General features: G+C 38.6%; 49 protein-coding genes (1 of these 49 cut by a window edge). 31 read left to right on the forward strand and 18 right to left on the reverse strand.

Translation table 11 applies throughout. The features are described from left to right. Nucleotides 1-56 precede the first annotated feature (56 nt). Nucleotides 57-1349 (reverse strand): anti-phage deoxyguanosine triphosphatase, encoded by a 1293-nt coding sequence (locus I6F54_RS05545; protein ID WP_197140168.1) that lies wholly within the window; start codon nucleotides 1347-1349, stop codon nucleotides 57-59. A 247-nt stretch (nucleotides 1350-1596) separates the two neighbouring features. On the opposite strand from I6F54_RS05545, the gene I6F54_RS05550 reads away from it, so the two are divergent. Continuing rightward, nucleotides 1597-2403 carry a glucosaminidase domain-containing protein gene (locus I6F54_RS05550; RefSeq protein ID WP_165740759.1) on the forward strand — a complete coding sequence of 269 codons (807 nt, stop codon included), beginning with the start codon at nucleotides 1597-1599 and terminating at the stop codon, nucleotides 2401-2403. Beyond that, the gene (locus I6F54_RS05555; protein ID WP_007585308.1) at nucleotides 2396-3064 is read left to right on the forward strand and encodes a DUF2987 domain-containing protein; all 669 of its coding nucleotides are present in this window, start codon (nucleotides 2396-2398) and stop codon (nucleotides 3062-3064) included. The genes I6F54_RS05550 and I6F54_RS05555 overlap by 8 nt, the downstream gene beginning before the upstream one ends. Nucleotides 3065-3136: 72 nt before the next feature. On the opposite strand, the gene I6F54_RS05560 is transcribed toward I6F54_RS05555, so the two are convergent. From I6F54_RS05560 to I6F54_RS05570, 3 genes are all read right to left on the reverse strand, one after another. Next, complete coding sequence (locus I6F54_RS05560; protein ID WP_010552528.1) at nucleotides 3137-4141, reverse strand: LacI family DNA-binding transcriptional regulator; 1005 nt, start codon at nucleotides 4139-4141, stop codon at nucleotides 3137-3139. 62 nt (nucleotides 4142-4203) lie between these two features. Beyond that, nucleotides 4204-5526 carry a glycoside-pentoside-hexuronide (GPH):cation symporter gene (locus I6F54_RS05565; protein WP_165727734.1) on the reverse strand — a complete coding sequence of 441 codons (1323 nt, stop codon included), beginning with the start codon at nucleotides 5524-5526 and terminating at the stop codon, nucleotides 4204-4206. Nucleotides 5527-5572: 46 nt separating this feature from the next. Further along, a complete protein-coding gene (locus tag I6F54_RS05570) occupies nucleotides 5573-6901 on the reverse strand; it encodes a GH1 family beta-glucosidase (protein WP_165727735.1) in 1329 nt (442 codons plus the stop codon). A gap of 258 nt (nucleotides 6902-7159) precedes the next feature. On the opposite strand from I6F54_RS05570, the gene I6F54_RS05575 reads away from it, so the two are divergent. Next, entirely contained in the window at nucleotides 7160-8434 is a 1275-nt protein-coding gene (locus I6F54_RS05575) for a sugar MFS transporter (protein WP_197140170.1), read from the forward strand. Continuing rightward, entirely contained in the window at nucleotides 8434-10986 is a 2553-nt protein-coding gene (locus I6F54_RS05580; protein WP_197140172.1) for a glycoside hydrolase family 3 protein, read from the forward strand. Before I6F54_RS05575 ends, I6F54_RS05580 begins: the two co-directional genes overlap by 1 nt. A gap of 189 nt (nucleotides 10987-11175) precedes the next feature. Here I6F54_RS05580 and I6F54_RS05585 read toward each other — a convergent pair whose 3' ends face one another. Further along, nucleotides 11176-12129: a GGDEF domain-containing protein gene (locus I6F54_RS05585; RefSeq protein WP_197140174.1), complete on the reverse strand. Its 954-nt coding sequence runs from the start codon at nucleotides 12127-12129 to the stop codon at nucleotides 11176-11178. A gap of 354 nt (nucleotides 12130-12483) precedes the next feature. Continuing rightward, nucleotides 12484-13374: a TIGR01777 family oxidoreductase gene (locus I6F54_RS05590; protein ID WP_165727742.1), complete on the reverse strand. Its 891-nt coding sequence runs from the start codon at nucleotides 13372-13374 to the stop codon at nucleotides 12484-12486. A 170-nt stretch (nucleotides 13375-13544) separates the two neighbouring features. Here I6F54_RS05590 and I6F54_RS05595 point away from each other — a divergent pair, with 170 nt between their 5' ends. Next, nucleotides 13545-14582: an AI-2E family transporter gene (locus tag I6F54_RS05595; protein ID WP_007585280.1), complete on the forward strand. Its 1038-nt coding sequence runs from the start codon at nucleotides 13545-13547 to the stop codon at nucleotides 14580-14582. Between the two features lie 69 nt (nucleotides 14583-14651). Here I6F54_RS05595 and I6F54_RS05600 read toward each other — a convergent pair whose 3' ends face one another. The 6 genes from I6F54_RS05600 to I6F54_RS05625 all read right to left on the reverse strand — a co-directional run bounded on the left by I6F54_RS05600 (nucleotide 14652) and on the right by I6F54_RS05625 (nucleotide 18985). Beyond that, entirely contained in the window at nucleotides 14652-15731 is a 1080-nt protein-coding gene (locus I6F54_RS05600) for a flavin monoamine oxidase family protein (protein WP_197140181.1), read from the reverse strand. A gap of 125 nt (nucleotides 15732-15856) precedes the next feature. Next, nucleotides 15857-16267, reverse strand: a complete 411-nt coding sequence (locus tag I6F54_RS05605) for a hypothetical protein (RefSeq protein WP_007585278.1) — start codon at nucleotides 16265-16267, stop codon at nucleotides 15857-15859. Further along, nucleotides 16254-17591, reverse strand: coding sequence for an ATP-binding protein (locus tag I6F54_RS05610; protein ID WP_007585276.1), 1338 nt, complete (start codon nucleotides 17589-17591; stop codon nucleotides 16254-16256). The genes I6F54_RS05605 and I6F54_RS05610 overlap by 14 nt, the downstream gene beginning before the upstream one ends. Next, nucleotides 17585-18259, reverse strand: a complete 675-nt coding sequence (locus I6F54_RS05615; protein ID WP_007375447.1) for a response regulator transcription factor — start codon at nucleotides 18257-18259, stop codon at nucleotides 17585-17587. The genes I6F54_RS05610 and I6F54_RS05615 overlap by 7 nt, the downstream gene beginning before the upstream one ends. Nucleotides 18260-18262: 3 nt before the next feature. Continuing rightward, on the reverse strand, nucleotides 18263-18520 hold the full coding sequence (locus I6F54_RS05620) for a PepSY domain-containing protein (RefSeq protein WP_002959808.1): 258 nt from the start codon (nucleotides 18518-18520) through the stop codon (nucleotides 18263-18265). Between the two features lie 162 nt (nucleotides 18521-18682). Continuing rightward, nucleotides 18683-18985: a YciI family protein gene (locus I6F54_RS05625; protein ID WP_010552536.1), complete on the reverse strand. Its 303-nt coding sequence runs from the start codon at nucleotides 18983-18985 to the stop codon at nucleotides 18683-18685. Nucleotides 18986-19174: 189 nt separating this feature from the next. Here I6F54_RS05625 and I6F54_RS05630 point away from each other — a divergent pair, with 189 nt between their 5' ends. Both I6F54_RS05630 and I6F54_RS05635 read left to right on the forward strand, forming a co-directional pair. Then, on the forward strand, nucleotides 19175-20599 hold the full coding sequence (locus I6F54_RS05630; RefSeq protein ID WP_010552537.1) for a sodium-dependent transporter: 1425 nt from the start codon (nucleotides 19175-19177) through the stop codon (nucleotides 20597-20599). 113 nt (nucleotides 20600-20712) lie between these two features. Then, the gene (locus I6F54_RS05635) at nucleotides 20713-21165 is read left to right on the forward strand and encodes a hypothetical protein (RefSeq protein ID WP_197140183.1); all 453 of its coding nucleotides are present in this window, start codon (nucleotides 20713-20715) and stop codon (nucleotides 21163-21165) included. Between the two features lie 53 nt (nucleotides 21166-21218). Here the strand turns inward: I6F54_RS05635 and moeA are convergent, their stop codons facing one another. Then, complete coding sequence (moeA, locus tag I6F54_RS05640; protein ID WP_197140185.1) at nucleotides 21219-22436, reverse strand: molybdopterin molybdotransferase MoeA; 1218 nt, start codon at nucleotides 22434-22436, stop codon at nucleotides 21219-21221. Nucleotides 22437-22481: 45 nt separating this feature from the next. On the opposite strand from moeA, the gene modA reads away from it, so the two are divergent. From modA to I6F54_RS05655, 3 genes are read left to right on the forward strand one after another with little or no spacing between them, the layout of a single operon-like run. Continuing rightward, complete coding sequence (gene modA, locus I6F54_RS05645) at nucleotides 22482-23234, forward strand: molybdate ABC transporter substrate-binding protein (RefSeq protein WP_197140187.1); 753 nt, start codon at nucleotides 22482-22484, stop codon at nucleotides 23232-23234. Continuing rightward, complete coding sequence (modB, locus tag I6F54_RS05650) at nucleotides 23221-23898, forward strand: molybdate ABC transporter permease subunit (RefSeq protein ID WP_024609792.1); 678 nt, start codon at nucleotides 23221-23223, stop codon at nucleotides 23896-23898. The genes modA and modB overlap by 14 nt, the downstream gene beginning before the upstream one ends. 1 nt (nucleotide 23899) lies before the next feature. Then, nucleotides 23900-24928: an ATP-binding cassette domain-containing protein gene (locus I6F54_RS05655; protein WP_197140195.1), complete on the forward strand. Its 1029-nt coding sequence runs from the start codon at nucleotides 23900-23902 to the stop codon at nucleotides 24926-24928. Here the strand turns inward: I6F54_RS05655 and moeB are convergent, their stop codons facing one another. Next, the gene (gene moeB, locus I6F54_RS05660) at nucleotides 24929-25687 is read right to left on the reverse strand and encodes a molybdopterin-synthase adenylyltransferase MoeB (protein ID WP_197140197.1); all 759 of its coding nucleotides are present in this window, start codon (nucleotides 25685-25687) and stop codon (nucleotides 24929-24931) included. 288 nt (nucleotides 25688-25975) lie between these two features. Between moeB and I6F54_RS05665 the strand changes: the two genes are divergently transcribed. The 12 genes from I6F54_RS05665 (at nucleotide 25976) to I6F54_RS05720 (ending at nucleotide 39830) form a co-directional block, all read left to right on the forward strand. Next, nucleotides 25976-27445, forward strand: a complete 1470-nt coding sequence (locus I6F54_RS05665) for a NarK family nitrate/nitrite MFS transporter (RefSeq protein ID WP_197140199.1) — start codon at nucleotides 25976-25978, stop codon at nucleotides 27443-27445. Between the two features lie 13 nt (nucleotides 27446-27458). Then, nucleotides 27459-29201, forward strand: a complete 1743-nt coding sequence (locus I6F54_RS05670; protein ID WP_197140201.1) for a bifunctional protein-serine/threonine kinase/phosphatase — start codon at nucleotides 27459-27461, stop codon at nucleotides 29199-29201. Nucleotides 29202-29210: 9 nt separating this feature from the next. Then, on the forward strand, nucleotides 29211-30404 hold the full coding sequence (locus I6F54_RS05675) for an alginate export family protein (protein WP_197140203.1): 1194 nt from the start codon (nucleotides 29211-29213) through the stop codon (nucleotides 30402-30404). 239 nt (nucleotides 30405-30643) lie between these two features. Continuing rightward, complete coding sequence (locus I6F54_RS05680; RefSeq protein ID WP_197140205.1) at nucleotides 30644-32167, forward strand: FAD-dependent oxidoreductase; 1524 nt, start codon at nucleotides 30644-30646, stop codon at nucleotides 32165-32167. Nucleotides 32168-32207: 40 nt separating this feature from the next. Continuing rightward, entirely contained in the window at nucleotides 32208-34904 is a 2697-nt protein-coding gene (locus I6F54_RS05685) for a nitrate reductase (RefSeq protein ID WP_197140207.1), read from the forward strand. A 16-nt stretch (nucleotides 34905-34920) separates the two neighbouring features. Beyond that, nucleotides 34921-35892 (forward strand): GTP 3',8-cyclase MoaA, encoded by a 972-nt coding sequence (gene moaA / locus I6F54_RS05690; protein WP_149602496.1) that lies wholly within the window; start codon nucleotides 34921-34923, stop codon nucleotides 35890-35892. A gap of 1 nt (nucleotide 35893) precedes the next feature. Next, nucleotides 35894-36616: a molybdenum cofactor guanylyltransferase gene (locus I6F54_RS05695; protein WP_197140209.1), complete on the forward strand. Its 723-nt coding sequence runs from the start codon at nucleotides 35894-35896 to the stop codon at nucleotides 36614-36616. Further along, nucleotides 36613-37152 (forward strand): molybdenum cofactor biosynthesis protein B, encoded by a 540-nt coding sequence (gene moaB, locus I6F54_RS05700; RefSeq protein WP_024609783.1) that lies wholly within the window; start codon nucleotides 36613-36615, stop codon nucleotides 37150-37152. Before I6F54_RS05695 ends, moaB begins: the two co-directional genes overlap by 4 nt. Before the next feature lies 1 nt (nucleotide 37153). After that, nucleotides 37154-37624, forward strand: a complete 471-nt coding sequence (gene moaC / locus I6F54_RS05705) for a cyclic pyranopterin monophosphate synthase MoaC (RefSeq protein ID WP_007585237.1) — start codon at nucleotides 37154-37156, stop codon at nucleotides 37622-37624. Continuing rightward, nucleotides 37602-37901, forward strand: coding sequence for a MoaD/ThiS family protein (locus I6F54_RS05710; protein ID WP_197140211.1), 300 nt, complete (start codon nucleotides 37602-37604; stop codon nucleotides 37899-37901). Before moaC ends, I6F54_RS05710 begins: the two co-directional genes overlap by 23 nt. Then, nucleotides 37901-38359: a molybdopterin synthase catalytic subunit MoaE gene (gene moaE / locus I6F54_RS05715; protein ID WP_197140213.1), complete on the forward strand. Its 459-nt coding sequence runs from the start codon at nucleotides 37901-37903 to the stop codon at nucleotides 38357-38359. The genes I6F54_RS05710 and moaE overlap by 1 nt, the downstream gene beginning before the upstream one ends. A 151-nt stretch (nucleotides 38360-38510) precedes the next feature. Further along, entirely contained in the window at nucleotides 38511-39830 is a 1320-nt protein-coding gene (locus I6F54_RS05720; RefSeq protein ID WP_197140215.1) for a hypothetical protein, read from the forward strand. Between the two features lie 143 nt (nucleotides 39831-39973). On the opposite strand, the gene I6F54_RS05725 is transcribed toward I6F54_RS05720, so the two are convergent. Together I6F54_RS05725 and I6F54_RS05730 are read right to left on the reverse strand one after the other, a co-directional pair. Further along, on the reverse strand, nucleotides 39974-41143 hold the full coding sequence (locus I6F54_RS05725; RefSeq protein ID WP_197140217.1) for a zinc-binding metallopeptidase family protein: 1170 nt from the start codon (nucleotides 41141-41143) through the stop codon (nucleotides 39974-39976). A gap of 68 nt (nucleotides 41144-41211) precedes the next feature. Then, entirely contained in the window at nucleotides 41212-41979 is a 768-nt protein-coding gene (locus tag I6F54_RS05730; RefSeq protein ID WP_166111424.1) for an SHOCT domain-containing protein, read from the reverse strand. Nucleotides 41980-42999: 1020 nt separating this feature from the next. On the opposite strand from I6F54_RS05730, the gene I6F54_RS05735 reads away from it, so the two are divergent. The 6 genes from I6F54_RS05735 (at nucleotide 43000) to I6F54_RS05760 (ending at nucleotide 53022) form a co-directional block, all read left to right on the forward strand. Continuing rightward, nucleotides 43000-46311 (forward strand): transglutaminase family protein, encoded by a 3312-nt coding sequence (locus I6F54_RS05735; protein WP_197118778.1) that lies wholly within the window; start codon nucleotides 43000-43002, stop codon nucleotides 46309-46311. Nucleotides 46312-46423: 112 nt separating this feature from the next. After that, a complete protein-coding gene (locus I6F54_RS05740) occupies nucleotides 46424-48943 on the forward strand; it encodes a circularly permuted type 2 ATP-grasp protein (RefSeq protein ID WP_024611321.1) in 2520 nt (839 codons plus the stop codon). Beyond that, a complete protein-coding gene (locus I6F54_RS05745; RefSeq protein ID WP_197140219.1) occupies nucleotides 48940-49818 on the forward strand; it encodes a transglutaminase family protein in 879 nt (292 codons plus the stop codon). Before I6F54_RS05740 ends, I6F54_RS05745 begins: the two co-directional genes overlap by 4 nt. Before the next feature lie 47 nt (nucleotides 49819-49865). Further along, a complete protein-coding gene (locus I6F54_RS05750; protein ID WP_166377603.1) occupies nucleotides 49866-51320 on the forward strand; it encodes a circularly permuted type 2 ATP-grasp protein in 1455 nt (484 codons plus the stop codon). Nucleotide 51321: 1 nt separating this feature from the next. Next, nucleotides 51322-52254, forward strand: a complete 933-nt coding sequence (locus I6F54_RS05755; RefSeq protein WP_007585221.1) for an alpha-E domain-containing protein — start codon at nucleotides 51322-51324, stop codon at nucleotides 52252-52254. A gap of 123 nt (nucleotides 52255-52377) precedes the next feature. After that, nucleotides 52378-53022, forward strand: a complete 645-nt coding sequence (locus I6F54_RS05760; protein ID WP_165740824.1) for an MOSC domain-containing protein — start codon at nucleotides 52378-52380, stop codon at nucleotides 53020-53022. A gap of 16 nt (nucleotides 53023-53038) precedes the next feature. Here I6F54_RS05760 and I6F54_RS05765 read toward each other — a convergent pair whose 3' ends face one another. Further along, entirely contained in the window at nucleotides 53039-53944 is a 906-nt protein-coding gene (locus I6F54_RS05765; protein WP_197140221.1) for a LysR family transcriptional regulator, read from the reverse strand. 126 nt (nucleotides 53945-54070) lie between these two features. Here I6F54_RS05765 and I6F54_RS05770 point away from each other — a divergent pair, with 126 nt between their 5' ends. From I6F54_RS05770 to I6F54_RS05780, 3 genes are all read left to right on the forward strand, one after another. Beyond that, on the forward strand, nucleotides 54071-54508 hold the full coding sequence (locus I6F54_RS05770) for a PACE efflux transporter (protein ID WP_197118774.1): 438 nt from the start codon (nucleotides 54071-54073) through the stop codon (nucleotides 54506-54508). A gap of 290 nt (nucleotides 54509-54798) precedes the next feature. Then, nucleotides 54799-56253, forward strand: a complete 1455-nt coding sequence (locus I6F54_RS05775; RefSeq protein WP_197140223.1) for a sensor histidine kinase — start codon at nucleotides 54799-54801, stop codon at nucleotides 56251-56253. Then, complete coding sequence (locus I6F54_RS05780; RefSeq protein ID WP_165721826.1) at nucleotides 56250-56699, forward strand: response regulator; 450 nt, start codon at nucleotides 56250-56252, stop codon at nucleotides 56697-56699. Before I6F54_RS05775 ends, I6F54_RS05780 begins: the two co-directional genes overlap by 4 nt. A gap of 153 nt (nucleotides 56700-56852) precedes the next feature. Here I6F54_RS05780 and I6F54_RS05785 read toward each other — a convergent pair whose 3' ends face one another. Then, nucleotides 56853-57671 carry the 3' end of a two-component system response regulator gene (locus I6F54_RS05785; RefSeq protein WP_007585212.1) on the reverse strand. It continues 900 nt past the right edge of the window, so 819 of the gene's 1719 nt are visible here — the last part of the coding sequence; the start codon falls outside the window, past its right edge — the gene reads right to left on this strand; it ends in the stop codon at nucleotides 56853-56855.

Below are 57671 nucleotides of genomic sequence, written 5' to 3' on the forward strand. Positions count from 1 at the left end.
TTACTCGGCCTTTTTAATGTTTGCTAGTTTTATATTACTTACGTCTATTGGTATTGCTACTGTATAGGTGAAAACAATCGTTGATACGTTTTATAAGCGTATTCGTCGGTCATTCCGCTCAAATAATCGCAAATTATGCGCATCCCTTGATTTTGTTTTTCGGCTTCTATGTATTGTGCTTGTGTAGTTTCGGGCAATAAACGCAGCGGATCGCTAGCAAACGCCGTAAATAACTCAATTAGTAAGTTTTGGCCTTTAAATTCTATTTGCTGCATTTCGGGGTCGCGTATTAAACGTTGAAACACAAAATGCTTAAGTATTTGCAATACACTGTCGTATTGGGCATCTAATTTAGCGGTGTACTTTAAAATAGGGCATTCAAAGGCATCGTTTTGAATATCTAAATGTATATGAATAATAAAGGTATTAACCAGCTCACCTATGGCATCTTTTCGCTCATAATCATTTTTTGAAAACAAGCGCTGGGTCAGCGATTCAAGCATGGTGTTTAACCAGTCAAAGTTTAGTGCTTTTAAATGAGGTAGAGCATGAGTTTGCCAATCGTCTAATGTAAGTACATGTGTTGCAATGGCATCTTCTAAGTCGTGTACCGCATACGCTATATCGTCGGCGTGTTCCATTATGGCGCTGTCGAGCGATTTATACGTTGTTTTAGCGCGGTACTTATCAATAGCGGCATGTTTACCTAACAATGTTTTATCGTTTTGACTTAGTGGTTCTACTATCCAATTGAATATGGCTGCATCGTCGTTGTACAACCCTTTGGCAGGTCGCCAATCATCTGCTTTTATAAATGCACGACCGGTTGTATCGTTGGGAATGGTATGCCAAAGCGTATTAATAAACGCGGGGTATTTTATAAAACCTAATAAAGTACGACGAGTTAGGTTCATACCGTGCCCGTTACTGTAGGGCTCAAGTTTTGCAACTATGCGCAGTGTTTGTGCGTTACCTTCAAAACCACCGTGATCGCGCATCATGTAATTTAGCGCTATTTCGCCACCATGGCCAAAGGGTGGATGGCCAATATCGTGCGCCAAACACAGTGTTTCTAGCAGTCCGGTTGATGGAAAGTGCGTAAAGTCGCTATGTTGCGCTTTTAAGTGGCGCAATATGCCAGTACCAATTTGCGATACTTCTAAAGAGTGGGTAAGGCGAGTGCGATAAAAGTCGTTTAGGCCAATACCCATAATTTGGGTTTTTGCTTGCAAACGCCTAAATGCAGCGGCATGAATAATACGCGAACGATCGACCTGCCACGGCGAGCGATTATCGTTAGGACGATGTTTATATTGCTCTATTATTCGGCTTTGCCATTGTTTATCCATACTGCTTACTCACACATCGTTAATATTATTAAACTTTGCTCAGTATACCCATGGACTTATAAATTGCGAATGAACAAATGCACTACATAGGCTCTGTTTTATCTAAAACCCAAATACACTGCTGAAAATTCAACCGTAAAAGGTCATCAAACCCCAGTTATTCGCGTTTATAAAGTGGCTTAGGTATAATGCGCCTTCGTATGCTTGTGTATAAACCATGCATAACTAAGTTTAATAGAGAGAATAGATGTTAAAAACGATTTTTAAGCTTTTACTAACCGTGTTTTTTGTATGGGCGCTTGCATATCCGTTTATACAAAATGATGATGTTGAACTAGATGAGCAAACGTCAGAACAACCAAAAAAAGTGAAGAAAAAAGAAAAACCACTACATAATGTAAAACTGCCAAAGTTTTCAGAATTTAGTGATGTTAAAGAAAAAAAACATGCATTTTTTAGCTTTATTCGTCCGCACGTTGAAGCTGAAAATAAAAAAATATTACAGCAACGCGCTAAGCTCGAAATAGCACGCATGATGTTACAAAACGAATTACCTTTAGAAAAAAAGCAAAACAAAGATATTGCTAAAATTTTAAAGTCGTATGACTTACCAACCACGGTTGATACGCTAATACTTACGCAAGCATTGCGCCGTGTTGATGTAATTCCTAAAGAATTAGCGCTTATGCAAGCTGCAAACGAATCTGCATGGGGCACTTCGCGTTTTGCACGTATTGGCCTTAACTTTTTTGGTCAGTGGTGCTACACAAAAGGTTGTGGCATGGTGCCAAAACGCCGTAATACCGGGGCTGCGCACGAAGTTGCTGCGTTTAAATCGGTAAGAGCTGCTATAAACTCTTACTTTAAAAACATAAATACGCATCCTGCTTATAAAGATTTGCGCGCAATACGTGAAAACTTACGTCTTGAGCAAAAACCAATTTTAGCGACTGAACTTACACATGGTTTAATGTCTTACTCTGAGCGCGGTGAAGCGTATATAGAAGAGTTAAACACGATGATTAGCCAAAATAGAGCCTACTTTGATGAATAAATACATTTTTAATTGTACCAACGCTATTGTGTTAGTACTGCTGAGCATTAGTGCGTTTAATGTAAATGCGAGAGAATTTGTGATGTCGTATGACGGTTTTTACGACCGCTTAAAAATTGTTAACAAAGGCGATTTTCAATATGCGCGAGTTAACTTTTACATTAGTGATATTGGTACTAATGAAACATGTGCGATTAAAAGCGGTACTATTTTAACCGAAAGAAACGAGTATCCACTTAACTTTACCGATAAAGCACAATTACTATTGCCGTTCGATAAGCAGCTTGATACCGATAAAGCGGTTATTGTAGTAGAGCCGCTCAATCCTGTGCACGATTGCCAATTAAAGTTACAAATAGAAGCAAACGAACTTGAAGGTTTAGCATTTTCAAAGCAGTCGTTATATACCATTAACGAAGAACTTGATGAACTATTAACTGATTTGTCGGGCTTTTTTGTAAGTAAATTAATGTGGTTTTTATTACCAGAGCAAAAGGGCGTAGCAGTTACATTTAAAAGCCCAATGCAATTTGATGATGAAAATATAACGTGTGAAAAGTCAGTGTGTTATTTTGCAGTTGAAGATAGCTGGGAAGATGATAGCGCAGTGCTTGGCGATATATCGAACGTTATTAAAGTAACGCCTTGGATTGTTAAGTAGCTCACATACAAAAAGCGGCATTTAGCCGCTTTTTTTGTACCAAAATCAGTACTCGTTTTTAGCCTTTAGTTTTTATTTAATAAGTGGTGCTGATGAATCGCGCTGCATTAAAGTGGGTTCAAAAAAACGATTTATAACGAGGTTTTTATTTTGATATACGTCTTTAAGTACTAATTTAGCAGCCATTTCGCCCATTTTCCCGACCGGATTATCTATGGTCGTGAGTGTAGGGTATAGGTAGTTTGCAAAAATAACGTTATCAAATCCAACAATCGATAAATCAATTGGTAAGTTATAACCGTGCTCTCGTGCATACTTCATGGCACCGGAGGCCATTTCGTCATTGGCGCATACCAGTGCAGTAAAGCTAAGTTTTTCATCAATAAAATGTTTTAAGCCTTTACTACCGCCAGTTTCGTTAAAGTCGCCAATATAATAAAGCGTAGGATCAAATTTAACACCAGCCTCTGTAAGCGCTTGTTTGTGACCTTCTAAGCGGTTGAAAGCATCGGCTTTAAACTGCGGGCCTGCAATATACGCTATTTGTGTATGGCCTTGATTTAATATCGATTTAGTGGCTAGGTAACCACCTAATTGATTATCTAGACTGATACAGTTGTCTTTTAGTTGCTCTACGTAACGGCTCATTAAGTAAACGGGTGTAGAGCCTTGGCTTAGTTTTATTAGGTAGTCGTCTGAGACGGCTTCTACGTGCAAAATAATGGCATCGCAGCGTCTGCTAATTAAAAACTCAATGCCTTCTTGTTCTTTGTCTTCTTCACTGTGTCCGGTGGTAATAATAACGTGTTTACCCGCAGCACGAAGCTCTGACTCAATACCTGCCATCATTTGGGCAAAGAAAGGACCATGTAACTCAGACACTAAAATACCGACACTGTTAGTACAGTTAGAGGCTAAAGATTGCGCTATTGAATTAGGCTTGTAGCCAAGCTGCGCCATAGCATCAAGCACTTTTTGTTTAGTTTTATCGCTTACACGGGTATTTTTGTTCATCACGCGAGAAACGGTGGCTAACGATACGCCCGCAAGCTCTGAGACTTGATAAATTGTTGCCATGTTATTTGTTCACTCGCTTATCCTTAACTACTTCGGCTAAATAATACCTTAGAGTATATATCTTAACTAGCTGTTAGTTTAGATTGAATATTTTCAACAACCTGATTAGTCAGTGTATATTTTTTCATTATGTAGGCAACAAATAATGAGCCAAAAGCAGGTAGTACAGTGAATGACAGTAAAATACCGTGTTGGGTATCAAGAGTTTGTACTGCATCGGCCTGATAACTGTAAAAAGATAACAACCAGCCTGCAATTGCGCCGCCTACAGCCACGCCCATCTTAATAAAAAATATAACGCCTGAATAAACCAAACCCGTAATGCGTACACCTGTTTTTTCATGCCCGTAATCTATGGTGTCGGCCATTTTTGCCCACAACAACGGGGTTGCCATATCTAAAAAGAATTTCCATAAAATAAAGGCAGTAAATGCGAGTACTAATTGATCTTTACTAATAAAGTAACTAAAACCACAAATAGCGGCGGCAATAACTTGTAAGCTTATGTAGGCCTTTATTTTACAAAAGCGCTTTGCAAGTGGTTGAGCTAAAGCACAACCTACCATGCTGGCTGCAACACCTAGCGTCATAAATAAAGTGATTAAATCGTCTCGACCTAAATAGTACTTTACGTAGTAAACAGCAAGCGTAAGCCTTAATACTTGCCCGGTAAGTAAAAAGAATGCAGCTAAGCAAAGTGTTCGCCATTGATCGTTTTTAATTAATGCTTTAACACTTTGGGCAAAAGGAATGTTTTGCTCTTTAGGCTGTTGTATACGCTCTTTTGTACCTAAAAAACAAAGTAAAAACAGTACAAGGCCTAAAATACTCATTGCTGTCATTGTGTATTGATAGCCCTTGGCTGCATCGCCTTGGCCAAAATACTCAACCATTGGCATAGTGCAACCCGCTACAATAACACCACCTAACATACCAAATACAAACCGATAAGACTGAATGGTTACGCGCTCTTTTGCGTCGCTTGTAAGTACGCCACCTAAAGCACAATACGGAATATTAATAGCGGTGTAGACAACCATAAGCAGAGTGTAAGTAGTAAAGGCATAAATTATTTTATCGGTGCCTTCTAAATCGGGTGTAGTGAACGCTAAAATACTAATAATGGCAAAGGGAAGGGCAAGCCACAGTAAATAGGGGCGAAAGTGCCCCCAGCGCGTATGTGTTTTGTCAGCAAGGTTGCCCATTAACGGGTCGGTTACGGCATCAAAAATACGCACTGCTAAAAACATAGTACCTACAACAGCAGGCGATAAACCCACTACGTCTGTGTAGTACAGCATTAAAAACATCATAACTGTTTGAAAAATAATATTACTGGCGGTGTCGCCTAAGCCATACGCTATTTTTTCTTTTACACTGACCATGATTGTTTATCCCGCTTTATACTTGTTTTTAGTTGTGGGTATACTCTTATCTTTTAGAGATGAGTTCTTTATAAGCTAAGCCACTATTTTTAATGGTGCGTTGCTGCGTCTTATAATCTACATACACAATACCAAAACGTTTTAAATAACCTTCTGCCCACTCAAAGTTATCCATTAAGCTCCAAGCAAAGTAGCCATCTATAACAACACCTTGTTCAATCGCATTATGAACCGCATTTAAGTGATCATTATAGTAATTTAAACGATCTAAGTCGTTAACTTCACCATTATTATATGTATCGGGCATGGCTGCGCCATTTTCGGTTATATAAATAGGCGGTAGGGTGTATGTTTTATTAAGCGATACGAGCAGGTCTGTGAAAGATTGCGGATAAATTTCCCATCCCATATCAGTCAACGGACCCGTTGGTGCAATGGGTTCATAAATGTCAGTAGGATGCGCCTTATAAACTTGGCGGGTATAAAAGTTAATGCCTAAGTAATCAATTGGCTGAGAAATTAATTCCATATCACCAGGGTGTATGTCTGGTAAATGACCGCTTGGTAATTGGTTTATTATATCCGGGTACTTGCCATCCATTATTGGTTTCATGTACCACTGATTTAAGTAGTCATCAGCGTATTTGGCACTATCTATGTCTTGTTGATTATCGGTAAGTGGATATGCGGGTGTAAAGTTAAGCACAATGCCGTTTTGAGTATTAGGCGATGTTTTATTTAGCACGTTCATGGCCAGACCATGAGCGAGTAATAAGTGATGAGCTGCTTTTTTACCATACTGCTTGCCGACTAAGCCTGGGGCATGTATGCCAATTTCGTAACCCAAAAACGCGCTGCAAAAGGGTTCGTTTAATGTAGCGTAAGAATACACTCGTGTTCCAAATGCGTTAGTAATTAGTTCTACGTATTGCTCAAATGCATAAGCAGTTTTTCTGTTGAGCCAGCCGCCTTCATCTTCAAGGTGTTGCGGTAAATCCCAGTGGTACAAAGTAACAAAGGCTTTTATATTTTTTCGTTTTAGTTCATCTAAAATATCAGTATAAAACTTAACGCCTACGGGATTTAACTTTCCGTCTTGAGTCATCACGCGAGGCCATGAAATAGAAAGCCTGTAAGCATCAACACCTAGAGACTCTATTAAATCTATGTCTTGTTGCCAATTGTTGTAATGATCGCAGGCAATATGACCATGTGAATTGTCAGCAATTTTACCTGCAGTACTACAAAAGGTATCCCAAATACACGGTAAGCGATGCTCATATCCGCCCTCTATCTGAAATGATGCTGTAGCTACACCATAAACAAAGTCTTTTGTTAATAGAGGTGAATTAAATGGTAATGATATTTTTGTCATTGGTTACAAACCTTTTTGAGAACTTAATTGCACGCTTAGCGCTTATTTTTACTGACTTTCAGCGGGTACAAAACATTATTAAAAATAAAAGTTGTTGAAATATGTAACATGTTCGTATTTAATTAGCCGTGAAAGCGCTTACATTTTTAGATTAATGTTAATTAATCTTCAGGTCAACTCTTAAATACTGCGCCTTAGCGGGGTTTGTATTAATTACTTACTGAAGATCAATTTATAATAATAAATTGCGGAGAGCACATGGCTAGTTCAGCACCACTGACATCACACACACAGTCGCAAAACCACCAAGATAAAAACTATGGTTTTGCACTTACATCTTTAACTTCACTATTTTTTATGTGGGGTTTTATTACCTGCTTAAATGATATTTTGATTCCGCATTTAAAAGCGGTTTTCGATTTAACGTATGTACAAGCAATGCTTGTGCAGTTTTGCTTTTTTGGCGCTTACTTTTTAATGTCACTCCCTAGTGGACACATTGTTAAAAAGCTTGGTTATAAAAAAGGAATCGTGGTTGGGCTTTTAATTGCGGCAGTAGGGTGTGTCTTATTTTACCCAGCAGCGTCTTTACATAGTTATCCTGTATTTTTATTCGCTTTATTTGTACTTGCCAGTGGCATAACGTTATTACAAGTATCTGCAAATCCTTATGTAAGTTTGTTGGGTTCAGCAAAAACAGCGTCGTCTCGTTTAACGCTTACTCAAGCTTTTAACGCGTTAGGTACTACGGTTGCACCATCATTTGGTGCTCTGTTAATTCTGGACTCAGCGTCAGATGCCTTTTTAACACCGGCACAAAATGCAGAATCAGTACAACTTCCTTACCTCCTTTTAGCTGCAATGCTTATTTTACTAGCCGGTATTTTTGCATGGCTTAAATTGCCAGACATTATGAGTGAACAAAAAGAAGCGGCTAAAAACTCAGACACTATTGAGGGCAGTGCATGGCAATACCGTCACCTAACATTAGGTGCTGTGGGTATATTTATGTATGTTGGCGCAGAAGTGGCAATTGGTAGCTTTTTAGTAAGCTTTTTAGCGCAAGAACATATTGCAGGACTAAAAGAGCATGCTGCAGCTCATTACATCACTTATTATTTTGGTGGTGCTATGGTTGGGCGTTTTATTGGTGCTGCTGTAATGCAAAAATTACCCGCTGGTAAAGTACTTGGCTTTAACGCAACCATGGCTATTATTTTAGTCGTTATTGCCATGAGCACGTCGGGTCAATTAGCAATGTGGTCAATACTATTGGTTGGTTTATTCAATTCTATTATGTTCCCCACTATTTTTAGTTTAGCGTTAAATGGGCTTGGTAAGCATACAGCTCAAGGCTCTGGTATTTTGTGTTTGGCGATTGTGGGTGGTGCAATAGTGCCACTTTTACAAGGTGCACTTGCTGATAGTGTGGGTGTTCAACTTTCGTATGTTTTACCTATTTTATGTTACATATTTATCGTGTTCTATGGTTTAAGCGGTAGTAAACCAGTTCAAGCGCAGGAGACTCTATAATGAAAACCCCTTTTACACTTAATAAAATAGCCTTAGCAACATTAATTGCATCAGTAGGTACTTTATCGGCTTGTTCAAACGACGCAGTAACATCGGTTGAAAGTAATGAAACGTTATCTAAAACAGCGCAAATTTGGCCAAAACTTAATATTGCTGTTAAAAAAGACGCCGATATTGAAGCTAAAATAGTTAACTATTTAAAAGCCATGACACTTGAGCAAAAGGTTGCTCAAATGATTCAACCAGAAATTCGTGATATTACTGTTGAAGACATGCGTAAATATGGCTTTGGTTCATATCTTAATGGCGGTGGTGCATTCCCTAATGGCGACAAACATGCAACACCAATGGACTGGGTGGCCTTAGCAGAGAGCTTTTATCAAGCTTCTGTCGATGACTCAGTTGATGGCAGTAGTATCCCAACTATGTGGGGCACCGATGCAGTACATGGTCATAATAACGTAATTGGCGCGACGCTTTTTCCACATAACATTGGTTTAGGCGCGGCTAATAACCCAGATTTAATAGAGCAAATAGCGTCTATTACCGCAGTAGAAGTAATGGCTACGGGGATAGATTGGGTATTTGCACCCACTGTAGCAGTAGTACGAGACGACCGATGGGGCAGAACGTACGAAGGCTATTCAGAAGATCCAAAGATTGTTCACGATTACTCAGCAGCCATAGTAAATGGCTTACAAGGTAAAGCCGATGGCGACTTTTTAAGTGACAAGCGTGTAATTAGTACCGTTAAACACTTTATTGGCGACGGTGGCACGGTTGATGGGGATGATCAGGGAAATAATATAGATAGCGAACAGTCGCTATTTGATATTCATGCCCAAGGTTATGTAGGTGGCTTGTCTGCAGGTAGCCAATCGGTTATGGCATCGTTCAATAGCTGGAATGGCGTTAAAAATCACGGCAATAAATATTTACTTACTGATGTATTAAAAACACGAATGGGTTTTGATGGATTCGTAGTAGGCGATTGGAATGGCCATGGGCAAATTGAAGGCTGTACTAACGAAAGTTGTGCACAAGCCGTTAATGCTGGCCTTGATATTTTCATGGTCCCAACAGGTGCCTGGAAGCCTCTTTATAACAACACAATTGCGCAAGTTAAGTCAGGCGAAATTAGTATGTCGCGTATTGATGACGCAGTGAGCAGAATATTACGCGTAAAACTTCGCGCTGGTTTATTTGATAAACCAAGCCCGGCTAAGCGTCTTTACTCTGGAAAAACAGAACTTATTGGCGCGCAAAAGCATCGCGAAGTCGCACGTCAAGCTGTGCGCGAATCGCTTGTATTACTTAAAAATAAAAATAACCTATTACCTATCGAAGCTAATCAACGCGTACTTGTTGCAGGTGATGGTGCTGATAATATAGGTAAACAGTCGGGTGGTTGGAGTATTACGTGGCAGGGGACTAATAATAAAAATGCTGATTTCCCTGGAGCAACGTCAATTTACAAAGGGCTTGAAGAACAAATATCTGCAGCAGGTGGAAGTGTTACTTTAAGTGCTGATGGTACGTTTGAACAGCGTCCTGATGTTGCTATTGTTATATTTGGTGAAGAACCTTACGCAGAAGGGCACGGCGATAAAGATAACCTAGAGTTTGAGCGCGGAAATAAAAAGTCATTAGCACTTTTAAACTCGCTAAAAGAGCAAGGTATTCCTGTTGTATCGGTGTTTATATCAGGTCGACCTATGTGGGTGAACAGTGAACTTAACGCATCTGACGCGTTTGTAGCTGCATGGTTGCCAGGTACAGAAGGCGCAGGTATTGCTGATGTTTTATTAAAAGCGGCAGACGGCACCATTCAAAACAACTTTAAAGGTAAATTATCGTTTTCTTGGCCTAAATCAGCGGTACAAACTGCGGTTAATAAAGGCGATGAAAATTACGACCCATTACTTCCTTATGGTTTTGGTTTAACGTACGGCGATAAAAACGTGCTAGCTGACGACCTTGATGAAGACTCTAAACTTGATAACTCAGGGCTTACGAGTATGGATATACTTGTTGGTGCACCTGTAGCGCCATGGCGCTTATTGTTAAAATCGGGCGATGAGCTTTTAGATGTATCGAGTAGTACACATGAATTTGGTGCAATTAAATACCGAACTGAGGACAAAATAGTACAAGAAGACGCGCGCCAATTTAACTTTAGCGGTGCAGAAAAAGCCAGTGCTGAAATAGTAACAAGCTTTGCAGAAGATACCATTGCTTACGTTGAAGCCGATAGTGTGATTAGCTTTGATATTAAATTAAACGAAGCACTAACGAGCGATATAGCACTTGCTATGACTTGCTCGGGTGAATGTGGTGCAAGCATTGATTTAGCAAACGTAGTGGATAAAACCATTGAGAATAAATGGCAGTCAGTATCAATCGATTTAGGTTGTTTTGCTGATAAGGGTGTTAATTTTGCAAACCTAACAAGCCCATTTAGCTTACGCAGCAATGGTAAAGCGTCAATTTCTGTGGCTAATATTCAGTTTGTGCCAAATAAGGCAGGCGAAGCTACACTGTCTTGTAAGTAGTTTATTAACTCTATTGTGTGTATACCAAAGCCCTTCGAATGAAGGGCTTTTTTTATGTAGAGGATTAATACTAACCTGCATAAATACTTGAGCTAATTGATATAACTAAATAGGAGCAAGTCGCTATAAATACAAAGAGTTACCACGTTTTTATAGGAGGAACCTTTTTTATAATAGCTTGTAAAATAATTAGCACTGCATTAAGAGGTTTTTTTCGTCAAAGCTAACTACTTTATCTCTGCCGGTTTCTTTAGCAAGATAAAGGCGTTTATCAGCCAACGACAGTAAGTCTTTTACACTCATTTTACCATTTACAGAGTGACTCACTCCCGCGCTCACAGATAGTTTTATATGCGCGTTTTGATAATAAAACGGATGCTTAGAAATATTTTCACGTAAGTGCTCTGCATATTCTTTAGCTGCTCGTAGGGAATAGTCTGGTAGTAATATTGCAAATTCTTCACCGCCTATTCTGGCGCAAATACCCTCATCAATAAATTGCTCTTTTATGTGCTGCGCAATCCATTTAATTGCTTGATCGCCCGTGTCGTGGCCGTACTTATCGTTTACATGCTTAAAAAAGTCAATATCTAGAATAATTATAGATACATTTATATCATTGTTATTAGGTTGTTTAAGGACTGCTTTGGCGTTATTAAAGAAACCTCTGCGATTAAATAACTGTGTAAGAGAGTCGGTATTGGCAAGGTTCGATAGCGTATATTCACTATTAGAAAATAACAAAAATGGCAGTATAAGAGCACTCAGTGTGGCTAATAGTAAATGACTAATAAGCACAATTTGCAAAGGGGTTGCTACATCTTGAATACTCGAACTAAGTACCGGTATTGATAGAAATATAGCATTTAAAAACATAACTCCACTGTGCACTAAAAAGCAGGTAATTAACGCCTTTTTCTGGGCTTTAGCAACAAAGCTCATGCTTTTGATTAAATACGCTGTGTAAATAAATAATCCGGAAATTACTAAACTCATTAGCATTTTTGCTGCACCGAAAGGATAAATTGCCAATAACAATAAGCTAGAAAAACCAAATATGCAGTAAAGAGGCATTAAGCTAATATTTTGTACGTTTTTGTATTTATATAGTCCAACAATAATTAAAAGTGGGCTAGTAATCATTGAAACACTAGCTAAATAGTGGGTTATTAAAGGAAAGTCTATGAATAAGCGCAAACATGCCAGTATTTCGGCTAATGCAAATGTGGCACAGGCTAAACCAAATAATAAAAAAGATGTTTGTTTTTTATATTTATAAATTGAGAGAAAAAATAAGCTTATGAACAAGTTAAGGATAAAAGAGAAGAAGATCACAGTAGGCAAATGAAACATGATTTATTCTCTTTATTATAAAATGATGAAATATATATTTAACTAACTGTTGTAATTATTATGTATTAATAAGAAAAGGTCAATTCAGTTAAAAGGATTGCTTTTTCAATTTTTATATTTTACCTCAAGAATTATTAACGCCCGCTAAACCAAACTCTCTAAAGCTGATTTAATATCAGGATGATGAAAACGATAATTATAAACGAGTGCCTTTTTAGGGACTACAAATTGTCCCGTTGTTAGTAAGTCTGACATTTCACCCATTAATAGTTTAAGTACTGCAGTGGGCATAGTGATAAATGCAGGTCGCGATAACGCCTCGCCTAAGCTTTTACCAAATTGAGCATTGCTTACAGGATTTGGCGCAGTTGCGTTAACAGGGCCAGATATTTCTGGATGCTTAATAATGAAGAGTATTAGCTGAATCATATCGTCGATGTGTATCCACGACATTCCTTGCTCGCCATTACCAATTGGGCCGCCTAAACACAATTTAAAGGCAGGGAGCATTTTACTTAATGCTCCACCTTTTTTAGCTAAAACAATACCCGTGCGCAAAAGGCACACTCTGGTGTGTTCTGATTGCGCGAGTAGCGCTGCATTTTCCCAGTCTTTACAAAGCTGGTGGCTAAATTCGTCGTGTGGGTTTTCAAAAGTTTCATCAATAGGGTTACTATTTTGTCGACCATAAAACCCAACGGCGCTTCCAGATATATAAGTATGCGGGGCAGTGCTACAAGCTTTAATAGCTTCACTAATTTGTTGTGTAACACCAATACGGCTGTCGCGTATTATTTGTTTTTGTTTGTCGCTCCAGCGTTTATTTACAATAGGTTCGCCAGCTAAATTAATAACAATATCAACAGTGTTAAAATCTACTGCATTGACATTGCTTACGGCTTTAACTTTATGGCCCAATAATACGTTTGCTTTAGTTGGATTTCGGCTAAGCACAGTAACAGTATTATGATGAAGTAAAAAAGGGCATAAGTGCTTACCAATTAATCCCGTCGCGCCAGTAACAAATATATGCATTATTAATCCTTACAATAAAATAGTAGCAAGTGATTAAAAAACATACTCGCTAGCAAACAGCTTTGCAAATTTATACGTAAAACAGGCTTTTATGATCACTTCGTAATTATTTCATTTAATTACCTTTTGCCTTACACTAAAGCCATATCATTAATAAAAGGATTAATAAATTGGCAAGTTTAACTGGAGTAAATAAAAGCTTAATAGTTTTTGCTTCCTTAGTGGTCGTACTCGCGGGGATAAAAGCGGCAAGTGTAATTATTATTCCGTTTATTTTGGCGGCGTTTATTGCCATTATTTGTAATCCGCTTATCAAGTTTTTTGCGCGCTACCGAATTCCTAAAGGCATTGCTGTTATGTTGGTAGTGCTTATTATAGTTGGCTTAGGTGTAAGCCTTGGCGGGCTTGTAGGGCAATCAATAAACGATTTTTCGCAGCAACTTCCTGAGTATAAAACACAACTCAAAGAAGAATTTGTATGGCTTGTAGATTTAGCATCTCAATACAACATACTGATTAATAAAGAACAGTTAATCAATATGTTCGACCCAGGTAAAATGGTTGATGTAGCCACTAATATGCTCACCGGTTTAGGTGGCGTAATGGCAAACATGTTTTTAATTATTTTAACCGTTGTTTTTATGTTGTTTGAAGGGCCAATGCTGAGCAAAAAAATACACATGGCACTTGAAGATCCCGATAGCAAAATGAAGCAAATTGACCGCTTTTTAGAGTCTATTAATTCATATCTGGCAATTAAAACGCTAGTAAGTTTAGGTACGGGTATTATTGCTGCGTTTTACTTATGGATTTTAGACGTTGACTACTTTGTGTTGTGGGGGGTATTGGCATTTATGTTCAATTACATTCCTAATATTGGGTCAATTATTGCGGCTGTACCGGCTGTATTACTTGCGCTTATTACTCAAGGTCCGTTAATTGCGGGATTGGTTGCTGCAGGTTATTTAACAATAAATACGGTAATGGGCAATATTGTAGAGCCTAAGTTTTTGGGCAAAGGGCTGGGCCTTTCAACATTAGTGGTATTTTTATCATTAATATTTTGGGGCTGGTTATTAGGTACTGTGGGTATGCTTTTATCTGTGCCATTAACTATGATTGTAAAAATAGGCTTAGAAGCCAGTGCTGAAGGTAAGTGGGTTGCCACTCTACTAGGCAGTGGCGAAGACGTTGCTAAAAATAACTAACATTTATAACCATCAAGGGCTGTAAAATTAAAGCCCTTGATGGTTAAGTTATCAGTAAATACAGGGCTATTAATTAACAAACAATTTAATAGCGTCATCCACCGCGTTTATTGCGCCTTCTAAATATCCAGCTTCTTGTTTTGCAAACTCACTCGCTACAAAATGAATGTTCAAGTTATTTAATTGCTCATCTAAGCCTGAAAAATCAAATTCTGGGTGCTGCGAAGGCTGAGTTTGATCGTCTCTATTAGCTACAAACTTATCGTCTGCCCAGTCTTTAATAAAATACCCCGTTGCCTTTTCAGCATCTTTACCATAAAAGTAGCTAAGCTGCTGGGCACAGGCTTGAATTAATTGCTCTTTAGTTACTTGGTTTCGTGATAAGTAGGGCACACCTATAAAGCCAAATAATGCGGCGTAATTGCCATCTTCAGCACTGGCATCGTGAATTTCGACCATAGGGCCTACGCGACTAAAGCATTGTCCTGATAAGTTTTTATCACGCCAAAATGCATGTTCAAAAGTAGCTATAAATTTGGCTTGTCCTGCCATCCATGTAGGTACACTACTAAGGCGGTTTATGAGCGTTGGAGTAGCCCATAGTTCAGGTGTTAAGTGTGTTGTAACCATACGAGCAGGAATTGCTGAAATTAGTTTTTCAGTAGTAAATTGCTTTATGTTACCTAAGTGATTAACCGTAATTTGCCAGTTATTATCACCTTCTTTAAGCTCAGTGACATTGTGTTCTAATAACACTGAATCAGGATTAAGTTGCTCGTATAAGGCTGTTATTAAAGTATTCATGCCGTGTTTGAGTCTAAATAGTTGCATATCTCCAGCACCTGCAATTTGTTGAGGTTGCTTGGAATTAGGCGCTTGATATAACACATCACCTTTGTTGTATTGCTCAAATATACTTAAGCGGAGTGACTTTACTAAAGCTTGAATTTTTGGTTGGTGGGGAAATATCCACGTAGGACCCAAATCAAAACTAACATCGTTATTTATTGGTGATTGCGCAGCAAAAATTCGGCCGCCTAATTGCGATTTGGCTTCCAGTAATAAGTACTCAATATTAAGCAGTTGTAATTTATACGCACTGTATAAGCCGGCCAGTCCGCCACCTATAATTATTACTGGTTTAGTCATTTGTTTACCTATTAGCTATTTAGCAATCTACTAGTAGGTAGTTTGTTTTGATATGAATAAATTGTCAAGTAGGCTAAAGGGAACGAGTAGATAAACGTAACTAGTTTAGTGTGCTTTAAGTTACGTTAAAATGGGTGTTTTAGTGATTCTGTAAATTGATTTATAAGCTCAATTTCACAGAGTTTATAGCTAATGGCTGCTGTTGTCGCATTAGGAAGTTTTATTAAGTAACGCCATTGGCAGGCACTCTCAAGGTACTTTTCGTTATTTTTAATGCTGCGCATAAATAACGGTAATACTTGCGTATTGCCTGTGCTTTCTTGTGATTTAGTTAGCTCATATTTGCGCTTTTGTATCCAACTGCCTTGTGCTTGCTTTGCTTTATCAATCTGGCTATCTAGGCATTGAATATACCGCTTAGCTTCATCGGTTGTTGCTTTAGCGGCTAAAGTACATGCCTCATCTGCAAAGCTGTACTGGCTTGTAGTTAATAGCACAATGGCAGTAAGTTTTAATAAATAGTTACTTTTTGTCATTGTAATTAAACTCTAAGATAAATTGAGCGCCGGCTAAGTTATCAGCATCGGTAATGGTAAGTGTCCCGTTATACGACTTAACTAAATCAGATACAATCGCCATGCCTACGCCGTGTCCGCTTTCGTATGTATCGAGGCGAGTACCACGTGTAAGTAAAGATTCACGTTTATCCTCTGGCACACCAGGGCCATCATCGCTAATTCCAATACACAGAGTTTTACTTTGGATTACTTGTATTTCTACTTGCGAGCGACACGCTTTACAGGCGTTATCAATCAAGTTACCGAGTAATTCCATTAAATCTGTTTGGTCACCTAGAAAGTAATCTTTTTCGGTTACGGTGCAGGTAAAAATAATATCTTTATCACGGTATACTTTTGCCATAGCACTGAGTATTGAATCAAGTACAGGCTTAATAGGTGTTTGCTTTTTCCACGTGTCTGATGCACCGGTTGCAGCACGCTTTAATTGGTGCTCGATCATCACATTAATTCGGTCGAGTTGTTCTTGTGCATCGGCATCGTTTGCCAATGGACTTGATTTTAGTACTGCAAGCGGTGTTTTAAGTGCATGAGCAAGGTCGCTTAATGAGGCTCTGTAGCGCTCTTTTTGGCGCTGTTGCGACTCAAGTAGCAAGTTTAGGTCTGCTTTTATTGTTTGCAGCTCTACAGGGTAGAGGCCTTTAATTTCTTGAATATCACCCGATTCAATCGCTTTTATCTCTTTATCGAGTCGTTGGAGTGGGCGAGCGCTCCAAATGAAACCAATCGCCATTAGGCCTGCAATTGCAATCCCCATGATAAACATCCAATCTACAAGGGTTTGCTTAAAGCCATCCATTATACGAAGTAGAGCGTCGTTACGTTTGACTAATATAAAGCGAGCTTGTTCTGATTGATCTATGTTGTTTAAAATTACAGTCAGGCTAAGTTGCCAGTACGCGGTATTATTATACTCCACGCGCCTGAAGTCGGCGGCACCGGCTTTGGTTTCTATTTGCTCTGGTACATAGTTTAAATTTACAGCCGATTCTGAGTTCCAAACAGGGTCATCATCGCGGTAAATCATTGCGTAGGTGTCTGAATTTAATCTGTTTAACTCAGGCGCTAAAATAGTGCTGGGCATAATAATACCATGCTCAGTAAAGTCGACTTCAGATATTAGCGAGTAGAGCTGTGCCTCGAGGGTTTTTTCTGTCGCATCAACAAGTGAAGCGTAATACGCTTTGCCAATTGAATAAAATAAGATAGGGAGTGCGACTAATAAAACAAAGACAAGGATAAATCCTTGCCTTATTTTTAACGATATTTGCGGTATTACCACTGGCTTTTAAGCCTGTAACCACGCCCACGTAGTGTCTCTACTGGGTTTAGTACGCCTTCTGGATCAAGCTTTTTACGCAAACGTAGTACAAATACCTCAATTACGTTTGAATCAAGGTCAAAATCTTGGTCGTAAATATGCTCAGTAAGTTCTGATTTAGAAATTACTTTTTGCGGATTTACCATTAAGTATTCAAGTACTTTATATTCGTAAGCTGTAAGGCTAAGTTCTTTATCATCAACCCATACTTGTTGTGAACGTGTATGAATTTTAATTGGACCCGCAGTCATTTCTGGATTTGCTTTACCAGCACTGCGACGAATTAATGCATTACAACGTGCAATAAGTTCTTCAACATGAAATGGTTTTGTAAGGTAGTCATCTGCACCTGCATCTAAACCTTCTACTTTATCCTGCCAGCGATCGCGCGCTGTTAATATTAAAATAGGGATAGTAATGCCTTGTGCTCGTGCTTTATTGATTAGCTCAATACCGTCTATTTTAGGTAAACCTAAATCAACTACGGCCATATCAAGCGGGTATTCTGTAATGTGGAAAAGACCTGCTTCACCATCGTGACATAAATCCACGCTGTAACGTTCTTTTTCTAAAGCATTACGTAGGTTATCTGCTAAATGTAAATCGTCTTCAATAACTAAAATTCGCATTTGTTAATCCTTTTTCACTTCGCCGGTTTTTTTATTTATATGTAAATCAACGACGTGGCCGTCAGATTTGAGTATTCGTACGGTATAAAAATCTGTTTTTTCGGTAATTTTTAAGGTCTTACCGCCTATTGTTTTCTTTGCAAGTATTACGGCTTTCTTTTTGTCCACCTCAGCATGAGATGCTTGGGTGGCCGTCGCTGCTTGAGCAAAGTTAGCTAAGCTAACACAAGCAATAAAACCGAGGCTTAATAATACGCGCATAATGGAAAACTCCTAGACCAGACCCACTTAGTTTAATTAACTAAGTTACTAAAATTCAAGTAAAAACGCTAAATTCGCTTTTATCTCAGTAATTTTAATTAAAATCTTGTGAACAAACCCTGAATTACAGTGCAACACACGCTCTTAGGGTTTAATACACTTTTAAGCAGGGAACACTTTTTTGAAAGGTTTAACAATTGTATTTTCATAGATGCCAGCGGCAACGTAAGGGTCAGCTGCTGCCCACTCTCGAGCTGCTTCTATTGACTCAAACTCAGCAACAACTAATGAACCGGTAAAACCTGCTTCTTGAGGATCTTCACTATCGACTGCCGGAAACGGACCCGCAGTTAATAAACGGTTTTGTGAATCAAGCTCACTAAGGCGTGCTAAATGTGCCGGGCGTGCTGCTTTTCTAAGCTCTAAGCTGTTTTCAACGTCTGTTGAGTGAATCATGTACAACATAAGGAATCTCATAAAAATTGTTAAATTTGATTAACGCAATACTACCACAGCGTTGAAAATTGGTGAATTAAAAGCGTATTTACACAGGTTTACACTTCGATTTTATTTTTAAGCTGTAATTGCTTGAAAATATCTGTGTAACACTGGTAGAGTCGCTGAAATATACAAAATAATAAAAAGGTTTTATGCATGAGCGAAAATAGAGAACGATTTAGTTCCCGTCTCGGATTCATAATGGCAGCGGCAGGTTCGGCTGTTGGTATTGGTAATTTAGTTGGTTTTCCGGTTTCTGCTACCAAAAATGGTGGTGGCGCATTCTTATTAATTTACGCTTTATTTGTCGTGTTCATTTGTTTACCAGTCATGATGGCTGAAATGGCAATGGGTCGTAACGCTCAAAAAGATCCACTTGGTTCGTACAAGCTATTATCTAATAACGATAAAAAATGGAAGCTAGCAGGTTTTTTAGCGGTGCTTACACCATTTATGATTGCTGTGTTTTATATGGTAATTACGGTTTGGATTTTTGGTTACTTAACGCAAACAGGCCTCGGTAATTTAGATTTACTTGCAGATCCTGGCCACTTTGGTGTTTTTATTAATAGTTACACTGTGTTTGGTTATATGGCCGTTGTGGTTATTATTGTTAACTTAATTTTATTAGGGGGTGTTAAACAAGGCATAGAAAAAGCCGCTAAATTTTTAATGCCAGCCTTACTTTTCATGCTACTTGCTTTAGTTACTTATGTATTAACGCTTGATAACGCAATGGCCGGTGTTAAATACTACATTATTCCTGATTTTTCTAAGATGAGTGCAAGTGTACTTAATGGCGCATTAAGCCAAGCGTTTTTCTCGCTATCGCTGGGTATGGGTATATTAATGACTTACGCGTCGTATATTTCTAAAAAGGATGACATTGTAAGTAGCGCGAAAATGGTCGCTATTACAGACTCACTCGTTGCGTTTGTAGCGGGCCTAATGGTGTTGCCCGCTATATTTAGCTTTGATCCAAACACAGACCCATCAGCACTTTCTGACTCGTCTGTATCAATGATTTTTGTATACCTACCTAAAATATTATTAGCACTGCAAAATGATATTGGTTATGTAGGTGCGTCTATTGTTGCGTTCTCATTCTTCTTATTAGTATTTTTTGCAGCGATTACTTCACTTGTTTCAATAGTAGAAGTACCGACAGCAACACTAAGTGACCGTAAAGGTATTAGCCGTAAAAAAGCATTGGGCATCCTTACACTTTCAACCGGTGTACTTACTATTTTATGTACAATGTCGTTTGGTATGATTGACAGCCTTACTTCGTTCACCAGTTATGGCGGCGTTAATAAGAGCTTTTTTGATATTATTGTTGATGTATTTTACGACACAATTTTACCGCTTAATGGCTTAATGGTGTGTTTGTTTGTAATGTACCGCTGGAAAAAAGCACGCTTAACACAAGAGCTAAGCTTAGGTTCGCCTAATTATGCGGGAAGCTTGATGGAAAAGTACGTTAACTTTTCACTTTCAACGTTTATTCCTGTCATTCTAGCTGTGATATTTATAAATACAGTGGCGACTAAGTTTTTTGATTTAAAAATATTTGGTTTTTAAATAGACCTCTTTAAAAGCTTATTGAATAATATAATGCCGCTCAGCTAAGCTTAGCGGCATTTTTTATAGGCGTTTTTTACAGGTACCTGGTCTAATTATTAAAAGGATTTAAAATGAATAAAATTATTATTGGGTTTGCTTTTGCTATTTCATCATTTGGCGCATTTGCACAAAGCGCTGATGGTTGGCCAGAAGGCGGTGCAATGCACACTGGGAATATTTATAATTTAGAGGGTAATAGATACAAAACTAAAATCAGTAAAATGATGGATGAAATTTACGCGCAACTAACTGATGATTACCAAGTTGATGCAGTTAAAGCGCAAATATCAGCATGGGAGCAGTATATAGATGCTACATGTAATGTTGTTGGAGTAGCAACAGGTGCTGGTGGCTCTTGGCCCTCAACGTATAGTGTTAAATGCGAAAGAAGCCTAAGTTATGATAGATACTTTGCGACTAAAAATGCGCTAAAGTGTGTTAATAGATTGAGCAAAGAAGAGTTTGTAGGGCGTAGCGAAAAGTTAAATTGTTTAATTCAAACATTAAATATAAAAATATTTTAAGGTCTACATAGCGCTACAGCTAAATTATACAGTTAGCTGTAGCATTTTAGGCTTTATAGCAACTCAATACTTACTGTTGCGCCTTTTTCGATATTGCCGCTTTGTGCTGGCACTACAATTAAGCAGTTAGCTTTACTAAGCGACGAAAGTACACCCGAGCCCTGTTTATTAAACGGGGCAACCACTAAGTCACCTTGCTCGTTAATTGTTGCAGTCCCGCGTTGAAAATCAGCTCTTCCTGGGCGCTTTTTAATAACGGATGTAGTAACAGCGTTAAAGCGCATTTTAGGGTTTACTTCACCAAGCCCCGACAGCTTTTGCAGTGCAGGCTCTACTAACTGATTAAACGTAACAGCAGCCGACACAGGGTTACCTGGCAAGCCAAAAAAGTAACTGTTACTTAGTTTACCAAAGGCAAAAGGTTTGCCAGGTTTCATGGCTATTTTCCAAAAGTGAATTTCGCCAATTTCGTTGAGTACTTCTTTAGTAAAGTCGGCTTCACCAACCGATACACCGCCTGAGCTTATTACTGCATCGGCAAGTTCGTTCGCTTTTAAAAATGCATTTGTGATGAGTTCTTTGTCATCAGGAATAATTCCTAAATCAATCACGTCTATATTTTTTTGTTGCAGCGCACTAATAATAACAGCGCGGTTGCTTTCAAAAATAGCGCCTTGCTTAAGAGGCTGACCAGGTTCAATTAGCTCATCGCCTGTAGAAAGTACGGCTATTTTTAGGGTTCTGATTACGTCTATATTAGCAATGCCCAAAGATGCAAGTAGTCCCACATCAACGGCTTTTAATTTATCGCCTGCTTTTAAAATAACATCGTCTATTGCAATATCTTCGCCGGAAAAACGCACGTTTTCATTTAGTTCTGGTTGTGCTGTAAACGTAATTTTATCGCCATTTACCGAGGCGTTTTCTTGCATTACAACGCCGTTAGCGCCGGGTGCAATGGCGGCGCCGGTCATTATTCTTACACATTGCCCTGGGGTTAGCATTCCTTCAAAAACTTGCCCTGCAAACACGCTACCTACTTGTGTATAGGTTAAGCTTTTATCTGAAATACATAGCGCATAACCATCCATTGCAGAGTTATTATGAGCCGGTACGTTTATAGTTGATTTAACATCGCTTGCTAAAATGCGATCAACGCTTTGCATTATTTTGATGGTTTCAGCGCTTTTAACAGGTGTTATTACGCTAAGTATATTTTGTATTGCAGTTTCAATTGGTAACAAACCGGGTGCATTGCAAACATCGTTCATATATATTGCTTACTTAAATCATTTTATTTTGAAACAATACTTATAATGTCAAAGCTTTACAATACATGGTTGGGTTATTTTTTGCTTATAGCATGCATGCTTTCGTGCAGCGTAAACGCAAAAGAAACGCTGCAAGTAGCCGTAGCGAGTAATTTTAAAATTGTATTGCAAACCCTACTAAAAAAATCCCCATTACCTAATGTTGACGTGAAAATATCAGCCGCTTCTAGCGGTGTTTTATATTCGCAAATAGTGCATGGCGCGCCATTTGATGTGTTTTTATCGGCTGACGATTTTCGACCGCAATCGCTTATTAAAGAAGGCTATGCTGAGCAAAGTAGCTTAATCACTTACGCTTTAGGCGAGCTTGCTTTATGGCAACCCAAAGCTGAAAAAGTAAATGATAAAGTAGCCATTGCTAATCCGCGTTTTTCACCTTACGGGCGTGCCTCAGAGCACTACGCTAATAACCATTTTAAAAAGCCAGTAAATTATGTGTACGGGAATAACATTACGCATGCTTTTCAGTTTGTTGAAAGTGGTAATGTAGGAGTAGGGCTGGTGGCTGTTTCATCACTAAAGGCGGCTTACAGTAACACGCAAGATCAAAAATATTTAGATTATACCGTGCTGCCTACCAATCAATATCCCGATATAATTCAACAAGGCGTTATTATTAAGTCGACTAAAAAACTCGCTAGCGCTAAGCAACTCATGCAATTTTTAATGGTAGAGGCTACGCAGCAGCAGTTAATTGAATTAGGTTACAGAATAAAGGACAACAATGCTTCAAAGTGATTTAACTGCGCTGTGGTTAACTATAAAACTTGCCTTTATAACCGCAGTGCTCCTTCTTGTTTTTTGTATTCCGGTGGCTTACAAGCTCGCTGGCTATAATGGTAAATTTAAACCATTTTTAGAGGCATTAATTGCAATGCCTTTAGTGCTGCCGCCTACGTTATTAGGGTTTTACTTACTTGTTTTATTTTCGCCTGATCACGCTTTTGGGCAGTTTTGGTTTTGGCTAACGGGTACGCAGCTGGCGTTTAGTTTTCAGGGCGTGGTTATTGGTTCGCTTTTTTATTCGCTGCCTTTTGTAATGCAGCCTCTTGTGGCTGGGTTTAAGCATATTAATCAAACCTATAACGAAGCTGCCATTGCGCTTGGGTTAAGCCCGTTTAAACGCTTTGTGCATTTAATTATTCCGCTTTTAAAACCCAGTATTGGTAGCGCATTTGCTTTAGGCTTTGCGCACACATTGGGTGAGTTTGGTTTGGTATTAATGATTGGCGGCAATATTCAGGGGCAAACACAGGTGGTGTCTATTGCGCTTTATGACCATGTTGAATCGTTAAATTATACGGCGGCGCATCAGCTTTCACTTATTTTACTGGCTATTTCGTTTGCCTGTTTAGTGCTGTTATTTAAGTTTAATAAAAGCATTGTAGGGGTTAAGCAATAACATGATTAAATTAAGCCTTTTTAAAGCACTCAATAATTTTGATTTAGATATAAACCTTGAGCTTGAGTCGTTTAATGTACTCGGTGTTTACGGGCCTTCTGGCTCGGGTAAGTCAACATTACTGCGCTGTATTAGTGGTTTAGAGCCTGCAAAAAGTGTTTATGTAAACAATCAGCCAGTGCATGAGTTACCAAGCGATAAACGCGGTATAACGCTTCAGTTGCAATCGTGCCCGTTGTTTCCTCATTTAGATGTGGCAGGTAATTTAGCGTTTACACAAAAACACTGTGGGAATAAGCAAACCAGCTTAAGGTTAGAATACGTTGTTAAAACACTTGAATTACAAGACTTACTAAATCGTGATGTACAAAGCTTATCGGGCGGCGAACGCCAACGTGTAGTATTTGCGCGCACGTTGTTAGCAGGTCAAAAATTTATAATGCTTGATGAGCCTTTTAGTGCGCTTGATTGGTCATTGCGTTTTAAAACACTCACTAAACTTAGCGAGTTTGCAGTTAAGTTTAATATTAAATTTATAATAGTAAGTCACTCATTAAAAGAGCTGCTATTTTGCTGCGATACCCTTATTCAGCTTGATAAAGGCAAGGTGATAAACCAAGGTGCAAGTGCACACGTTGCAAAAGCTATTTATGCAAACGATAGGCAAACACCGCTAAGCTTAATTAATTACGATGTGGTTAAATTTGATGAAGACTACGGGCTATATCAACTGCAATTACAGCAAAGTGAGCAGCCGCTTTTTGTGCTTCCTGCACTTGTAGATAGCAGTAATAAGCTAATTATAGAAAGTGAGCAAATGTCGTTTAGTGCGTTAAAGCCTGAGCAAACAACGCATAGCAATGTTTTAAGGTCGGTATTAACTCAGGCTGAGCTTATTAATAATAAGTGGCAGTTAACACTTAATGTAGATGGGCAAACTTTGTATTGCTTGGCTTCAAGGCGAGTGTGGGACAAAAACGACTTTAAAGTGGGCGATGTGCTTTATACAACAATCAGTAATCTAGAATAACTAAATGCTGCACACCGCACATTGACTATTTTTAGCTATTTTAAAACGATTAAACTCCATGCTTAAGCCATCCACCAGCAATAAGTGTTCGCTTAAGCCGCTGGGTAAACCTGCAAGCATTTTTAGCGCCTCAGTCGCCTGAATACTGCCTATTAGCCCAACAATAGGGGAGAGTACGCCGGATTCAGAGCAGCTTTGAGTTTGCTCACTAAAAAATTGCGATAAACAACCATAACAATGGCTGTTTCCATCCATAGTAAAACACGCGACTTGTCCTTCCATACGTATTGCAGAGCCCGAAACCAACGGTACTTTAGCGTTAAAACACGCGCTATTTAGTGCATTGCGCGTTGCTAGGTTATCTGAGCAATCAATTACTATATTAATGTTATTAAATAGAGGATTGATAGACGTATTTTCATCAAAAAATGCCTCAATGGTATTTATGTCTATTTCACTATTAAGTTCGCTGAGCTGTTTTTTAGCGGCACTGCATTTTGAGCTACCAATATCACTTTCTTTATACAGTATTTGCCTTTGCAGGTTGGTTACGTCTATTTCATCGTTATCAACTAAGGTAAGCGTGCCAACGCCAGATGCTGCTAAGTATTGACCTACCGCGCACCCAAGCCCTCCTACACCAATAATTAAAGCATGCGATTGCCATATTTTCTCTTGTCCGTCTATATCAAGCTGCGGAAGCATAATGTGCCGAGAGTAGCGCAGTTGCTGCTGGTAAGTTAACGGTGATTTTTGCATTTTTAGACTTCTCATACTTTTTTTGAACAATACCAAGTTGTTAAATCCTAGAGCAAGTAGTAACGCTTTTTATTTGCACTCTAACAACCCAGAGCCCTTCACTCATATAGTGCAACTATAACGTATAAAAACAACTGTTGCATTTAACTATATGAAATTTATGGTTTTTAATTAGTGGCTCAGTAATTGCTATATCGGGTTAACTTAAATTTAACAAACATTGGCTGCTACTCATATAAAAGGGTGGGGCATTAATAAAACAATAATACGTTTACGAGGAAAATAAACATGCAACCGAGTTCTGGGTTTAACCTAATATCCTTTAAAGGAAAAATGAAAGTATTACATCTGAGTTGGATGGTCTTTTTTGTGTCATTTTTTGTATGGTTTAACCATGCCCCTTTACTAGGTGCAATTGCGGGTTCGCTTGGGATCACCATGGCACAAGTTAAAACGTTACTCATTTTAAATGTAGCGTTAACTATTCCTGCCCGCGTTGTTGTGGGTATGCTAACCGATAAATTTGGTCCGCGTATTGTTTATTCAGCATTACTTATTACCTGTAGCATTCCGTGTTTTATGTTTGCTATGGCAACTACATTTGAACAAGCAGCGCTGGCGCGTTTTGCTTTAGGCTTTATTGGTGCTGGCTTTGTTGTGGGCATTCGAATGGTGAGTGAATGGTTTCCTGCTAATGAGTTGGGTATAGCGGAAGGTATTTATGGCGGCTGGGGTAATTTTGGTTCAGCAGCTGCGGCTATGTTATTGCCAATTATTGCACTAATGTTTGGCGGCGAAGATGGCTGGCGTTATGCAGTAGGCTTAACCGGTGTATTAAGCGTTATATTTGGTGTTATTTGGTACTTAAATGTAACCGATACGCCAAAAGGCGGTACATACTTTAAGCCTAAAAAAGTAGGCGCAATGGAAGTAACCAGTAAAGGCGACTTTGTATTACTGCTTATTATGAAAATCCCTATGTACGGCGCATTAGCATTACTTACTTGGAAGCTTTCGCCAACCGGTGCTAACTTAATTTCGGCTAATTTTGTACTTGCTGTGTATGCTTTTTTAGTTCTACTTTATATTTACGAAGTGTATAAAACCTTTGACGTAAATGGTCATATTTTTAAAGAGCCAGTACCTGAGTCGCATCGTTATGAATTTAAGCAAGTAGCTGTTTTAAATATTTTATATTTTACAACTTTTGGTTCTGAGCTTGCGGTTGTATCTATGTTGCCGCTGTTTTTTATGGATGTGTTTGGTCTTGATATGGTGTATGCAGGTATTTTAGCCTCAGCGTATGCGTTTATGAATTTAGCATCTCGCCCTGGTGGTGGTTGGATTTCAGATAAATTAGGTCGTCGTATAACACTTATTGTACTTACGATGGGTCTTGCTGTTGGTTACTTTGTAATGGGCTTGGTAGACGCATCGTGGCCTTTATGGCTTGCCGTTGTAGCAGCTATGGCATGTTCGTTCTTTGTGCAAGCAGGTGAGGGCGCTGTATTTGCCGCAGTACCGCTAATTAAACGTCGTTTAACTGGGCAAATTGCAGGTATGACAGGCGCTTACGGTAATGTAGGCGCAGTAGTTTACTTAACGGCATTATCACTTGTTGATTATAAAACCTTCTTTTTCATTATTGCAGGCAGTGCATTACTTGGCTTAGGCGCGCTGTTTTTTATGAAAGAACCAGATGGGCATATTACCGAAGTAAATGAAGACGGCACCGTTGAACTTATTTCAGTGACGTAAGGCATTATTGATTATGTTTGATGAAACACCCCACGCTAAAGCACTTAAAAATGAGCTCAACGTTTCATTTGGTGGGCACAGTGCTAAAGGGCTAAAAGCAGAAAACCAAGATGCGTTTGCAGCTCTTAATACCAAAGCGCAAGAAAAAGAGTCTAAAGGCGTTATTGCCTGTTTAGCCGATGGGTGTTCATCAGCAAAAAATGCGAAACAAGCGTCTCAACTTTCGGTTACTCATTTTATAAATGAGTATTTAAATACTCCCGAAAGTTGGGCGGTTAAAAAGTCAGTGTCGAAGGTGTTAGCAAGTTTAAATCAGTGGCTTTATTCGCAATCGGTTAATTACAATCATCTTGGTCAGCGCCAAGCTGATTGGATGACCACTTTTACAGCGCTTATTTTAAAGTCGGCAACGGGTTATATATTTCACTTAGGTGATACACGAGTTACCCGTCTGCGCGGCAGTAAAATAGAGGCGATAACACGGGATCATAAAGTAAACGATACGCTAACCCGTGCACTTGGCGCACAACTTCATCAAGAAATAGATGTATACGAAGTTGACCTAAAAACCGACGATATTTATATATTAACCTGCGATGGCGTACACGATGTGCTCCCAAGCAGCGACATAGCTAAATTAATTAATGAGCACGCTAATTTAGAAAATGCAGCTAAAGCAATTACCGAACTTGCATTAGCGCGAGGCAGTGACGACAACGTAAGTTGTTTACTAGTAAAAGTAGAAAACATTGCCGAGCAAAAGCTAGATGAGCTTTATCATTCGCTAACACGACGTAAAATTCCACCAGCGCTTAATGTGGGGCAAAAAATTGATGACTACACGGTTATTCGTAAATTGCATGCCAGTAGTCGCTCGCACATTTATTTAGTGCAACAAGCGCCCGATATACCGCCAGTGGTTTTAAAAGCACCTTCGGTTAATTTTGAAGACGATGTGCACTACCTTCAAGGTTTTATAAGAGAGGGCTGGGTAGGGCAACGCATAAACCATTTAAACGTGATGAAAGTACTGAGTACGCAATCGCAAAGTCGTTTTTTATATCATATTTGTGAGTACATGGACGGACAAACACTCACTGATTGGAAGCACGATGTGCCGCACCCAGAAATAACGCAAGTACGCAGTATTATTGAACAAATAGTACATGCGCTAAGGGCGTTTCAGCGACTCGATATGGTACATCGCGATTTAAAACTCGATAATGTAATGATAGATGCGCACGGAAAAGTAACGCTCATTGATTACGGCACAGTAAGTGTTGCGGCTATGGACGAGTCGGTTAAACAAATTGCGGATGATTGCCCACAAGGCACTGCCGATTATACCGCACCCGAAACACTTATTACTATGCACGCAGATTTTAAAAGTGATTTGTTTTCACTTGGCGTGATTGCTTATGAGTTATTGTGCTCAAAATTGCCTTACAAACCACTGCCACTTAACCACGTTGCGCCAAAAGATTACAGCCATTGGCACTACACAAGTATACGTAAATACAGAGCTGATATTCCGTTTTGGTTAGATCAAGCGCTTATGAAGGCGCTTGCCCCTAAACCCGAGCTCAGATACCAAGCTTTTTCTGAGTTTATAAACGATATCAATAAACCTAATCCTTATTTAGAAAGTACCGCTAATAAAAGTTCAATAATGAAACGCGATCCAGTTATGGTGTGGAAATGTATTTCGCTGTGTTTATTTATTGCTTTGGTATGTGTATTAATAATTAAAACTTAGAGAACCAAAATGCTTAACTATAAGAAAAACTTACCTATTATTTTTATACTGGGTTGCTTCACTGCGCCTTCAATAAGCCAAGCTTCGCAAACCGATCTTGATTTTAGACTGCGTTTTGAAAGCGTTGATCAAAACAATGCCTTAAAAGATGCAAGTGGGTTAACACTTAGAACCCGCTTGACGCATCAAACAGATGAGGTAAATGGTTTTTCAGGTCTAATTGAAGTAGAAGATACTCGCAGCCTATTTGGCGTAGATGATTACAACAACACCGTGGGTAAAAATACCGATTACTCAGTTATTGCAGACCCGGAAACCACTGAAATTGACCAAGGCTTTGTTAAATATGCCCGCGATGGCTTATCGCTAAAAGTAGGGCGTCAAGTAATAGCCCTTGATGGGCAACGTTTTGTTGGGCACGTAGGTTGGCGCCAAGATAGGCAAACTTTTGATGCAGCAACCATTAATTACGCATTTAATAACATAGATTTACAGTACAGTTATTTAAACAAGCGTAACCGCATATTTGCTGACGATAAAGACATTAAATCGTCCGATCATCTAATTAATGCCAGCTTTAAAACAGACTTCGGTAAAGTGGTTTTATACAGTTACTTATTAAGTGACGATGCTATACAGGACGACAGTTTAGACACTTATGGCGTTTCTTTTAACGGTAATAAAACTCTAAACGACATAACGTTTTATTACAAAGCGGAGTATGCAACGCAGTCTGCTTCAACAAGCGTGAGTGATTTTGATGCAGACTACTATGCACTTGAAGGAGGTGTTGATATTAATGGGTTGGGCAGTGAGCCCATAACATTAAAAGTGGGCATCGAATCACTCGGTTCTGACAGCGGCGATTACGGGTTTGCAGCACCGCTTGCCACAATGCATAAATTTAATGGTTGGGCAGATATGTTTTTGAGCACACCCACACAAGGTTTGGATGACACTTACATAAGCCTAAATGGTAAAGCGTTTGGCGGAAAGTGGCTGATGGCTTATCACAGTTTTGATGCCAATGAGCAATCAAATGGGGTTGACGATTTAGGTCGTGAGCTAAACGTACAATACGTTAAACCGATTAATAAAACCTACACGGTGGGTGCTAAATACGCTGATTATTCAGCGGGTGATACTGCTGCTAATAAAGTCGATACTCAAAAATTATGGGTATGGATGAGTGCTAAGTTTTAATCCTTTGTTGTACTTAATTACCCTTCTAACTTTCTTCATTAATTTATAGCGATACAAGATGGTGCAACTGCACCATCTTGTGGGGCTTTACACTTTCAACCTATGCACCAATGTAGGCAACTAACTGATTTTTAATGTTTATATATTTGGCTTACATATTGCTATAACAATCCTATAACAAATCATTCGATTTCAATTTTAGTTAATTACTAAAGTAGATATCATTTTAAGGTGAGTAAATGCTAAGCAAGCAGCGTGTTGTAGTGGTAGGAAACGGAATGGTGGGGCATCATTTTGTGCAGCAGCTAGTTTCTCAAAATCAGGCTGATAACCCATTTGAAATTACGGTATTAAGTGGAGAAGACCGCTTAGCGTATGACCGCGTGCAACTATCGTCTTTTTTTAAAGGTAAAACCGCAGACGACCTCGCTCTTACATGCAATAAAACTTATGACGATTGGCAAGTACGCTTTCATACTCACTCTAAAGTGGTTGATATAAATCGTGATGCGCAAACAGTAACAACCGCTAAAGGGGAGCTGTTTGAATACGACAAACTAGTACTTGCTACCGGTTCATTCCCATTTGTGCCGCCTATTCCGGGTAAAGACCGTGAACATTGCCTTGTTTATCGGACTATTAACGATTTACACGCAATAAAAAACTCAGCCCACGGTAGTAAAGTAGGCGTAGTTATTGGTGGCGGTTTATTAGGGCTTGAAGCTGCAAACGCATTAAAGCAACTGGGTTTACACACTCACGTAATAGAATTTGCACCGCAACTTATGGGCGTACAAGTTGATGCAGGTGGCGGTCGGTTATTAAAAAACAAAATTACCGATTTGGGCGTTACTGTGCATACATCGGTAGCAACCGAGGAAATAGTAGAAGGTGAGAGTTGCCGTTACAAAATGTGTTTTAAAGGCGGTAAAACCCTTGAAACCGACATGATTGTATTTTCTGCGGGGATTCGCCCTTATGATAATTTAGCCCGCGAGTTTAATTTAGAGTTAGGTGAGCGCGGCGGTATTGTTATTAATAACCACTGCCAAACGAGCGACAAAAACATATACGCTATTGGTGAATGTGCACTGTGGAATAATTTTATTTTTGGCTTAGTGGCACCCGGTTATGCCATGGCTAAAATAGCAGTTGGTCATATTTTACAAGCTGCCCAACAAGATACTCAACAAGCCATTTCTTCAAATAACAAAGCCGATGAATTTAGCGGTGCCGATATGAGCACCAAGCTTAAATTAATGGGCGTTGAAGTAGGCTCTATTGGCGATGCACATGCACGCAGCGAAGGCGCAATAAGCTATTATTTTGAGGATCAAGCCAATGGCATTTATAAAAAAGTAGTCACTAATTCACAAAGTAATAAGCTGATTGGCGCCGTACTTGTTGGCGATACCAGCGATTACGATAATTTACTGCAATATCATTTAAACGACATTGAACTTACCACCGCGTCTGAAGCGCTCATTATGCCTCTTGCAGGCGACATAGCAGAGCTAAGCGCCGACGACTTGCCTGATGACGCCATTATTTGCGCTTGTCATAAAGTAACTAAACACACCATTGAACAATCAGTCGCTAAAGGCTGTATAGATCTGGCAAGTGTGCAGCAAAACACCAAAGCCAGTACAGGCTGTGGAGGTTGTGAAAAGCTCGTTCAAAACGTAATAAGCAGCGCACTTGCTAAAGCAAGTAACACTATTAACGTAGTTACGCTTAATGAGCCTGTAAAACAGCCCGCATAAATTAAAGCACACTAATTAAAGCACATTAAAAGAGAGCAGTATGGCAACCGCAAATACGTCACCAACTATAAATAAAACGAGTTTAAAACAAACAACATGTGCTTACTGTGGTGTAGGGTGCGGTGTTGATATTTCACTTTTTAATAATGTGCCAACCAAGCTTGAAGGCATGCGAGAGCACCCCGCAAACTTTGGTCGTTTATGTGTAAAAGGCACGCATTTGCTCGACACAACAGGCAGTGATAATCGCTTAACGTCGCCCCTTATTAATAATAAAGCAGCCACGTGGGATGAAGCCACCGACCATGTTGCCAATAAATTTAATGACATAATACATAAGCACGGACCTGACGCGGTGGCATTTTATGTGTCTGGGCAGTTACTTACCGAAGATTATTACATCGCTAATAAATTAATGAAAGGCTACATAGGCTCAGGCAATATTGATACAAATTCGCGCCTGTGTATGTCATCTGCTGTGGCTGGTTATAAACGCGCTTTTGGTGAAGACGTAGTGCCGTGTACCTACGAGGATTTAGAGCAAACTGAGTTACTTATTTTAATTGGCTCTAATGCCGCATGGACTCATCCTGTTTTGTATCAGCGAATGGAGCGTGCAAAGCAACTTAACCCAAATATGAAAGTGGTGGTTATTGATCCGCGTAAAACCGACACCGCTGAGCTTGCCGACACATTTTTAAATATAAAACCAGGTAGTGACGCTGCGCTTTATAACGGTTTGCTTAATTATTTAAATGAGTATAACCACCTCGACACGCAATTTATTGCTCAGCACACAAACGGCTTTGAAAGCGCACTGCAAGAGGCAACAAAATGGAGCTGTGAGGCAGTTAGCGACTTTTGCGATATAGCAATTGAGCAAGTCACTGAGTTTTACGCGCTATTTGCTAACAGCCCAAGCGCAATTAGCTTTTATTCAATGGGTATAAATCAATCAAGCTCAGGTGTAGATAAATGCAACGCCATTATTAATGCACATTTAGCCTCAGGTAAATTACTTAAACCAGGCAGCGGTCCGTTTTCGATTACTGGGCAGCCCAATGCGATGGGCGGTCGCGAAGTCGGTGGCTTGGCTAATCAGTTAGCGGCGCATTTAGATATTGAAAACGAAGCGCATCAATCACTTGTGCAACGCTTTTGGCTATCGCCAACTATCGCTAAAAAAGCAGGCAGTAATGCCATCGATATGTTTGATGAAATAGCTGCAGGTAAAATAAAAGCAGTATGGGTAATGGCTACAAACCCTATGGTGAGCTTGCCTAACAACGCCGCTATTAAAAAAGCACTAGAGACTTGCGAGCTGGTGGTTGTATCTGACTGTATTGCAAAAAGTGATACGTTAAAATTTGCAGATGTTGCTTTTCCATCAACCGGATGGGGCGAAAAAAACGGCACAGTAACTAACTCAGAGCGCAGAATATCAAGGCAGCGCCCGTTAGTAGCGCCTTATTCGGGAGCTAAAAACGATTGGCAAATTATGTGTGATGTTGCTAAAAAAATGGGCTTTGAAGGGTTTGACTTTACAGATCCCAGTGGCATTTTTGAAGAATGGGCACAATTAACCGATTTTGAAAATAACGGCAGCCGATTATTAAACCTCTCAGGTTTAGTTGGGCTCACTAAAAGCCAGTACGATAATTTAAAACCCATTATGTGGCCTGTTGTTAAAAATCAGCCTTATAAAAACGGTCAGGTTTTTACAGATAACAAATTTAGCACCGCTGATAAAAAAGCACGCTTTATACCTATAACGCCGCAATTACCTGTGCAAAAAACATCAAGCGACTATCCGTTTGTAATGAACTCGGGTCGTATACGGGACCAATGGCATACCATGAGCCGCACGGGTAAAAGCACTGCGCTTTCATCGCATATTACACGCCCGTATATTGAAATTAATCCGCTTGATGCCAGTAAATTAGCAATTAAACAAAACGATTTAATAAGTGCGATTGCCCAAACTGGGCAGGTTACCGCGCATGCCAAAGTAACCGATGCCGTGCGCAAAGGTGAATGCTTTATGCCTATTCATTGGAATAAGCAATTTGCATCATCTGCTACCGTAAGTGGGCTATATCAATCGGTAGTTGATCCGATATCTGGTCAGGCTGAGTGTAAACATGGCGCCGTTAATATAGTTAAAGCACCCTTTGTGCAATATATGCAGCTGTTTGCTAAAAACGAACTTGTTATAAACAGTGATTTTTGGCTCAAAGTTAATGCAAGTAATTGCTTTAATTATCAATTAGCGCTTAATGAGCCACAAAGTGATTTACTGTATTACTGCCAAACCTTAACTGGTCTACAAGGGCAGTGGTCGGCTATGAGTACGGCAAAAGCTATGCATGTGCAGTGTATTCAAAACGATCAACTAGCGTTTGTTGCCGTTATTTCTAATGAGCCAAAAGAAATATCACTCGAATGGATAAATCATCTATTTGCAGAGCCGTTACTGACTTTTACCCAATTACAGTCGCTGCTCTATGCAACTCCCGATGAAGAATTTACCCAAGGTGCACAAGTGTGTAGCTGCTTTAAAGTAAGAGAGCAGCCAATTATAAACGCCATTAAAAACGGTGCAAACACAGTCGAGCAATTGGGGTCTGAACTTAAATGTGGAACGAACTGTGGTTCGTGTAAAACTCAATTAAGCCAATTAATAAAACAACATTACAAAGCAGGTTCTAGCAGCATTGATGTTGCGGTTGTAATGTAAAGAAAAAAGGAAGCATATGCTTAATGATCAATTTGGTCGGCAGTTTAACTATTTGCGCCTCTCAATAACCGATGTATGTAATTTTAGTTGTAGTTATTGTTTACCAAACGGGTATCAGTGCGATACGCCGCGTAATTTTTTAAATAAAAACGAAATTAGCACGTTAGTAAATGCGTTTGCAGAGCTTGGTACTAAAAAAGTGCGTATTACAGGTGGCGAACCATGCTTGCGAAACGACGTAACCGATATTATAAAGCTTTGTAAAAACACGCCCGGCATAGAAAAAGTAGCTATTACTACAAACGGATTTAATTTATTAAAGAAAATTGATGAATTTGCTGAAGCAGGGCTTGATGCGCTTAATGTCAGTATTGATAGTTTAAATCCGAGTATGTTTAAACTCATAACAGGGCACGACAAACTTAACCTTATTTTAAAAGGGATTGAACGCGCGGTAGAGCTGGGCATAAAAGACATAAAAATAAATGCAGTGCTTGCGAAGCAGTTTAATAAAAACCAATTGAAGGATTTTTTAGCGTGGGTAAAGCACCACAAAGTTACGGTACGCTTTATAGAATTAATGGAAACCGGTGACGGCGCCACCTTTTTTGAAGAAAACCACTTAAGTGGGCAAACGGTTAAAGCCCAATTACTCGACCAAGGTTGGTTACAAGTAGTTAGGGGTAAATTAAACGGACCCGCTGAGGAATTTTGTCATCCTGATTACGATGGTCGTATTGGTTTAATAATGCCGTACAGTAAAGACTTTTGTAAAAGCTGTAATCGCTTAAGGGTGTCGGCGCTGGGTAAATTACACTTATGCTTGTTTGCCGAGCAAGGTATAGATTTACGCGAACTGCTAAACGAGGATGATACTGCAGCGACCGTAAAGGCAATTCGAGCCGCTATGGGCAATAAAGAAATAAGCCATGAGCTAGATAAGCGTCTAACAGGTGCGACAACTCACTTAGCCATGTTAGGCGGCTAATATGGGAGCTGATGTGAATACTCATATAAAAGCTAATATAAAAGCTAATATAAAAGTTAAGCGAGATTTTACAGGTGTTGTGCTTGCTGGTGGTAAGTCATCAAGAATGGGCACAGACAAAGCCGATTTAGTTTTAAAAAATAAAACGCTATTGCAAAATGCGTGTGATTTATTAAAAGAGGTAGGCGCTAAAAACATATTGGTAAGCCGCAACGTTACAAATCCAGTCAAGTCATTGAACCATTATTCACCGAGTGATTATCCCTCAGAAAAGTACGTTAAAGATATATACCCAAATAGTGGACCCCTTGGCGGAATTTACTCAACATTAATAGCCACCGAGCACGATTTACTTATTACTGCGGTAGATATGCCTCTACTTACGAGGAGTTTGTTAAGCACAATAGTGCTGGCTTCTCAGTCAAATAACGTACAAAGTGTGAGCAATCAATTAAATCAGTCACAAATACATGCTTGGCACTTTGAAAATGAACCGCTACCGCTGTATATTCGTAATACAAGCAGTGTAAAAAATCATTTAAAACACATACTCACAAACGCAAACAGTCATAAATCAATAAAACAGTTTACCCAAAGCATTGGTGTGCAAACGCTTTTATGTAATAAAGCGCATGCATTAATAAACACCAATACACCGGCGCAATTTAAAGCTGTAAATGAGCATTTTGACCTAAGCATTAACCAATTGAGAAGAACATTATGAGCCACACAAGCGATACACAAATACCTTTAAACATTGCCGTACTTACAGTAAGCGACACGCGCGATGCGATTACCGATACTTCTGGTCATTACTTAATTAAAGCGCTAACTGAGGCGGGTCATCACTTAGCAGATAAAGAAATTGTAAAAGATGATGTTTACCAAATGCGCGCTATTGCATCGCAGTGGATAGCCGACGACACCATTCACGCTATTTTAGTGACTGGTGGTACAGGATTTACCGAACGTGATTCAACACCTGAGGCATTTGCGCCGCTGTTTGATAAAAGCGTAGACGGCTTTGGCGAGTTATTTAGACATATATCGTACGGTGAAATTGGTAACTCAACTATTCAATCACGTGCACTGGCAGGACTTGCTAACAACACGGTTATTTTTTGTATGCCAGGCTCTACAGGCGCATGTAAAACAGCGTGGACAGGCATTATAAAAGATCAACTTAACTCAATGCATAAACCGTGTAACTTTGCACCGCACATTACCATTGGTAAAAAGTGTGAATCGCGTGAGCAATAGTATGTTAAGCCACGTTGACGAAAACGGCCAAGCGAATATGGTTGATGTATCGCTCAAAGACGTAACCCTGCGCGATGCCTCAGCTGAAGCTTTTATTAGCATGAGTAAGCTTGCCTTTGAGCAAGTAATGCTTAATCAAAACAAAAAAGGCGATGTGTTAGGAGTGGCACGTATTGCGGGTATTCAAGGCGCTAAAAAGTGCGCCGATTTAATTCCGCTTTGTCATCCGCTTGCACTTACTAAAGTCGCTGTTGATTTTGAACTTGATGAAGCAAACAGCCAAATTAAAATAACCAGCTACTGCAAACTTGCCGGTAAAACCGGGGTCGAAATGGAAGCGCTAACGGCGGTATCTGTGGCTAGCCTTACTTTGTTTGATATGTGTAAAGCAGCCGACCCACTAATGGAAATTAGCGGCATGCGCGTTACTCAAAAAGCTGGGGGCAAAAATGGCAGTTGGCAACGCGATTAATCCAAACGATGCTATATCTAGCGCCGGAAAAGTAGAGTTATTGTTTTTTGGGCAACTAAAAGAGCGGTTAAAGTGCAGTAAATTAAGCCTTGAGATTACGCAGCCGCTTAGTATTTCAGAGCTTAAATTAAGATTAGTTAGCCAATACCCGCATTGGCAACCGTGGCTGGAGGAGCGTGAGCTACTTGCAGCGCTTAACCAAACTATGTCATCAAGCAACGAAATAGTGAAAGCAGGGGATGAGCTTGCCTTTTTCCCGCCGGTTACAGGTGGCTAATGAGCATACATATTCAAGTACAAACTGATGATTTTAATGTAGGTGACGAGCACAATGCGCTTTGTAGTAATAATAAAAGCGATGGCGCTGTTGTCACCTTTACAGGTTTGGTAAGAGAGTTCAGCAGTGGCGACAACGTTATTGCACTTGAGCTGGAACACTATCCTGGCATGACCGAGCAACTGCTTCAATCTATTGCAGAGCAAGCACAAACTCGCTGGCAATTGGCGCGAATATGCATTATTCATCGCGTTGGTTACTTAGCACTTGGCGAGCAAATTGTATTTGTAGGCGTGACCAGCCGCCATCGCCAAGCCGCGTTCGAAGGCGCACAATTTATAATGGATTATTTAAAAAACCACGCCACGTTTTGGAAAAAAGAGCACTTTAAAGACTCATCAAATTGGGTTGAGTTTAAACAAAGCGACAAACAAGCGTTGGGCAAGTGGGAAGGGTGATAAAAATATTTAATTATTTACGTTCAGTAAAGGCTTTACAGCTCGATAATAAATAACTTATGTAACTCTTAGTTTGCGTGTGAAGCCTGCGTTTTTCGTGTTATAAATCAGCAATATTAGATTGTTAGCTCGACCCAAGTCTGGAAGACATATGCGCACATCAAAAATGTTATATTTTACAATATTATTACTTGTTCTACTTTCAGCTTTTCTTGCTGTATGGGTATATGATTTAAAAGAAGGTAAAGATTTACTAAGCTTTACCATATCAACAGTAAGCTTTTGTATAGCCGTATTAGCTTTATTTATTACTGTTAGAACATATACATCAATTGATAGTGTAAATAACATTAGTAAAATGGAAGGTAACATTTTAGATAATGAAAATTACGTAACCTCACTTCCAGAGTTAATTAATCAGTTTAAATCCCAAGATGAAAATACACTAGAGAAAGAAATTTTTGACTCTATTGAGCATAAACTAAAAAAAGAGTCAGAAACCGCCGTTCTTTTTGCCGATACCCTTCAGTATATAATTGACCTAATTGTTTTATTTCCAGCTGTTTTTAATGCATCAGAAACTAACAAAGTGCTTTATAAAAAGCGTATGGATACAATTTTGTCAGAAGTCGATAGGCGCTGTGAAATATTGCACTCGGTGAGTAAAGGTAATTCAATTCAAATAACGGAAACAATAAAGCTATTTAAAGCTGTTGTGTCTTACCAAAGTTTTGTAGCTGATGATAATTTTAATATTCATGCAGACTTACTTCATGTGAGAGGTCCAATTCTTCGTAATCCAGTTACAAAAACCATTTACCATAATTACCTAGGTTTGTATTACAACAAAAAAGGCATGCATTTGTTACGAGAGTCGCTAAATATGAACTCTGTAGATATTTTGTCGATTGATGGTTTAGAGCTGGCTCAAAAAAATATTAATACCATAGAGCCATCAATACTTGAAGAAGTAAGTATGTATCTTAAATCTGCCGCTGAGCAGTTTGATAAAGCACTTAAAGTATCTAGCGAAGATGTTATGTGGCCTGGTTTTATTAATTACAATAAAGCTCGAACGGTGTATTTTTTAGCTTTACTATCAACTACAGAGCTTAATTGGTTAGGTATTCTCGACGAAGCAATAGAGTCTCGCAGCAGGTTAAACCGATTAATTGACGAAATTTTGATGATAGACAGATCAAAACCAGACGATATAGTCAGTACACATTTAAGAGAATTTTTTCTGTATCAAGAAGAGTTAGCACGTACAGTGAAATTAAATCTTTTACTGTCGAATAATCTAACCAGACAAAATAATGCACCTATTATATATAAAGGGATTAATATCTCTGATATATCAAACGAAAAACTAACTGACTTATTTGTTTCAATACAAAAGTTTTCTACAGTTAGTATTTACCAAGAAAAAATCATAAGTCGACTTAAGAATAACCTCGCTGTGACAAACTAACAAAGCTTCAGCGAGAAAGTAGGGGATATACTATTTTTACGGCTTTTTTCTCATCATAAAAAAGCCACCTACCTATGCATGAAAAGTCATAGCAAGAATAAATGGCTCTTTATTAAAATGTTTTTTGGACTGAGCTTATTTTATTACACTTTTCCAATGCTCACATCAGGCATTAAATTGAGCCTGTTATGGATAGCATGATGGATGAAAGATAACTTAGTTCGCACCGCTTGAGTTAGTACAAATGGGTAGGCATCGGCAAGTCCCATGCTGCGATTTAGTGAATTTAGAATAATCGAAAATTCCATCCAAGTATCTAAAATAGCATCAATCGATGTTTGTGAATTAAAGTAATAAGCACTTTGTGGCAATCTAAGCTCGTCTGCTTCATCTAATTCAAACTCATTACCTGTTGTTGAGCCTGTAATTGAAAAGTTTTTGGCTGTTTCTAGCGTATCGATAATATGCATGTAATGCGCCCATGTTTCTGCCCAGTCTTCATAAGGGTGCATAGTAGCGTATTCACTAATAAAGGTTTCATGCCAGTTAGCTGGCGCACCTTGCTTGTAGTGAGTGTCGAGCGCTTGCTGGTAATCTAATTCGTCATCACCAAAATATTGCTTACATAAAGCATGTTTTTTTGGTGAATTTGCAATTAGTTGATCAAAATAATAATGACCAAGTTCATGGCGAAAATGACCAAGTAAAGTCCGATAACGCTCACCCATTGCTATTTTAGCTTGTGAGCGTGCTACGTCGTCTGCCTCGGCTAGGTTTATAGTGATATGTCCGCAATCGTGTCCTGTAAATACAACGTCTTGACCTATAATAGGGCTTACAAAGTGATCGCTTACGTTACGGTCTGCTATAAAATCGAAGCTTAATCCGCTTTCAGGTTCTTGAATCGTTGTATTTAAAGGGAGTGATAATGACTTTAATGTATACAAAGCGCGACGTTTTGCTGTCTCCATTTTTTTCCATAATGGAATATGTTCAACAATACTTAAATCGGGCACAGTTTCATTAAAGCGACACGAAAAACACAGCACTTCGTCTTTATCGGCAACGGGTATAAATGTATCTAAATTAACCATGCCATTGCATACGTGATACTGAGCGTTGTTATCACATTTTTTATAAAAAACTTCAGGCGCTTCTGCTTTGTAAAATAGCCCCGATTGTTCATCAATTTCATAGGGTTCAACTTGGTCGAACTCATCATCAATACCCACGGTTCTGCCACAAGCCAAACAATGGCTGCTTTCAAAAAATAAAATAAGTTGATCTGTGCAATTACATTTAAATGTTTTCATATGTTACCGAATAAAAAGAGACTGTATAAACCACTTTTAGTTAGCGTTATGCTATTTGAGGATAGTAGTTAAATCCTTTTTAATAGTTCAGACTTTTTAATATTAAATTCATCATCACTAAGCGCATTAGAGTCGCGAAGTTGTGCTAGCTTCTCTATAATCTGAAGCGTTTCGTCTACCGAATATTGCGCTATTGTATTATTAACAGGTGCTTCAACTTGGTTTGGTGTTAACGATGCAAAATTCGGCTGCGTTACTTGCTGCGTAAAGTCTTTTTGAGGAGCCGGTGGCGTTTGTCCTGAAATTAATGGCAGAGTATTAACATTAATTGTTCCCCACTGACTGTTAAATGTAAGAGAGGTATTATTGCCTTGCTGTTGGCTCACTCCACCAATATTGTGATCTAGCGTGTCGTATACGCTCACTTGTCCATTTAATTCAACGGCTAAGCGATTAGGGAAAATAGCGTAGCGAATATTATTTTGCGCTCCACTACTAAATGGGCTGCCTAAATTACCTGGCCACCATTGATTGCTGCCAGGCGTTCCTGCGGGAATAACCGGAAATATTTGATTATTATTTAATACATTAGCGAGTTCGTTGCATAAGTTATCAACGGTTGATTTTAAGCCGTTGTTAAACATATCGCCAACCATAGTCATTCCGCCGCGCATCCATTGACCAGAACCACCAAGCTCTGGGCAATTAAACTGAGCCATAGAGCCACCGCCGTTATTAACGCTTACTAACATATGTAGTACTGCATCGTGGCTGAGGTTATAACGAGATGCTATACCATTAACTAAGTTTTCACCGACATCCGTTAGCTTTTGCATAAGAAAATATCCTATTAGGTAGATTGGGTTGATTTAAAAAATCTTAAATACGCTAGGGCGTGTTGATTTTTTGGATTGAAATTTGTTCAATCTAGGGGCGATTTAATCGCGGCGCGAGGTTTGTAACCTAGTGGGCTAAGTAAAAACCGAGCAACAAAGAGTCAATCGTCCCTAGAAAGAACCCAAGGGCAGCGCATGTTTGGCATTTATGCTGCGTTATCGCCTATGTATAGGGAACAACCATACATCATAGACTCTGCCTTGCTTAAATACCAAACACACTGCTGCAAATTCAACCACCAAAGATCAACACGCCCTAGTGCTGCATTACCTTTAGCATTGATGATAATGAAAAATTAACAGGTTAGTGAGGTGTGCTGGTTTTTCAAATTGGACGTGTTCTGTTTTGTTTGAAATTAAAACACACCACTGTAAAACTAATCTTTAAAACAAGCATCTTTGTATTAAAAGTTGCTTGTTTTATCTCATCGAGATTGTTAGTTTTACTGTAACGTAAGCGGTTAAAAATCGATCTAGTATAGCACCGTTACTTACTTTAACAGCAGCTTTATTGTGAACTATTTCTTACTATTTAATGATTATTTTTAATGATTTTTAAACTCTAAATAAATACTTTTAATTATAACCGTTTAGCGTTATAAATAACGGAGTAAGTATTTTGAAAAATTAACTTTATTTGTTTTATTTCAATATTTTAAATTAATTAGCTTTAATTGTAAGTTATTTTAAAGCACTATTTTGGTGCATTTTCTGCACCATTAAAAATCTAAAATTGATGGTTTAAATTACACTAAGTTTACTATTTATTGAATTGGTGTGTTTTTCCTATTAATTAGGTCAAAACCTTTATGCATAACGTTGCTTTGTGCAAGAGCCGCGAGTGGATGAACAGTACTACTTAAGCAAGTCTTTTGGTATAAAAATTGCACAAGTGAATTAGTCCAAATAATATTTTCAGCGTTATATTGTGGCCATACATTATTAAAGGGGAATTAATAGATGACAATTACAGTTGGGATTTCGCACCATACTCAGTATAAATACGATCGGTCAGTTAATATGGGGCCGCATATATTCCGATTACGTCCAGCGCCACATAGCCGTACAAAAATTAAAAGTTATTCTTTAAAAATAGTTCCAGAAGATCATTATATAAATTGGCAACAAGACCCTTTTGGTAATTACCAAGCGAGGGTGGTGTTTAACAAGCCAACTACCGAATTTAGTTTTACAGTTGATTTGGTCGCCGAACTAACGGTTATTAATCCTTTTGATTTCTTTTTAGAAGATTACGCCGAAAACTTCCCGTTTGTTTACGATGCTATTTCAAAGTCAGAACTCACTCCTTATTTAAAAAAACGCAAAGCCAGTCCAAAATTTAAAGAATTAATTGAATCTTTAAACCCTAAAGAGCCGCTTAGAAGCGTTGATTTTTTAGTGGCTGTTAATCAAGCTATTTATGAATTAGTAGGTTATGGCATTCGTTTAGAACCCGGTGTGCAAACGGCAAACGAAACAATAAGTAAAAAAACAGGTTCGTGTCGTGATTCTGCTTGGTTGTTAGTACAATTGTTTCGTCATTTAGGGTTGGCATCTCGATTTGTATCGGGTTACCTAGTACAGCTAACCTCAGATCAAAAATCACTAGATGGCCCAAGCGGTCCAGAAGAAGACTTTACCGATTTGCATGCATGGACCGAGGTGTATATTCCGGGTGCAGGTTGGATAGGGCTTGATCCTACCTCGGGTTTATTTGCTGGTGAAGGTCATATTCCATTGGCGTGTACGCCAGAGCCAAGCTCGGCAGCGCCGGTAACCGGCGGTATAGACGACTGTAAATCGGAGTTTAGCTTTTATAATAAAGTAACGCGTGTACACGAAGACCCACGTGTTACTAAGCCTTATTCTGAGGCGCAGTGGGCGGCAATTAACCGCTTAGGTCAGCACGTTGACAATGTTTACAATGAAGAAAACATACATTTAACTATGGGTGGCGAGCCTACGTTTATTTCTATTGACGATATGGAACATCCTCAGTGGAATACTGATGCCGATGGTAAAGAAAAAAGAATATTAGCTCAAAATTTATTTGTAGAAATGAATAAAGTATACACAAAAGGTGGCTTTACTCATTACGGACAAGGTAAATGGTATCCGGGTGAGCCATTACCACGTTGGCAATATGCGTGCTATTGGCGCAAAGACGGCGAGCCTTTATGGCAAGATGCTGCACTATTAGCCGATCCTAATAAAGATTATAAATTTGATCATACCGATACTAAAAAGTTTGCTGATAAACTGTGTGACTCACTTGGTCTTGAAACCAAGGCACTTACTACGGCTTATGAAGATTTTTTATATCACATGTGGCAAGAAGCCTCATTACCTACCGAAATAAAGCCAGATCAACCAGAACTTCTCCATGCAATGAGCCGAAAAGGCTTTTTAGCTAAAATGGATAAAGGCATAGAAAAGCCTGTTGGCTATGTTCTACCTTTAAAATGGAACGATAGTAAAAACTGTTGGCAGTCGTGTACGTGGGAGTTTAAACGGGGTCATTGTTTTTTATTACCGGGTGAATCACCACTTGGTTATCGCCTACCTTTAGACAGCCTTGAGTGGAGCGGCAATATTATTGACCGCGACCCATTTGATATTCCAGAAAATTTTACCAAAGCTAAAAAGCTTAAAAAGGGCTTTATTGGTAAAGAAATGGTTAAAACTGCGCTTGTAATGGAAGTGAGAGAGGGGCGTTTATATATATTTATGCCACCAACAAGTCATTTTGAACATTACATGGGTTTAATAAGTAGTATAGAGAGTGTGGCTAAAGAACTTAAAATGCCGCTTGTTATTGAAGGCTATAGCCCACCTAAAGATAGCCGCGTAGAAAAATACGCTGTAACGCCAGATCCAGGTGTTATTGAAGTAAATATTCATCCTTCAACATCGTGGGATCAATTAGTCAGTCGAACTACAACGTTATACGGTTTAGCAAAAGAATGCCGATTAGGTACCGATAAGTTTATGGCAGATGGTCGCCATACTGGTACTGGTGGTGGTAACCACGTAACGCTTGGTGGCGAAACACCTGAGCAAAGCCCATTTTTACGCAGACCTGATATTTTAAGAAGTTTTATTACCTATTGGCAGCATCATCCTGGTTTGTCGTATTTATTTTCGGGGCTTTTTATTGGTCCTACAAGCCAAGCGCCGCGAGTGGATGAAGCCCGTGATGAAGTTTTATACGAGCTAGAAATTGCCTTTTCGCATATGCCCGAAGGTGAGGTGCCTGAACCTTGGTTAGTTGATAGGTTACTGCGTAATTTATTAGTGGATTTAACGGGTAATACACACAGAGCAGAGTTTTGTATTGATAAGCTCTATTCACCCGACTCAGCCACAGGTCGTTTAGGGATTGTAGAATTTAGAGGTTTTGAAATGCCTCCACATTCACAAATGAGTTTAGTGCAAATGCTACTGTTGCGTACTTTACTTGCTTGGTTTTGGAAAAAACCTTACCACAAGCCATTAATACGTTGGGGTACAGAGTTACACGACAAGTTTTTATTACCACAATATGTAGAAAACGATTTAGCTGAAGTAAGCCGCGATTTACAACAGGCAGGTTTTCAATTTCAGTTAAGTTGGTTAAATCCATTTTTTGAATTTAGATTTCCGGTATGTGGCACGCGAGAACTTGATAACGTAACACTTGAGCTTAGAACCGCAATCGAGCCTTGGCATGTACTAGGCGAAGAGGCAAGTGCGTCGGGTACGGCGCGCTATGTAGATTCGTCATTAGAAAGAGTACAAATAAAAGTACAAGGAACAATGAGCGATCGCTATGTTGTAACGTGTAATGGTCGAAGAGTGCCGCTTAAACCGGTTAAAGGTAAAGCAAAAGATGAAATGGTCGCGGGTATACGATACAGAGCTTGGCAACCACCTACAGCGCTTCACCCAACTATTGGCGTACATGCTCCATTAGTTTTTGATTTAATTGATACGTGGGAAGGTCGTTCAGTTGGAGGCTTTGTATATCATGTGAGCCATGCTGGAGGTCGTAATCCTGAAACACTACCGGTTAATGCATTTGAAGCCGAAGGGCGCAGAGTTGCAAGATTTTGGGAGCATGGGCATACACCATCGTTACTTGCATCAGCAGAACCAAGCTGGAGCCCATCGGCGGTTACGCATAGTTTTCAATCGGCGCAAAGCGCAAGTGAATACGTGGTACCTGATGAAGAAAGTAGTAATCCTGATTATCCAAATACCTTGGATTTACGCAGGCAGCCTAACTTTAAATAATAATTGATAGTTGTGTCATTCCACTTTGAAATTATTTAAAGTGGAATGACTAAATATTTTTAAAGCATCATTATGAACACGGCTATTTACTATAAATTGGAGCGCTTTCAGCTTGTATATTAACAATAACGCGATGCCGGAATTGCCTGAGTGGTTGTCTTTATACCTTGATAAATCACATGGACATGATGAACTAGCAAACCACAGTGGTTTAAACCCAGACCATTGGGATACTTTATTTAAGCGTTTAGCTAGTCTAACAGCAGATGATGTTAGTAGCCGCGCTACAGAAATTAGCCAATTGCTACAAAATGGCAATATTAAAAATGAAAGCAATAAGCAGTGGCATTTTGACCCATTGCCATTTATGTTATCTAAAGCCGATTGGGCGTTGCTCGAAGAGGGAATAAAACAAAGAACCCTTTTATTAAATAAAATTCAGCAAGATATTTACGGTGACCAAACACTATTAGTTGATGGTCATATTCCTGCAAAGCAGCTTTTTCAAGACCCTAATTACTTACGCGAAGGTTTTAGTTTACCTAGTAATGAATTAACACTTTTTTTTACTGCATTAGATGTTTACCGCACGCCAACAGGCGAATTTAAAGTATTAAGCGATCATTGTCAGTGCCCGCTGGGCTTAGGGCTATTAATTAAAAGCCGTATTATTGCAAGGCGTGTAATGGCTGAAGAATTTGCCGAATGTAATGTTCAGCAAATTAAAGAATTTTTAAATTTATTCCAAGAGGGTATTAACGAATATACCCATTATATGGATGACCCACGAATTGTAATTCTTACCCAAGGAATTGATGACCCTAACTACAACGAGCATGCATTCCTATCTACCTACTTTGGCTATACATTAGTACAAAGCGCCGACTTAACCGTACGTGGTGGTGACGTTTGTTTAAAATCGTTACAAGGCTTGGGTAAAATTAATGTCATTTTACGCTGGGTTTCTGATCGTTGTATTGACTCTTTAGAGCAAACTGAATATTCACTTCATGGTATTCCGGGCTTATTACAATCGGTACGACAAGGGTCGGTTAAGGTTTTAAACCCGTTTGGTAGCGGTGTGCTCTCGTCACCTTCAATAAAGTGCAACTTAGAAAAGTTATCGCAGCAAATTTTAAAACAACCGCTGTTATTAGGTGAGCCAAATTATTTAAGTGTAAAAGAAGCGCAAGCCGTTGATTGGAATAACCTCGAACTACTATCTGCTATAGACCCTACACTCAAGTTAGATGGAGTGTTAGACGAGCAAGAAATAAAGCTACTTATCAGCAAAGAACCCGATAATTACTTTTTCCAAGAAAAACCTTCTTTTAGCAGTGCACCATTTTGGCATGATGGGCAATTAATCTCCAAGCCAGTGGTGTTTAGATGCTATGCATTAACCACAGAAAATGGCGTAGAAGTACTTCCTTCAGCACTGTGTTTTTCGAACGAAAAAAGTAACAACCCGAGAATATCTGGTTGGATCAAAGATACATGGATAAATACAGCCGATAGAGTTGATTTAGGCGAGCATAATCCACCGGTGCCAATTAGAAAAAGAATGGATGTAACGCTACTCGAAGGGGTTATTTCGAGCCGTACGGCTGAGCACCTTTTTTGGTTGGGTCGATACTTAGAACGCTGCGAAAACACCATACGTATTTTGCGTATTTTTATAGACAAGTACACCGAGTTTTCTGTTTACCCAGATTCAATACGAAAAAGTATAGTTGCACGGCTTTCTAATGCCATTAGGTCGCAGTATATTGTTTATCCCTATATAGAACCTGATTTAAAACTAGATGGCATTGATGTAAATCTGTCTAAAGAAACCGCCTTTCAACTCCTTGCAGACGAGCAATGCGCTGGCAGTATTATTAATACATTAAAGTACATTGCAAATGCGTCGGTGCAAATTCAAGAATTACTATCTCATGATAGCCGCCGAATAATTGATGATATTAATGAGCAAATTAAAGTATTTAAAAATGTAAATATTAATATTCCAACGCGTGCAATGCAAAGCAGCCTAGATAGAGTTATAGGCTCAATTATGGCTTTTAATGGCTCGATTACAGATTGTATGCCAAATAGTAACGGCTGGTTTTTACTCGAAATGGGCAGAAGAGTAGAGCGTAGCTTACAAATTACATCACTAAGTGCAGCTTTATTAACCAAAGAGTTAGACGAGCCCGAAGAGCTTGGCTTACTTGAAGCCGTGCTAAGTTGCCAAGTTAGTTTAGTTACGCATAAGCGCCGATACAGAATGTATCAAACCATTGGTACAGGGCTTGAGCTATTACTTTTAGATGCTGAATACCCACGTTCTTTATTATTTCAGTTAGAGGAAATTAATAAGTTGTGTAAGCATTTACCCACAAAACGCAGACAAGGCGTAATTGCGGCACACGAAAAAGCAATTTTACTGTCTAAAACAAGTTGTTATGTAACTGAGAAAGATTACCTACAAAAAAGTGAAAATGGACAACGTAACCAGTTAATCGAATTTAACCATAATACGCGTATGAACTTAGATACATTTTGTGATGTATTATTACTACAGTATTTTTCTCATACCCAAACGGCAAATAAATTGAACTGGACTAATATTGAGCAAGCTCAATCGTGAAATATAAAATAAAGCACTCGACTACATACAACTATTCAGACTTTGTTAGTTTGTGTCAAAACCAAGCGCGATTAACGCCAAAAACGAATCGCGGGCAAATATGCCACAGTAGTCGTGTAGAAATTGAACCTACACCGACTTACTTACAAACATTTACTGATTATTTTAATAATCAGGTAACAGCGTTTGAAATAGCAATACAGCATAAAAAACTTAAAGTAACGATGATCAGCGAGGTAGAACTGTTAGTCGGCGCTAATAGTAATTTAGAGAGCGTTGATATTGCTTGGCGAAAAGTACGTGATTTATTGGTTAAACCAAATACAGCGGAATTATTAAAAACGTCTGAATTTGTACTACCTTCACAGCTTATTCCAATAGATAAAGGAATTAAGGAATACGCATTAATTTCGTTTGATGCACACAAAAATATAATTTCTGCATGCAAAGATTTAATGGCACGAATTTTTCATGAATTTCATTATGATCCTGGTTTTACAACGATTAGTACGCCTTTGAGCACTGTTTTTGCACAAAAAAGGGGCGTTTGCCAAGACTTTGCACACTTTGCGCTTGCATGCTTACGCAGCGTAGGGTTAGCAGGTCGATACGTAAGTGGGTACATAGAAACCATGCCGCCAGAAGGCGAAGAAAAGCTAGAAGGTGCAGATGCAACTCATGCATGGTTTGCGGTATTTGTGCCAAACTTTGGCTGGGTTGATTTTGATCCAACAAATAATGTTTTACCACGCGATCAGCATATTACTCTAGCCGTAGGGCGAGACTTTTCTGACGTAACTCCTTTAAAAGGAGTGGTATTTGGTGGCGGTAGTCAATTGCTTGATGTAGCGGTTGATATGATTCGAACGGAATAGGCAGTTTAACTACGTCATATATTATGATGGATAAGGTGAAAGAGTGTATGAAAATTGATTGGAAAGCGTACCAAACAAATGGTTTCTTTGATGAATTAATTGATGCACAAGGAAACGTTCGATCGCATGGGACACAATTAGCACAATTTTTTGCTAATTTATCAGCAGAAGAATTAGTAAAAGCCAGAGCGGTTGCTGATTTAGCTATTAAAGAAATGGGTATTACTTTCACGGTTTACAACGAAGGTAATATGATTGATAGAGCCTGGCCGTTTGATATTATTCCTCGTACTATTGGTAAAAAAGAATGGCAAAGCGTAGAGGTTGGTTTAAAGCAACGTGTTGAAGCGCTTAACCTTTTTATAGATGATTTATACCACGACCAAAAAATAATAAAAGATGGTGTTTTTCCAAAAGGGTTACTAGAAAAATCAGTTAACTTTCGCCAGCAATGCGTGGGGATAAACCCGCCAAATAAAATATGGGCGCATATTTGTGGCTCAGATTTAGTACGCGATGGTAGCGGTACAATGTATGTGCTTGAGGATAACCTGCGTGTTCCTTCTGGTGTATCTTATATGCTTGAAAATCGCTCTGTAATGAAGCGTGTATTCCCTGAATTATTTGAGCAAGTATCGATTTTACCTGTTGATGATTACCCTTCACAATTATTTGATATGCTAGCGGCAATGTCGCCTCGTCCACAAGATAAACCAGAAGTTGTGGTACTTACTCCTGGGGTGTTTAACTCCGCTTATTTTGAGCATTGTTACCTTGCCCAAGAAATGGGTTGCGAACTGGTAGAAGGGCGCGATTTAGTTGTTGAAAAAGATGACTGTGTATACATGAGAACAATCACAGGGCTACAACGAGTTGATGTTATTTATCGTCGTATAGATGATTTGTTTTTAGACCCAGAAGCCTTTTTACCAGAATCCCAACTTGGCGTTCCTGGATTAATGCGTGCTTGGTCTAAAGGTAATGTGGCTTTAGTTAATGCACCAGGCGCAGGTGTTGCTGATGACAAAGTAGTTTACGCCTATGTACCTGAGATGATTAAGTACTACTTAGGCGAGGAAGCTAAACTTGCTAATGTCCCAACGTTCAAATGTTTAGACCCGAAAGAATGCGACCATGTGATTAAAAATATCGATAAGCTTGTTGTTAAACCAGCAAATGAATCTGGCGGATATGGATTATTAATTGGTCCTAAATCGACTAAAAAAGAACAAGAAGCGTGTATTGCTCAAATTAAAGCGGACCCACGAAACTGGGTAGCTCAACCAACATTAGATTTATCAACAGTACCAACATTTGATGGTAATAAACCAGATGGTCGACATACCGATTTAAGACCGTTTATTTTATCATCAGGTAAAGATACGCAAGTTACCACTGGTGGATTAACGCGTGTTGCTATGGTTAAAGGCTCTTTGGTGGTTAATTCATCACAAGGTGGTGGCAGTAAAGATACTTGGATTGTTGACGAAGAGGCTAAATAATATGTTATCAAGAGTAGGCGAAACTTTATATTGGGTATCTCGATACATTGAGCGTGCGGAAAATGTGGCTCGTTTAATCAACGTTAACAATTTACTGATGATGGACTTACCCAAAGGCGTATGTACCGGCTGGGAGCCATTAATTGATATTATTGGTGTGCGTAAAGCGTATTCAGAAAACCATACAGATTTTACTGAACAAAAAGCATTAAGGTATTTACTTGTTGGTAGTGATAATAGCTCGTCAATTTTAAACTCTATTACTTCGGCACGAGAAAGCGCGCGTACAATCCGCGATGTAATACCGCGAGATGTATGGGAAGAAATTAACTCTCTTTATTATTATGTAAAAGATAATCAAAAAGAAGGGATAACAAAGCGCGGACGTTTTGATTATTTAAAAAAGATTATAGATTCAGCCCATCAAATATTTGGGGCGTTAGATGCCACAATTAATCACGATCAGGGCTATGTTTTTATCCGCTTTGGTTCGATTATAGAGCGCGCAGACATGACATCGCGAATTTTAGATATTCGCTCAGCTACGTTAATTACTAATGAAGAAGAAGTGAAGCCATTTGATAATATTCAGTGGATCAGCTTATTGCGCTCATTAAGTGCTTATCAAATGTATCGCCAAGAAATGGGCGTTAGAGTACAGCGTGCAGATGTAATAGAATTTGTGATGCACAGCAAAGTATTCCCACGATCTATTTTATTTTGTATGAATGAATTAAAAGCATTGGTTTTACCTTTGCCAAACTCAACAGAAATTATTAAATCAATTGATGATGCAATTGTTGAGTTAGAAAATAAAGACGTACGAGTACTTAAAAATGGTCTGTTGCATGACTTTATCGATGAAATACAAATAGACTTAGCTGGAATACATAACGGACTGGCCGAAACGTATTTTTTAAAACAAGCAGAATAATAAAAACTGTATATTGTGAAATGACTGCTTAGTCTTAAGCGGTCATTTTTTTGCTTAAATTTATTTATAATAATTTTAAAACCTGCATAATTAATCTTTACTTCCTCATCCGTTGGTATCGCAATGAAAATCATCTCGACTAATATCTCTAAAATTAAAACTCTTATTCATAATGATAAAGAGGTGAGAACAGGAATATTCAAAACCCCAACTAACGAACCTGTAGCGATTGAAAAGCTAAATATAATAGGTGACGAGCAAGCTGATTTAATTAACCACGGCGGGGTAGATAAAGCAGTATATGCTTTTTCGCACAATCATTATGAGTACTGGCAGAAGACTCTTGAAAACGAAAACTTAAGTAGCGGCATATTTGGTGAAAACTTCACTATTTCTGACCTCGATGAAACGAATATACATATAGGCGACCAAATTCGAATGGGTACTGCACTGCTTGAAGTAAGTCAGCCTCGTGTGCCGTGCTTTAAATTGACTATTGCACTTAATAATAAACAAAGCTTAAAACTGTTTACTCAGTATTATCACACCGGTGTTTACTTTAGAGTGCTAGAGCCAGGTATAGCTAAAACGGGGGATGCAGTCACTATTGAGCATAAAGCGACGCATAACATTTCAGTAAAAACGTTGTTCCAGGCGTTTTTTGATAAACAATACCCAGGTTATGAAAGCGTTTTACTCGCAGCACTTGAACTACCCGAGCTTGCGCTTGAGTGGCAAACTAAGATTAAAAAGAAGCTCGCAATATAACGCCGTGTGAGTGTTGTTAAACTTTAGCTTTCCAATCACCTTCTTTTAAAAAATGTTGCTGTAAAAGGGTTAGTAAACTTTCAGTAACTGGGCCTGCCGGTTTACTTCTTGATACCACGCAACCAATAGGCGTTAGCCAACCGCCTTGCTCATGTGTTACGGGTAGGGCAACAAGGTCACCTTGTTTAAGTTGTTGTTTTATTGCCAACTCAGGTACCAACGCCCAGCCCACATTTTGTGTTACCAACTCTATGAGTGTTTGATGAGTATTGGCGTACCAAACCTTAGCGCTTATAGCATAGCTAAACCATAACTCTGATTGATTAAGGCTACGGTGAGCACATTGCCTATGTGCTTTTAAGTCACTGCTATTTACTTTATTAAGTTTGGCAAGCGCATGTTGCGGTGACGCAATCGTCAAAAATCGAGCTTGGCCTAGCAAAAAAAAGTCCATATCTACCTTTAATTCACCATCACTATATATGATGCCTATTTGTGCTTTACCTATTTTTACAAGTTCTTCTACATCAAACGTAGTAGCCGATATTAATTCAAAGTTTGTAATAGGATATTGCTGTGCAAGGGGGGCTATTATTTTTAAAATTCCGTGATTACTTATGCTTTCGTCAATCGCAATTACTACGTCTTGCTCGTTGTTTTTAGCAAGAGACTCAACCTTTTGATCGAAATAAATTTGTTGTTGCAGTATTGAATAAGCCACCGGTAGCAAGGTTTTTCCACTTTTTGTTAAAGTGGGAGTGTTTTTATTGCGGTCAAACAATGTTTGATCTATTGCGATTTCAAGATTAGAAATAGCTTGGCTAATACCCGACTGCGCACGCTTTAACTTTCGCCCTGTTGCTGAAAAAGAGCCGGTTTCTACTACGGTTACAAATATTTTTAGTTGCTCTAAGCTGTACATTTTATTCTACTTTATCTAGAACTATATATTCATCTTATCACTATAGGTGATAGTTGCTAACTTTTGTAACTAAATAAATCTGTCATTATCACTACACTTAAATATTAATAGATAAAAGAGGACATTATGACAGAGAAAATGGGGGCAACAGAGCGAGTATTTCAGGCAGTTTTGTTTGAGATTTTAGCCGTGTCATTATCAATTTTAGGTTTAGCACTATTTACAGATCATGCAATAGGGGCTTTATCGGGCACTATGGTAATTGTTGCCACAATTGCTATGTGTTGGAACTTTATTTTCAACTGGTGTTTTGACAAAGTAGCTACTGGTGCAAAAGAGCAACGTTCTGTATTATTCCGTATTTTTCACGTGCTTTTATTTCAAGGCGGGTTACTTGTTTTTACTATTCCCGTGATGGCAATCATTTTAAAAGTAGGCTTATGGGAAGCATTAATAATGGATATTGGCGTAACTTTTTTTATAACCCTTTACGCTTTTACTTTTAACCTAGTGTACGACCACACACGAGCCTATATTTTTCATTCAAAAAATGCTGCATGTTAATACACTTTTTAAATATGGCATGACTTAACAAAGTTTTGTATTTAGCTGCTGGTATATTTGCCAATGCACCAGCACTTTTAGAGGCGTAATATTACCCAAGTTTGCTTTATAGTGGCAAAAAACTAATAAAGGATCTTTTTATTAAAAGTGAATAAAGCTAAATATCAATTGTTATTTATAGAGGAGCTAGTAAAAAAGATAAAATCTGCTATACCTAAGGTTATAAATACTATAATTATTATAGTGTTATTTAAAAATTGTTGGGTTAGTAGCTAAAATAGGTGTCGTATATGAATATCTCAAGAAAACTGATGCTTATTGTAATATTAACTGCAGCAGAGATAAGTATTACTGTCTACTCTGCTTTTGAAATAGCTAAAGGAGCTAAGTTTCATCAACTTAACTTTCTTCATTTAAAGTATACACATCAACTTACCAAGTCAGTTAAAAAAATAGAAAACGATATCCCCATAGATATAAATGCCATTGAGTCGGATATATTGTTAATTAGGCAGCAACCGATAGAATGTATTGAACAAATAAACCCGTTAAATTATGCTGTTATGAAAGTTATTAACACAGATCATACATTAACAATCTGTGAAAACGATATTGAAATTGCTGATAAAGCCTTATTGTCAGTTAATCAGTATAAAAAGGGGGAACTTAGTAGAGACGCTTTTTTACTAAATCTTAATACTTCGCTAAGTGGCTTTAATAAAAACACGGAGCTGTTTGAGGAACCAATTAGAAAAACAGTATCGTTTATACTAATGACGTTAATTCCACTTGTTATAATCATATCTTTTTTTAATATTCTTTTTATAAGTTATCTTTCTCGCACAATATCGAGCTCTATTCGAAATCTTACTCTACTTTTATCAAGTAAGCCCGAAAGCAATATTAATCTAGACGATGAACTTGATATAAAAACGTCGGGTGAATTAAAAGCACTCGTTATCGCGGCTAGACAGCGAATTAAAAATGATCTTTTAAATATTGAAAACAGTATTGAACTCAAAGAGATTATAAACAGCCAGACAGCTTCCCTGCAGCAAGCAAATGATGAGCTTGCCCAGTTTGCTTATCGGGCTTCCCATGACCTGAAGTCACCGCTGTCAGGGGCTAAATCCCTAGCGCATTTTGTTATCGAAGATATAAAAGCGGGAGACACAGAGGAAGCAAGCCGAAATGCACTGGTTATTTATCAACAAATGGAAAAGTTAGAAACACTTGTTGTTGATATTTTATTGTTAGCCAAAGCTGAAATTGGTAATGAGGATAAAGATTTAATTGACTTTAACCAGTTAATTATTGATATGAAAGAACGACTGTCTTGGCTCATGAAAGATAATCCTTGTGCGCTCGAAACAACAATTAATCTATCAGTACCTATAAGGTCTGAAAAAGCGCGTTTTGCTCAAATTATTGAAAATTTGATATCAAATGGGTTGAAGTATTACGATAGAAATAAAGACTCGCCTTATGTCCGCTGTGATATTTTTAATGAGCAAGAGACGTTTTTTATTACTGTTACAGATAACGGAATGGGAATACCACAAAAGCATCAAAGTGAAGTGTTTGATATGTTTAAGCGATTTCATGCACAGACAAGTACGGGGTCTGGTTTAGGGATGGCGCTGGTTAAAAAACATATTGAGTATTTAAATGGTGAAGTATCACTGCAAAGCTCTGATGAAGGTACGACGTTTAAAATAATAATACCAATGGATAAGCTAACATGACAAAAATTAAACCCCCTATATTAATTGTCGATGACAATGAAGTTGACCGGTATATTCTTAAAAGATTAATTAAAGAGGCTGAATTAGATCTTACAATTTTTGAAAAAAAAGATGGCCAGGAAGCATTAGAATTTTTAGAGAATTATGAAGCTAACAGAAAAGAATACCCTGATGGATTTCCTCCAATACTTATATTTTTAGACATTAATATGCCAAGAGTTAATGGGATCCAATTTTTAGAGGAATTTTCTAAACTAAGAAAGATGATAGAAATCAGCTCGTGTGTGGTTATGATGTTTAGCTCATCAGAAAGAGAAGAAGAAAAAAAGATTATAATGTCACACGATTTTGTTAAAGGTTACCTTGTAAAAGGAAGCTTTCAGGCAGCAGAGTTAAAAGAAAAAGTATTGGCTGTCATCGGTCAGCATTTGAAAAAACACAGCTGATTTGCATGTGTTTTAAGTTTTAATCCGCTAGGCTGTGCCAATTGGAGAGCCTTTAGTTTGAGTATGTGACACAAACCAAAGGTTTTTAGCTTAAGGTTACACAGATGTTTGATTTAAGCTTCAATTTTACAAAGGCTCAAAATAACCTATTTATTAAAGGCTTATTTTTTTACTATAGTCATCGAGCAGCAAATTAATTTCGTTTACAGGCATAGGCTTTGAAAAGAGAAAACCTTGCAGGTAGTCTATATTTAATTTTTTACACAGCTGATGCTGGGTTTCAGTTTCGATTCCTTCAGCTACCACAGAAAAATCTAGTTTCTTCAGCATTAAAGATAAGCTCTCGATTATTTTTAATCGCTTATTATTTTCTCCACCTAACGATTGCATGCTTTTGTCTAATTTTACTATATCAATAGGGTAGGAAATAAGGTGAGATATGGATGAATAACCCATACCAAAATCGTCCAAAGCAATTCTAAACCCTTTATTAGACAAAGAAGTTAATATCTCAATCACTTCTTTACTGTTTTCCATAAAAGCTGTTTCTGTTATTTCGAGAATAATACTACTGGTTTTTAAATTGTATTTTTCGACCGTCTCTAATAGATACGTTTGTAAAACTTCTCTTTGCAGCTGTATCGGTGAAATATTAATAGATAGAGTTAACGGCGTTTGATAGTCTTTCTGCCACAAAGATAACTGCTTTAAAGCGCTCGCAATTATCCATTTTCCAAGGGGGGCTATTAATCGGCACTCTTCAGCAATAGGAATAAACTCATCGGGGGTATAATTAACGGTTGTATCTGGCCAACGGATCAGGGCTTCGACACCTGTCATTATTTGTGTTTTTGAACAATAAACAGGTTGATAAAATAGCCTAAAGTTTTTTTCCTCTATATGCTCTTTTATACTATTTTGAATATCTACCCGACGACTAAATTCATATTGATATTGCTCTTTGTAAAAGCT

The organism is Pseudoalteromonas sp. SWXJZ10B (assembly GCF_015864475.1).
Lineage (GTDB): Bacteria > Pseudomonadota > Gammaproteobacteria > Enterobacterales > Alteromonadaceae > Pseudoalteromonas > Pseudoalteromonas arctica.

What these genes read in the sequence shown, in the direction of transcription:
- I6F54_RS05585 (WP_197140174.1), bottom strand. Translation starts at nt 12,129, where the DNA reads ATGATTACTAGCCCACTTTTAATTATTGTTGGACTATATAAATACAAA.
- I6F54_RS05600 (WP_197140181.1), bottom strand. Translation starts at nt 15,731, where the DNA reads ATGACTAAACCAGTAATAATTATAGGTGGCGGACTGGCCGGCTTATAC.
- I6F54_RS05735 (WP_197118778.1), top strand. Translation starts at nt 43,000, where the DNA reads ATGACAATTACAGTTGGGATTTCGCACCATACTCAGTATAAATACGAT.
- moeB (WP_197140197.1), bottom strand. Translation starts at nt 25,687, where the DNA reads ATGCAAAAATCACCGTTAACTTACCAGCAGCAACTGCGCTACTCTCGG.
- moaA (WP_149602496.1), top strand. Translation starts at nt 34,921, where the DNA reads ATGCTTAATGATCAATTTGGTCGGCAGTTTAACTATTTGCGCCTCTCA.
- I6F54_RS05630 (WP_010552537.1), top strand. Translation starts at nt 19,175, where the DNA reads ATGAGCGAAAATAGAGAACGATTTAGTTCCCGTCTCGGATTCATAATG.
- I6F54_RS05730 (WP_166111424.1), bottom strand. Translation starts at nt 41,979, where the DNA reads ATGCAAAAGCTAACGGATGTCGGTGAAAACTTAGTTAATGGTATAGCA.
- I6F54_RS05560 (WP_010552528.1), bottom strand. Translation starts at nt 4,141, where the DNA reads ATGGCAACAATTTATCAAGTCTCAGAGCTTGCGGGCGTATCGTTAGCC.
- I6F54_RS05680 (WP_197140205.1), top strand. Translation starts at nt 30,644, where the DNA reads ATGCTAAGCAAGCAGCGTGTTGTAGTGGTAGGAAACGGAATGGTGGGG.
- I6F54_RS05545 (WP_197140168.1), bottom strand. Translation starts at nt 1,349, where the DNA reads ATGGATAAACAATGGCAAAGCCGAATAATAGAGCAATATAAACATCGT.
- moeA (WP_197140185.1), bottom strand. Translation starts at nt 22,436, where the DNA reads ATGAACGATGTTTGCAATGCACCCGGTTTGTTACCAATTGAAACTGCA.
- I6F54_RS05750 (WP_166377603.1), top strand. Translation starts at nt 49,866, where the DNA reads ATGAAAATTGATTGGAAAGCGTACCAAACAAATGGTTTCTTTGATGAA.
- I6F54_RS05775 (WP_197140223.1), top strand. Translation starts at nt 54,799, where the DNA reads ATGAATATCTCAAGAAAACTGATGCTTATTGTAATATTAACTGCAGCA.
- I6F54_RS05620 (WP_002959808.1), bottom strand. Translation starts at nt 18,520, where the DNA reads ATGCGCGTATTATTAAGCCTCGGTTTTATTGCTTGTGTTAGCTTAGCT.
- I6F54_RS05665 (WP_197140199.1), top strand. Translation starts at nt 25,976, where the DNA reads ATGCAACCGAGTTCTGGGTTTAACCTAATATCCTTTAAAGGAAAAATG.
- I6F54_RS05570 (WP_165727735.1), bottom strand. Translation starts at nt 6,901, where the DNA reads ATGACAAAAATATCATTACCATTTAATTCACCTCTATTAACAAAAGAC.
- modB (WP_024609792.1), top strand. Translation starts at nt 23,221, where the DNA reads ATGCTTCAAAGTGATTTAACTGCGCTGTGGTTAACTATAAAACTTGCC.
- I6F54_RS05720 (WP_197140215.1), top strand. Translation starts at nt 38,511, where the DNA reads ATGCGCACATCAAAAATGTTATATTTTACAATATTATTACTTGTTCTA.
- I6F54_RS05675 (WP_197140203.1), top strand. Translation starts at nt 29,211, where the DNA reads ATGCTTAACTATAAGAAAAACTTACCTATTATTTTTATACTGGGTTGC.
- I6F54_RS05550 (WP_165740759.1), top strand. Translation starts at nt 1,597, where the DNA reads ATGTTAAAAACGATTTTTAAGCTTTTACTAACCGTGTTTTTTGTATGG.
- I6F54_RS05770 (WP_197118774.1), top strand. Translation starts at nt 54,071, where the DNA reads ATGACAGAGAAAATGGGGGCAACAGAGCGAGTATTTCAGGCAGTTTTG.
- I6F54_RS05575 (WP_197140170.1), top strand. Translation starts at nt 7,160, where the DNA reads ATGGCTAGTTCAGCACCACTGACATCACACACACAGTCGCAAAACCAC.
- I6F54_RS05655 (WP_197140195.1), top strand. Translation starts at nt 23,900, where the DNA reads ATGATTAAATTAAGCCTTTTTAAAGCACTCAATAATTTTGATTTAGAT.
- I6F54_RS05565 (WP_165727734.1), bottom strand. Translation starts at nt 5,526, where the DNA reads ATGGTCAGTGTAAAAGAAAAAATAGCGTATGGCTTAGGCGACACCGCC.
- I6F54_RS05710 (WP_197140211.1), top strand. Translation starts at nt 37,602, where the DNA reads ATGGCAGTTGGCAACGCGATTAATCCAAACGATGCTATATCTAGCGCC.
- I6F54_RS05765 (WP_197140221.1), bottom strand. Translation starts at nt 53,944, where the DNA reads ATGTACAGCTTAGAGCAACTAAAAATATTTGTAACCGTAGTAGAAACC.
- I6F54_RS05685 (WP_197140207.1), top strand. Translation starts at nt 32,208, where the DNA reads ATGGCAACCGCAAATACGTCACCAACTATAAATAAAACGAGTTTAAAA.
- modA (WP_197140187.1), top strand. Translation starts at nt 22,482, where the DNA reads ATGTCAAAGCTTTACAATACATGGTTGGGTTATTTTTTGCTTATAGCA.
- I6F54_RS05755 (WP_007585221.1), top strand. Translation starts at nt 51,322, where the DNA reads ATGTTATCAAGAGTAGGCGAAACTTTATATTGGGTATCTCGATACATT.
- moaC (WP_007585237.1), top strand. Translation starts at nt 37,154, where the DNA reads ATGTTAAGCCACGTTGACGAAAACGGCCAAGCGAATATGGTTGATGTA.
- I6F54_RS05555 (WP_007585308.1), top strand. Translation starts at nt 2,396, where the DNA reads ATGAATAAATACATTTTTAATTGTACCAACGCTATTGTGTTAGTACTG.
- I6F54_RS05760 (WP_165740824.1), top strand. Translation starts at nt 52,378, where the DNA reads ATGAAAATCATCTCGACTAATATCTCTAAAATTAAAACTCTTATTCAT.
- I6F54_RS05625 (WP_010552536.1), bottom strand. Translation starts at nt 18,985, where the DNA reads ATGTTGTACATGATTCACTCAACAGACGTTGAAAACAGCTTAGAGCTT.
- moaE (WP_197140213.1), top strand. Translation starts at nt 37,901, where the DNA reads ATGAGCATACATATTCAAGTACAAACTGATGATTTTAATGTAGGTGAC.
- I6F54_RS05605 (WP_007585278.1), bottom strand. Translation starts at nt 16,267, where the DNA reads ATGACAAAAAGTAACTATTTATTAAAACTTACTGCCATTGTGCTATTA.
- I6F54_RS05590 (WP_165727742.1), bottom strand. Translation starts at nt 13,374, where the DNA reads ATGCATATATTTGTTACTGGCGCGACGGGATTAATTGGTAAGCACTTA.
- I6F54_RS05635 (WP_197140183.1), top strand. Translation starts at nt 20,713, where the DNA reads ATGAATAAAATTATTATTGGGTTTGCTTTTGCTATTTCATCATTTGGC.
- moaB (WP_024609783.1), top strand. Translation starts at nt 36,613, where the DNA reads ATGAGCCACACAAGCGATACACAAATACCTTTAAACATTGCCGTACTT.
- I6F54_RS05725 (WP_197140217.1), bottom strand. Translation starts at nt 41,143, where the DNA reads ATGAAAACATTTAAATGTAATTGCACAGATCAACTTATTTTATTTTTT.
- I6F54_RS05580 (WP_197140172.1), top strand. Translation starts at nt 8,434, where the DNA reads ATGAAAACCCCTTTTACACTTAATAAAATAGCCTTAGCAACATTAATT.
- I6F54_RS05615 (WP_007375447.1), bottom strand. Translation starts at nt 18,259, where the DNA reads ATGCGAATTTTAGTTATTGAAGACGATTTACATTTAGCAGATAACCTA.
- I6F54_RS05695 (WP_197140209.1), top strand. Translation starts at nt 35,894, where the DNA reads ATGGGAGCTGATGTGAATACTCATATAAAAGCTAATATAAAAGCTAAT.
- I6F54_RS05670 (WP_197140201.1), top strand. Translation starts at nt 27,459, where the DNA reads ATGTTTGATGAAACACCCCACGCTAAAGCACTTAAAAATGAGCTCAAC.
- I6F54_RS05780 (WP_165721826.1), top strand. Translation starts at nt 56,250, where the DNA reads ATGACAAAAATTAAACCCCCTATATTAATTGTCGATGACAATGAAGTT.